The sequence below is a fragment of the Kribbella sp. NPDC058245 genome (assembly GCF_042882005.1).
Lineage (GTDB): Bacteria > Actinomycetota > Actinomycetes > Propionibacteriales > Kribbellaceae > Kribbella.
In genome coordinates, this window is record NZ_JBHVWY010000026.1 from 396 (window position 1) to 55,987 (window position 55,592).

General features: G+C 68.0%; 57 protein-coding genes and 1 tRNA gene (1 of these 58 only partly in view). 31 read left to right on the forward strand and 27 right to left on the reverse strand.

Going from position 1 to position 55,592, the window contains the following annotated elements; all coding sequences use genetic code 11:
* Positions 1-238: 238 nt before the first annotated feature.
* From ACFVWG_RS39375 to ACFVWG_RS39385, 3 genes are all read right to left on the reverse strand, one after another.
* Positions 239-679, reverse strand: a complete 441-nt coding sequence (locus ACFVWG_RS39375) for a hypothetical protein (RefSeq protein WP_391548625.1) — start codon at positions 677-679, stop codon at positions 239-241.
* 138 nt (positions 680-817) lie between these two features.
* Complete coding sequence (gene acs / locus ACFVWG_RS39380) at positions 818-2,752, reverse strand: acetate--CoA ligase (RefSeq protein WP_391548694.1); 1,935 nt, start codon at positions 2,750-2,752, stop codon at positions 818-820.
* A gap of 195 nt (positions 2,753-2,947) precedes the next feature.
* A complete protein-coding gene (locus ACFVWG_RS39385) occupies positions 2,948-3,295 on the reverse strand; it encodes a winged helix-turn-helix transcriptional regulator (protein ID WP_391548626.1) in 348 nt (115 codons plus the stop codon).
* Positions 3,296-3,346: 51 nt separating this feature from the next.
* On the opposite strand from ACFVWG_RS39385, the gene ACFVWG_RS39390 reads away from it, so the two are divergent.
* Both ACFVWG_RS39390 and ACFVWG_RS39395 read left to right on the forward strand, forming a co-directional pair.
* Positions 3,347-3,952 (forward strand): NAD(P)-dependent oxidoreductase, encoded by a 606-nt coding sequence (locus ACFVWG_RS39390; RefSeq protein ID WP_391548627.1) that lies wholly within the window; start codon positions 3,347-3,349, stop codon positions 3,950-3,952.
* Between the two features lie 45 nt (positions 3,953-3,997).
* Positions 3,998-4,660: a sugar isomerase domain-containing protein gene (locus tag ACFVWG_RS39395; protein WP_391548628.1), complete on the forward strand. Its 663-nt coding sequence runs from the start codon at positions 3,998-4,000 to the stop codon at positions 4,658-4,660.
* A 152-nt stretch (positions 4,661-4,812) separates the two neighbouring features.
* Here the strand turns inward: ACFVWG_RS39395 and ACFVWG_RS39400 are convergent, their stop codons facing one another.
* Entirely contained in the window at positions 4,813-5,571 is a 759-nt protein-coding gene (locus ACFVWG_RS39400; protein WP_391548629.1) for a GntR family transcriptional regulator, read from the reverse strand.
* A 188-nt stretch (positions 5,572-5,759) separates the two neighbouring features.
* Here ACFVWG_RS39400 and ACFVWG_RS39405 point away from each other — a divergent pair, with 188 nt between their 5' ends.
* From ACFVWG_RS39405 to ACFVWG_RS39420, 4 genes are all read left to right on the forward strand, one after another.
* Positions 5,760-6,707: a glutathione S-transferase family protein gene (locus ACFVWG_RS39405; protein WP_391548630.1), complete on the forward strand. Its 948-nt coding sequence runs from the start codon at positions 5,760-5,762 to the stop codon at positions 6,705-6,707.
* Positions 6,708-6,779: 72 nt separating this feature from the next.
* Positions 6,780-7,973: a Na+/H+ antiporter NhaA gene (gene nhaA, locus ACFVWG_RS39410; RefSeq protein WP_391548631.1), complete on the forward strand. Its 1,194-nt coding sequence runs from the start codon at positions 6,780-6,782 to the stop codon at positions 7,971-7,973.
* Positions 7,974-8,190: 217 nt separating this feature from the next.
* Positions 8,191-8,583: a phage holin family protein gene (locus ACFVWG_RS39415; protein WP_391548632.1), complete on the forward strand. Its 393-nt coding sequence runs from the start codon at positions 8,191-8,193 to the stop codon at positions 8,581-8,583.
* A 53-nt stretch (positions 8,584-8,636) separates the two neighbouring features.
* The gene (locus ACFVWG_RS39420) at positions 8,637-9,476 is read left to right on the forward strand and encodes an alpha/beta fold hydrolase (RefSeq protein WP_391548633.1); all 840 of its coding nucleotides are present in this window, start codon (positions 8,637-8,639) and stop codon (positions 9,474-9,476) included.
* Here the strand turns inward: ACFVWG_RS39420 and ACFVWG_RS39425 are convergent.
* From ACFVWG_RS39425 to ACFVWG_RS39460, 8 genes are read right to left on the reverse strand one after another with little or no spacing between them, the layout of a single operon-like run.
* A complete protein-coding gene (locus ACFVWG_RS39425; protein ID WP_391548634.1) occupies positions 9,469-10,116 on the reverse strand; it encodes a hypothetical protein in 648 nt (215 codons plus the stop codon). The two genes, ACFVWG_RS39420 and ACFVWG_RS39425, sit on opposite strands and share 8 nt — an antisense overlap.
* Position 10,117: 1 nt before the next feature.
* A complete protein-coding gene (locus ACFVWG_RS39430) occupies positions 10,118-10,609 on the reverse strand; it encodes a SigE family RNA polymerase sigma factor (RefSeq protein ID WP_391548635.1) in 492 nt (163 codons plus the stop codon).
* Positions 10,610-10,659: 50 nt separating this feature from the next.
* Positions 10,660-11,832, reverse strand: a complete 1,173-nt coding sequence (locus tag ACFVWG_RS39435; RefSeq protein WP_391548636.1) for a MarP family serine protease — start codon at positions 11,830-11,832, stop codon at positions 10,660-10,662.
* Complete coding sequence (locus tag ACFVWG_RS39440; RefSeq protein WP_391548637.1) at positions 11,829-12,593, reverse strand: NUDIX hydrolase; 765 nt, start codon at positions 12,591-12,593, stop codon at positions 11,829-11,831. Before ACFVWG_RS39440 ends, ACFVWG_RS39435 begins: the two co-directional genes overlap by 4 nt.
* Positions 12,590-13,156: a redoxin domain-containing protein gene (locus tag ACFVWG_RS39445; protein WP_391548638.1), complete on the reverse strand. Its 567-nt coding sequence runs from the start codon at positions 13,154-13,156 to the stop codon at positions 12,590-12,592. The genes ACFVWG_RS39440 and ACFVWG_RS39445 overlap by 4 nt, the downstream gene beginning before the upstream one ends.
* Complete coding sequence (gene nth, locus ACFVWG_RS39450) at positions 13,153-13,944, reverse strand: endonuclease III (protein ID WP_391548639.1); 792 nt, start codon at positions 13,942-13,944, stop codon at positions 13,153-13,155. The genes ACFVWG_RS39445 and nth overlap by 4 nt, the downstream gene beginning before the upstream one ends.
* Positions 13,945-13,968: 24 nt before the next feature.
* A complete protein-coding gene (locus ACFVWG_RS39455) occupies positions 13,969-15,861 on the reverse strand; it encodes a histidine kinase (RefSeq protein WP_391548640.1) in 1,893 nt (630 codons plus the stop codon).
* Positions 15,858-16,463 carry a DNA-binding response regulator gene (locus ACFVWG_RS39460; RefSeq protein WP_391548641.1) on the reverse strand — a complete coding sequence of 202 codons (606 nt, stop codon included), beginning with the start codon at positions 16,461-16,463 and terminating at the stop codon, positions 15,858-15,860. Before ACFVWG_RS39460 ends, ACFVWG_RS39455 begins: the two co-directional genes overlap by 4 nt.
* A gap of 136 nt (positions 16,464-16,599) precedes the next feature.
* On the opposite strand from ACFVWG_RS39460, the gene ACFVWG_RS39465 reads away from it, so the two are divergent.
* The 4 genes from ACFVWG_RS39465 to ACFVWG_RS39480 all read left to right on the forward strand — a co-directional run bounded on the left by ACFVWG_RS39465 (position 16,600) and on the right by ACFVWG_RS39480 (position 20,553).
* A complete protein-coding gene (locus ACFVWG_RS39465) occupies positions 16,600-17,775 on the forward strand; it encodes an FAD-dependent oxidoreductase (RefSeq protein WP_391548642.1) in 1,176 nt (391 codons plus the stop codon).
* Positions 17,776-17,871: 96 nt separating this feature from the next.
* Positions 17,872-19,272, forward strand: a complete 1,401-nt coding sequence (locus ACFVWG_RS39470; protein ID WP_391548643.1) for an MFS transporter — start codon at positions 17,872-17,874, stop codon at positions 19,270-19,272.
* Positions 19,273-19,287: 15 nt separating this feature from the next.
* A complete protein-coding gene (locus ACFVWG_RS39475) occupies positions 19,288-20,109 on the forward strand; it encodes an NAD(P)H-binding protein (protein WP_391548644.1) in 822 nt (273 codons plus the stop codon).
* A gap of 12 nt (positions 20,110-20,121) precedes the next feature.
* Entirely contained in the window at positions 20,122-20,553 is a 432-nt protein-coding gene (locus tag ACFVWG_RS39480) for a hypothetical protein (RefSeq protein WP_391548645.1), read from the forward strand.
* Positions 20,554-20,566: 13 nt separating this feature from the next.
* On the opposite strand, the gene ACFVWG_RS39485 is transcribed toward ACFVWG_RS39480, so the two are convergent.
* On the reverse strand, positions 20,567-21,082 hold the full coding sequence (locus ACFVWG_RS39485; RefSeq protein ID WP_391548646.1) for a PadR family transcriptional regulator: 516 nt from the start codon (positions 21,080-21,082) through the stop codon (positions 20,567-20,569).
* Between the two features lie 109 nt (positions 21,083-21,191).
* Between ACFVWG_RS39485 and ACFVWG_RS39490 the strand changes: the two genes are divergently transcribed.
* The 3 genes from ACFVWG_RS39490 to ACFVWG_RS39500 all read left to right on the forward strand — a co-directional run bounded on the left by ACFVWG_RS39490 (position 21,192) and on the right by ACFVWG_RS39500 (position 23,960).
* Positions 21,192-21,746, forward strand: a complete 555-nt coding sequence (locus ACFVWG_RS39490; protein WP_391548647.1) for a hypothetical protein — start codon at positions 21,192-21,194, stop codon at positions 21,744-21,746.
* 10 nt (positions 21,747-21,756) lie between these two features.
* Positions 21,757-23,103, forward strand: coding sequence for a carotenoid oxygenase family protein (locus ACFVWG_RS39495; RefSeq protein WP_391548648.1), 1,347 nt, complete (start codon positions 21,757-21,759; stop codon positions 23,101-23,103).
* A gap of 179 nt (positions 23,104-23,282) precedes the next feature.
* Positions 23,283-23,960, forward strand: coding sequence for a Crp/Fnr family transcriptional regulator (locus tag ACFVWG_RS39500; protein ID WP_355466031.1), 678 nt, complete (start codon positions 23,283-23,285; stop codon positions 23,958-23,960).
* Between the two features lie 108 nt (positions 23,961-24,068).
* Here the strand turns inward: ACFVWG_RS39500 and ACFVWG_RS39505 are convergent, their stop codons facing one another.
* The 5 genes from ACFVWG_RS39505 to ACFVWG_RS39525 form a co-directional block, all read right to left on the reverse strand.
* Positions 24,069-25,025, reverse strand: coding sequence for a type IV toxin-antitoxin system AbiEi family antitoxin domain-containing protein (locus ACFVWG_RS39505; RefSeq protein WP_391548649.1), 957 nt, complete (start codon positions 25,023-25,025; stop codon positions 24,069-24,071).
* A gap of 137 nt (positions 25,026-25,162) precedes the next feature.
* Entirely contained in the window at positions 25,163-25,936 is a 774-nt protein-coding gene (locus tag ACFVWG_RS39510; RefSeq protein WP_391548650.1) for an MBL fold metallo-hydrolase, read from the reverse strand.
* Between the two features lie 85 nt (positions 25,937-26,021).
* Positions 26,022-26,852 carry an NUDIX hydrolase gene (locus ACFVWG_RS39515; protein WP_391548651.1) on the reverse strand — a complete coding sequence of 277 codons (831 nt, stop codon included), beginning with the start codon at positions 26,850-26,852 and terminating at the stop codon, positions 26,022-26,024.
* 130 nt (positions 26,853-26,982) lie between these two features.
* A complete protein-coding gene (locus ACFVWG_RS39520; RefSeq protein ID WP_391548652.1) occupies positions 26,983-27,441 on the reverse strand; it encodes a RidA family protein in 459 nt (152 codons plus the stop codon).
* Entirely contained in the window at positions 27,438-27,599 is a 162-nt protein-coding gene (locus ACFVWG_RS39525) for a DUF4177 domain-containing protein (RefSeq protein WP_132413438.1), read from the reverse strand. Before ACFVWG_RS39525 ends, ACFVWG_RS39520 begins: the two co-directional genes overlap by 4 nt.
* A gap of 94 nt (positions 27,600-27,693) precedes the next feature.
* Between ACFVWG_RS39525 and ACFVWG_RS39530 the strand changes: the two genes are divergently transcribed.
* From ACFVWG_RS39530 to ACFVWG_RS39545, 4 genes are all read left to right on the forward strand, one after another.
* Entirely contained in the window at positions 27,694-28,644 is a 951-nt protein-coding gene (locus ACFVWG_RS39530; RefSeq protein WP_391548653.1) for an ArsA-related P-loop ATPase, read from the forward strand.
* The gene (locus ACFVWG_RS39535; RefSeq protein WP_391548654.1) at positions 28,641-29,762 is read left to right on the forward strand and encodes an ArsA family ATPase; all 1,122 of its coding nucleotides are present in this window, start codon (positions 28,641-28,643) and stop codon (positions 29,760-29,762) included. Before ACFVWG_RS39530 ends, ACFVWG_RS39535 begins: the two co-directional genes overlap by 4 nt.
* 112 nt (positions 29,763-29,874) lie before the next feature.
* Positions 29,875-32,226 carry an endopeptidase La gene (gene lon, locus ACFVWG_RS39540; protein ID WP_391548655.1) on the forward strand — a complete coding sequence of 784 codons (2,352 nt, stop codon included), beginning with the start codon at positions 29,875-29,877 and terminating at the stop codon, positions 32,224-32,226.
* A gap of 133 nt (positions 32,227-32,359) precedes the next feature.
* The gene (locus ACFVWG_RS39545) at positions 32,360-34,750 is read left to right on the forward strand and encodes a penicillin-binding protein (RefSeq protein WP_391548656.1); all 2,391 of its coding nucleotides are present in this window, start codon (positions 32,360-32,362) and stop codon (positions 34,748-34,750) included.
* A gap of 45 nt (positions 34,751-34,795) precedes the next feature.
* Here the strand turns inward: ACFVWG_RS39545 and ACFVWG_RS39550 are convergent, their stop codons facing one another.
* Positions 34,796-35,263 (reverse strand): GatB/YqeY domain-containing protein, encoded by a 468-nt coding sequence (locus ACFVWG_RS39550; protein WP_391548657.1) that lies wholly within the window; start codon positions 35,261-35,263, stop codon positions 34,796-34,798.
* 26 nt (positions 35,264-35,289) lie between these two features.
* Here ACFVWG_RS39550 and ACFVWG_RS39555 point away from each other — a divergent pair, with 26 nt between their 5' ends.
* The 11 genes from ACFVWG_RS39555 to ACFVWG_RS39605 all read left to right on the forward strand — a co-directional run bounded on the left by ACFVWG_RS39555 (position 35,290) and on the right by ACFVWG_RS39605 (position 42,706).
* Entirely contained in the window at positions 35,290-36,249 is a 960-nt protein-coding gene (locus ACFVWG_RS39555; RefSeq protein WP_391548658.1) for a metallophosphoesterase, read from the forward strand.
* An 8-nt stretch (positions 36,250-36,257) separates the two neighbouring features.
* A tRNA-Pro gene (locus tag ACFVWG_RS39560) sits at positions 36,258-36,334 on the forward strand.
* A 55-nt stretch (positions 36,335-36,389) separates the two neighbouring features.
* Positions 36,390-36,770: a hypothetical protein gene (locus ACFVWG_RS39565; protein ID WP_391548659.1), complete on the forward strand. Its 381-nt coding sequence runs from the start codon at positions 36,390-36,392 to the stop codon at positions 36,768-36,770.
* Complete coding sequence (locus ACFVWG_RS39570; RefSeq protein WP_391548660.1) at positions 36,767-38,020, forward strand: J domain-containing protein; 1,254 nt, start codon at positions 36,767-36,769, stop codon at positions 38,018-38,020. Before ACFVWG_RS39565 ends, ACFVWG_RS39570 begins: the two co-directional genes overlap by 4 nt.
* Before the next feature lie 94 nt (positions 38,021-38,114).
* Positions 38,115-38,507, forward strand: a complete 393-nt coding sequence (locus ACFVWG_RS39575; protein WP_391548661.1) for a hypothetical protein — start codon at positions 38,115-38,117, stop codon at positions 38,505-38,507.
* Positions 38,500-39,201, forward strand: a complete 702-nt coding sequence (locus ACFVWG_RS39580) for a carbohydrate-binding family 9-like protein (RefSeq protein ID WP_391548662.1) — start codon at positions 38,500-38,502, stop codon at positions 39,199-39,201. The genes ACFVWG_RS39575 and ACFVWG_RS39580 overlap by 8 nt, the downstream gene beginning before the upstream one ends.
* 48 nt (positions 39,202-39,249) lie before the next feature.
* The gene (locus ACFVWG_RS39585; protein WP_391548663.1) at positions 39,250-40,152 is read left to right on the forward strand and encodes a hypothetical protein; all 903 of its coding nucleotides are present in this window, start codon (positions 39,250-39,252) and stop codon (positions 40,150-40,152) included.
* A gap of 10 nt (positions 40,153-40,162) precedes the next feature.
* Positions 40,163-40,927: a CoA transferase subunit A gene (locus ACFVWG_RS39590; protein ID WP_391548664.1), complete on the forward strand. Its 765-nt coding sequence runs from the start codon at positions 40,163-40,165 to the stop codon at positions 40,925-40,927.
* A gap of 1 nt (position 40,928) precedes the next feature.
* Positions 40,929-41,558 carry a CoA transferase subunit B gene (locus tag ACFVWG_RS39595; protein ID WP_391548665.1) on the forward strand — a complete coding sequence of 210 codons (630 nt, stop codon included), beginning with the start codon at positions 40,929-40,931 and terminating at the stop codon, positions 41,556-41,558.
* A gap of 70 nt (positions 41,559-41,628) precedes the next feature.
* Complete coding sequence (locus tag ACFVWG_RS39600) at positions 41,629-41,808, forward strand: hypothetical protein (protein ID WP_391548666.1); 180 nt, start codon at positions 41,629-41,631, stop codon at positions 41,806-41,808.
* Positions 41,809-41,815: 7 nt separating this feature from the next.
* Positions 41,816-42,706 (forward strand): carbohydrate kinase family protein, encoded by an 891-nt coding sequence (locus tag ACFVWG_RS39605; protein ID WP_391548667.1) that lies wholly within the window; start codon positions 41,816-41,818, stop codon positions 42,704-42,706.
* Positions 42,707-42,817: 111 nt separating this feature from the next.
* Here ACFVWG_RS39605 and ACFVWG_RS39610 read toward each other — a convergent pair whose 3' ends face one another.
* A complete protein-coding gene (locus tag ACFVWG_RS39610) occupies positions 42,818-43,501 on the reverse strand; it encodes an NUDIX domain-containing protein (protein ID WP_391548668.1) in 684 nt (227 codons plus the stop codon).
* Positions 43,502-43,582: 81 nt separating this feature from the next.
* Between ACFVWG_RS39610 and ACFVWG_RS39615 the strand changes: the two genes are divergently transcribed.
* The 3 genes from ACFVWG_RS39615 (at position 43,583) to ACFVWG_RS39625 (ending at position 47,538) form a co-directional block, all read left to right on the forward strand.
* The gene (locus ACFVWG_RS39615; RefSeq protein ID WP_391548669.1) at positions 43,583-44,569 is read left to right on the forward strand and encodes an SPFH domain-containing protein; all 987 of its coding nucleotides are present in this window, start codon (positions 43,583-43,585) and stop codon (positions 44,567-44,569) included.
* Between the two features lies 1 nt (position 44,570).
* Positions 44,571-45,431: a hypothetical protein gene (locus ACFVWG_RS39620; protein WP_391548670.1), complete on the forward strand. Its 861-nt coding sequence runs from the start codon at positions 44,571-44,573 to the stop codon at positions 45,429-45,431.
* A 154-nt stretch (positions 45,432-45,585) separates the two neighbouring features.
* Positions 45,586-47,538: a CocE/NonD family hydrolase gene (locus tag ACFVWG_RS39625; protein ID WP_391548671.1), complete on the forward strand. Its 1,953-nt coding sequence runs from the start codon at positions 45,586-45,588 to the stop codon at positions 47,536-47,538.
* 99 nt (positions 47,539-47,637) lie between these two features.
* Here the strand turns inward: ACFVWG_RS39625 and ACFVWG_RS39630 are convergent, their stop codons facing one another.
* The 7 genes in view from ACFVWG_RS39630 to ACFVWG_RS39660 are tightly spaced (at most 25 nt apart) and all read right to left on the reverse strand, a layout consistent with a single transcriptional unit that may run on beyond the window.
* Positions 47,638-48,801 carry a glycosyltransferase gene (locus ACFVWG_RS39630; protein ID WP_391548672.1) on the reverse strand — a complete coding sequence of 388 codons (1,164 nt, stop codon included), beginning with the start codon at positions 48,799-48,801 and terminating at the stop codon, positions 47,638-47,640.
* Complete coding sequence (locus ACFVWG_RS39635) at positions 48,791-50,341, reverse strand: hypothetical protein (protein WP_391548673.1); 1,551 nt, start codon at positions 50,339-50,341, stop codon at positions 48,791-48,793. The genes ACFVWG_RS39630 and ACFVWG_RS39635 overlap by 11 nt, the downstream gene beginning before the upstream one ends.
* Positions 50,338-51,639 carry a nucleotide sugar dehydrogenase gene (locus ACFVWG_RS39640; protein WP_391548674.1) on the reverse strand — a complete coding sequence of 434 codons (1,302 nt, stop codon included), beginning with the start codon at positions 51,637-51,639 and terminating at the stop codon, positions 50,338-50,340. The genes ACFVWG_RS39635 and ACFVWG_RS39640 overlap by 4 nt, the downstream gene beginning before the upstream one ends.
* A 25-nt stretch (positions 51,640-51,664) precedes the next feature.
* On the reverse strand, positions 51,665-52,798 hold the full coding sequence (locus ACFVWG_RS39645; RefSeq protein WP_391548675.1) for an acyltransferase family protein: 1,134 nt from the start codon (positions 52,796-52,798) through the stop codon (positions 51,665-51,667).
* A 9-nt stretch (positions 52,799-52,807) separates the two neighbouring features.
* Complete coding sequence (gene wecB / locus ACFVWG_RS39650; protein WP_391548676.1) at positions 52,808-53,860, reverse strand: non-hydrolyzing UDP-N-acetylglucosamine 2-epimerase; 1,053 nt, start codon at positions 53,858-53,860, stop codon at positions 52,808-52,810.
* A complete protein-coding gene (locus tag ACFVWG_RS39655) occupies positions 53,857-54,852 on the reverse strand; it encodes a Gfo/Idh/MocA family protein (protein ID WP_391548677.1) in 996 nt (331 codons plus the stop codon). Before ACFVWG_RS39655 ends, wecB begins: the two co-directional genes overlap by 4 nt.
* 1 nt (position 54,853) lies before the next feature.
* Positions 54,854-55,592, reverse strand: the 3' portion of a protein-coding gene (locus ACFVWG_RS39660) for a DegT/DnrJ/EryC1/StrS family aminotransferase (RefSeq protein WP_391548695.1). The gene runs 353 nt beyond the window's last position; the window shows 739 of its 1,092 coding nt (coding positions 354-1,092); the start codon falls outside the window, past its right edge; it ends in the stop codon at positions 54,854-54,856.

Below are 55,592 nucleotides of genomic sequence, written 5' to 3' on the forward strand. Positions count from 1 at the left end.
GGAAGCGGTGGGCAGGAAGCGGTGGGCAGGAAGCGGTGGGCAGGAAGCGGTGGGCAGGAAGCGGTGGGCAGGAAGCGGTGGGCAGGAAGCGGTGGGCAGGAAGCGGTGGCGCGACGCGGTGGGCGGGGAAGCGGTGGGCGGGGGAGCGGGTGGGCGGGGAGCGGGACTGACCTGGATCGGCGGGGAGATGGCCCCGGCCCTGATTGCGCTGACGGTACGACGGCCGTCGGGGGTGAGGTCAGAGGTGGGGGGAGTAGGCGAAGAGGCCGGGGTCGGGGGCGGTGATGAGGGCGGTCGACCAGGCGTTGGGGCCGGTTGGCTGGTAGGCGATCCACAGGGAGTTGGTGGCGGGGTAGGTGCCGACCGGGATGGTCTCTGTTTGGGTGGTGCCGTAGGTGACGTGGCTGGTGCTCCGCACGTCGACTCGCGAGGTGACCGTCACGGGGTGGTCGGTCAGGTTGTAGAAGTAGCTGGTCGCATGCCACTCGTAGTACGCGCCGTAGTCGAAGCCCTGTTCGGTCAGGCACACCTTCACGCCGAGCGTGGTTCCGATCTTGAAGTCGTTGCAGAGGGTTCGGTAGGGGTAGGCGGGATCAGCGTGCGCGACCGTTGCCGCCGTCCCCGAGATAAGGGCCGTTAGCAACCAAGGCAGCGCGATCCGGCGCAGCAGTTTTCTCATGGCACCACTGCAACGCTGGGCGTTCCCGCCGACAAGAGTTGTCGCTGGACCGCACCCGATCGCACCGCTATCCCTGCCTGAACAGACGGACCCCGTACGCCGAGTTGCGGCGTACGGGGTCCGGTGTTGGTACTGGACTCAGTCCTCGTCGGATTTGCCGGAGTCGAGGTTGGTTTTGATGAGGTCCATGACGGTGGAGTCGGCGAGGGTGGTGACGTCGCCTACCTCGCGGTTCTCGGCGACATCGCGGAGGAGACGGCGCATGATCTTGCCGGAGCGGGTCTTGGGGAGTTCGGCGACGACCATGATCTGGCGGGGCTTGGCGATCGGGCCGATCTCCTTGGCGACGTGGTTGCGGAGCTCCTGGACCACGTCGGGGCCGCCGTCGCCGGCTTCGGTGCGGAGGATGACGAAGGCGGCGATGGCCTGGCCGGTGGTCGGGTCGGAGGCGCCGACGACGGCGGCTTCGGCGACCTTCGGGTGTGAGACCAGGGCGGACTCGATCTCGGTGGTGGACAGGCGGTGGCCGGACACGTTCATCACGTCGTCGACGCGGCCGAGCAGCCAGATGTCGCCGTCCTCGTCCTTCTTGGCGCCGTCACCGGCGAAGTAGACGCCCGGCCAGCGCGACCAGTACGTGTCCTTGAAGCGCTGGTCGTCGCCCCACAGGGTGCGCAGCATGGCCGGCCACGGCTTGTCGATGATCAGGTAGCCGCCCGAGCCGTTCGGTACCGGCTTGCCGGCATCGTCGACGACGTCCACGCTGACACCGGGGATCGCCTTCATCGCGGCGCCCGGCTTGCCGGCCGTGACGCCGGGGAGCGGGGAGATCATGTGCATCCCGGTCTCGGTCTGCCACCAGGTGTCGACGACCGGCGCGTTGTTACCGCCGATGTTCTCCCGGTACCAGATGTAGGCCTCGGGGTTGATCGGCTCGCCGACCGACCCGATCACGCGCAGGGTGGAGAGGTCGAACTTCTCCGGGATCTCCTTGCCCCACTTCATGAACGTGCGGATCGCGGTCGGAGCGCAGTACAGGATCGAGACCTTGTACTTCTGCACGATCTCCCACCAACGGCCCTGGTGCGGGGTGTCCGGAGTGCCTTCGTACAGGACGGACGTGGTCGCGTTCGCGAGAGCGCCGTACACGATGTAGCTGTGGCCGGTGACCCAGCCGATGTCGGCGGCGGTCCAGTAGACGTCGGTCTCCGGCTTGAGGTCGAAGACGCCCCACTGCGTGTACGACGTACCGACCAGGTAGCCGCCGGTCGTGTGCAGGATGCCCTTCGGCTTGCCGGTGCTGCCGGACGTGTACATCACGTAGAGCGGGTGCTCGGCGTCGAAGGCCTCGGGGGTGTGCTCAGTCGACTGCTTGCCGACGAAGTCCTCCCACCAGAGGTCGCGGCCCTCGACCATGGCGGTCTCCTGGCCGGTCCGCTTCACGACGACCACGTTGCGGACGTCGGGGCAGTCCACCAGCGCCGCGTCGACCGCGGGCTTCAGCGCCGCCGGCGCGCCCCGGCGGTAGCCGCCGTCGGAGGTGATCACGACGCGCGCGTCGCAGTCGATGATCCGGTCCTTCAGCGCCTCGGCCGAGAACCCGCCGAAGATGACCGTGTGCGGGGCGCCGATCCGGGCGCAGGCGAGCATCGCGACCACGGTCTCGGGGATCATCGGCATGTAGATGGCGACGATGTCACCGGCCTGGACGTTCAGCTCGAGCAGCGCGTTGGCGGCCTGGCTGACCTGGTCCTTGAGCTGGGCGTAGGTGATCTCGCGGGTGTCGCCGGGCTCACCCTCGAAGTAGTAGGCGACCTTGTCGCCGAGCCCGTTCTCCACGTGCCGGTCGACGCAGTTGTACGCCGCGTTCAACTTGCCGTCGGCGTACCACTTGGCGAACGGCGGGTTGCTCCAGTCCAGCGTCTCGGTCGGCTCGACGGTCCAGGTGATCCGCTTGGCCTGCTCGGCCCAGAACCCCTCGAAGTCGGCCTCGGCCCGCTCGTACGCGTCCGCCTTCAGGTTCGCGTTCGCCGCCAGCTCGGCCGGCGGCTCGAACCGACGCTCCTCGTGCATCAGGTTCGACAGGGCTTCGGACTGCGATGAATCTTCGTTCGGCACGTCGACGACTCCTCCTCGTAGCTTCGGCGCGTCGCAGCGCCCGCCCCCTTTCTACCAATGCAAACCCGCGCGCGGAACCTTGGTATCGCCCAGCAGTACTCCTCCTGCGCCGAACAGAACGACCAGTACGACGGGTGGTCTGACCGGCCGCTATTTGTCTGGACGGGCGTCCAGGAGCTCGTCCCAGTGGTCGGCGGTCCAGTCGCACAGGATGTAGAGCTGCTTGAGCAGGCCGTGGCCGAGATCGGTGAGCTCGTAGGTGACCCGCCTGTCTTGCGCCGTACGACGGACAAAACCGTCTCGCTCGAGTGCGCGGAGGGACTGGGTGAGCACCTTCGGGGTGACGCGAGCCAGCGGAACGCGGAGTTCGGAGAAGCGGCGAGGGCCGTCCTCCAGGCAGCGGATTACCAGGGCTGCCCACTTGTCCGGGCCGATCCGGAACGGGAGCAGCGTCGACGGGCAGATCTCCTCGAACATGTCCGCGCGCAGTGCCTCCATGCCATTCAGGGTATCCAGCTGGTAACCAGGGTCCTGGCTACTTTCGGCGGCATGAGCAGAATCATGGTGATCGGCGCCCGCGGGCGCGCAGGAAAAGCAGCGGTCTCCGAGGCGGTGGCACGCGGTCACGAGGTGACTGCGGTCGCGCGTTCCGGAGGCGATGGGCTGGTCGACGGCGACGTGACGGATGCGCGGCGGATTGCCGAACTGGCGGCCGGGCACGACGCGGTGATCGCGAGCGTCTACGACAGCGGCCCTTCGTTCTTCAGTGACGCGAGTGAGGCGTTGGTCGACGGGTTGACCAAGGCAGGGGTCGAGCGGCTGGTGTGGGTCGGGCTGGCATCGATCCTGCCGACCGCGGACGGTCCTCTCCTGATGGACACCGCCGGCTACCCGAGCGAGTACCGGTCGTTTTATCTGATGCACCAGGCAGCGCTGAACACCCTGCAGGCCTCAGCGCTCGACTGGGTTTCCGTCGCGCCCGCCGGCGACTTCAACCACGCTGCGCCGGCCCGAGTGGGCAGCTATCGGGTCGCTCCGGCTGATGCGAGCGAGCTGATCTCGTACGCCGATCTCGCGATCGCGCTCGTGGACGAGGTAGACCGCCCGCGGCACCACCGCTCGGCGTACGGGGTAGTTGCGGGGCAAGTGGTCTAGTTCGGATGCTCGCCGACACCCCGGATCGGCGGTAAGTTCGCGCGCATGACCGGGGCATCGGAGTACCTGCGAGAGGCGTTGGCGATCGCACACCGCGCGGCGGAGACCCAGCTCGGCGCGATCGAGGTCGCCGCCTCGCTGGTGGTCGACGCGCTCAGTGATGGTCACCGGTTCTGGGTCTTCGGGACAGGGCACAGCCACCTGATCGCGGAGGAGCTGTACGGGCGGGCCGGCGGACTGGCCGACGTACGGGCGGTTCTCGAACCGGGGCTGATGCTGCACGAGGGGCTGACGAAGAGTTCGCTGCTCGAACGGCTGCCCGGGCTGGCCGACGTACTGCTGGAGATCAACGACATCGCGGCGGGCGACGTCGTACTGATCGCCTCCAACTCCGGACGAAACGCCGTACCGGTCGAGTTCGCCCTGGGCGTGCGAGCCCGCGGCGCGCACGTCATCGCCCTCACCTCGCTGGCTCACAGCACAGCCGTCACCTCCCGAGCCCCCGGCGGCCAACGCCTCTTCGAGACCGCCGACGTGGTGATCGACAACTGCGGCATCCCCGGCGACGCCCTGATCGCCGTCGACACCACCCCCGAGCGAACCGGCGCCACCTCCACCCTGGTCGGCGCCCTCCTCGTCCAAGCCCTGACAGTAGAAATCGTCAGCCGCCTGGAAAAGCCCACCATCCTCCGCAGCCTGAACGCCTAACCTTTCCCGCGCTGCGTACCCCGCCCCACCGCGACCGGCATTTCGCTGGCTAGGCACTCAAATTGGGGGTTGTACACCCTTAACCACGGTGCTGAACCCCCAAGCGCGGTGGCTAGCCAGCCAAATCGGGGGTGGGCGGGGGAACGCGGGGGCTAGGTGGCTCGGTAGGCGACTGTTATGTCGTAGCGGTCGGAGCGGTAGGTGCTGCGGCCGAATTCGATGACTTCGCCGGAGGCGGTGCGGGGGGCTGAGGTGATGATGAGGCAGGGGGTGGTTGGGGGGATCTCCAGCAGCTCTGCGTCGTCGCCTTCGGGTGGGGCGGCGACGATGGAGGCGGAGACCATGCCCAGGGCTACGCCCCAGCGTTCGGCGAGGACGCCGTACAGGGAGTTTTCGGCGAGGTCTACCTCGTCCAGGCCGGGGTAGCGGCGCAGCGAGAGGGCTGTGCGCTCGATGGCCATGGGTTCGCCGTCGGCGGTGCGGAGGCGGACCAGGTGCAGGACGGGAGTGCCGATGGGCTCTTCGAGCTCGCGGGCCAGTACGTCGTCGGCTGCGCCGACCCGGTGCTCGAGGACGCGGGCTCCGGGGGTGATGCCGCGGTTGACCATGTCCTGGCTGAAGGAGGAGGCCAGCATGCGCGAGGGGCGGGGTTCGGCGACGAAGGTGCCGCCGCCGGGGCGACGGGCGGCCAGGCCTTCGGCGACCACGCGGTCGACCTCTTGGCGGACCGTCATCCGGGCCACGCCGAAGCGCTCGGCGAGGACGCGCTCCGAGGGGAGCACGGTACCGACGGCCAGCGAACGGGTGAGGTTCTCCAGGATCTCGCGAATCTGGTCACCCTTGGGCCGGTCGGGCCGCAGCTCCGTGGGGAGATCGGCGAGGTCGCCGGGGTTGTTCCGTGGGCGGGCCATGAGCTCAGTATCCCTGGGAATGTGGCCGGCAAACCAGTTGCCGGGGGCGCTGACCGCGAACGTCGTACCGAACGAACGGGTGCTTGCGGACAACCGCGACGGCGTTGACGCGGTGGACCATGACAGCCCGACTGTAACCGCTGCCACCGACTCACGGCCAGTGACGAGTCAGGGGTAGTTTTAACGTTATGCGTCGCGCACAGTTCGTGAACGAAAGTGGATCGAACGGCGAGTGGAAGCGGCAGGGGAACCGGTTCACCGACCGGATCAGCCGCGCTTCGGACTCGTCCCCAGGTGAGGGGCCGGACAGCGAGGGCCGCTGGCCGGTCGAGGCCGGGCGGTACCGGCTGGTCGTCAGCCTCGCCTGCCCGTGGGCTCATCGGTCGGTGATCGTCCGGCGATTGCTCGGGCTCGAGGATGCGATCGGCCTGGCCGTGGTCGACCCGGTCCGGGACGAGAAGGGCTGGCGGTTCACCCTCGACCCTGAAGACCGGGACCCGGTGCTCGGCATCCAGTACCTGTCCGAGGCCTACCTGCGCACCGACCCGTCGTACGACGGCCGCGTCACGGTGCCCGCGATCGTCGACACCCTGACCGGTCTGGTCGTCACCAACGACTACCCGCAGATCACGCTGGACCTGTCGACCGAGTGGACGGATCACCACAAACCCGACGCACCGCAACTGATCCCCGAAGATCGCGCCGAGATGGATCAGCTGATCGAGGAGATCTACCGCGACGTGAACAACGGCGTCTACCGCTGCGGGTTCGCGACCGGGCAGGAGGCCTACGAGGCGGCGTACGACGCTTTGTTCGCCCGGCTCGACGTGCTCGAGGACAGACTGCAGGGCCGTGACTACCTGCTCGGCGACACGCTCAGCGAGGCCGACGTGCGGTTGTTCACCACGCTCGTGCGCTTCGATGCGGTGTATCACGGCCACTTCAAGTGCAACCGCAACAAGCTGACCGAGTCCCCCAATCTCTGGGCCTACGCCCGTCGGCTCTACCAGCAGCCGGGCTTCGGCGAGACGGTCGACTTCGACCAGATCAAGCGGCACTACTACGTGACCCACAACACCATCAACCCGACCGGAATCGTGCCGAAGGGCCCGGAGGCGAGCGTCTGGACTCGGTAGACTGACTACTGGGTGTGCCGGGAAGTCTGGTCGGCGATGAGTCGACCGACCCCAAATGCCGAAGGGCCCCTCATGAGCACCCGACGCGTCTTTCCCAACCTGCTCGACCGCGAGCGGACGTTCATCGCGGACACACTGCGGGCCGAGACGACCGGCGGCTTGCTGCTGCTCGGTGCCGCGATCGTCGCACTGATCTGGGCGAACTCGCCTTGGCAGGACGCGTACGACCACTTACGGGAGTTCCAGCTCGGCCCGCTGACCGTCGAGTCCTGGGCGTCGGACGGCGCGTTGACGTTGTTCTTCTACCTGGCCGGGGTCGAGCTGAAGCGTGAGCTCGTGGTCGGGTCGTTGTCCAAGCTCAGCGAGGCCGTCGTACCGGTGGTCGCGGCGATCTCCGGAATGGTGCTTCCGGCAATCATCTATGTGGTCGTGAACCTCGCGGCGAAGGACGGCAAGCCGGGCGGCTGGGCGGTGCCGACGGCAACGGATATCGCGTTCGCACTGGCGGTGCTCGCGATCGTCGGCTCGTCGCTGCCGAACGCCCTGCGCGCCTTCCTGCTCACCCTCGCGGTCGTCGACGACTTCGGCGCGATCCTGGTGATCGCGGTGTTCTTCTCGCACGGTTTCCACCTGATCCCGCTGCTGCTCTCGATCGCGCTGATCGCGGTCTGGTTCGTTGCCCAGCGCTACCGAATCCGTACGCCGTTCCTGTACGTGCCGGTCGCGATCGGGGCCTGGTGGTTCATGCACGAGTCCGGGATTCACGCGACGATCGCCGGGGTCGCGCTCGGCCTGGTCACCCGCGTGGTGGCGGACAAGGGCGAGGAGCACGCACCGGCCGAGCGGATCGAGCACCGGCTTCGGCCGTGGTCTGCGGGAGTCGCCGTACCGTTGTTCGCGTTGTTCGCGGCCGGGGTGACCTTGGGCGGCGGCGTCATCGGGCACTTGGTGACCGATCCGGTCGCGATCGGGATCGCCGCCGGGCTGCTCGTCGGCAAGGCGATCGGGGTATTCGGCGGGTCCTGGTTGACCGCGCGGTTCACCCGGGCCGAGCTCAACTCCGACCTGGAGTGGCGCGACGTCGGCGCCGTGTCCGTGCTGGCCGGGATCGGGTTCACGGTGTCGCTGCTGATCGCGCAACTCGCCTTCGCCGGTGACATCGCCCAGGTCGAGCGCGCGAAGGCCGCCGTACTGATCTCATCCGTGCTGGCCGCGATCTTCGCCTCGGTTCTGTTGTTCCGCCGCAATCGTGTGTATGCCGACTAGTGCTCCACGTCGGATGTTGTTCGAGTGATTGCGGTGTTCAGGTGCGTGCATCGGTGTGCCGGAGGGGCGGCCTCGATGCTTTTCCATCGTGGCTGTTCCTCCGGTGCGGCGAGGTGCGTGCCTGGGCGCCGGAAGCGCCGAAGAACTTCCGGCGCGGAGCACTTCGTTACGCGGGGGTACCGGTAGTGTCGGGGCACGGACGCACGGAAGGAGCACCATGAGCGGGGACGAGCCCACGGTCGGCCAACTGGTGGCCAAGGCGAGCAAGGACCTGTCCGACCTGGTCCGCAGCGAGGTCGAGCTGGCCAAGACCGAGCTCAAGAAGACCGCTGTCTCGGCCGGGACCGGTGTCGGGATGTTCGGCGCCGCGGGCTTCCTGGGGTTGCTCGCGATCATCCTGCTGTCCATCGCGCTGGGCTACGCCTTCGTGGCGATCGGCCTGCACCCGGCGCTGGCGTTCGTCGCCGCCGCGGTGGTCTACCTGCTGATCGCGGCCGTGCTGGTGCTGCTCGGCAAGCGGGCGCTCGGCAAGGCGAAGGGCCCGGAGCGGGCGATCGAGACCTCCAAGGAGTCGGTCGAGGTCCTCAAGGCGATCGGCAAGGGCGACTGAGCCCGGCGGGTGTCGTCGACCTCCTGGTCGACGGGCCCTGGTCGCACTCGCTGGTGGCGGCCAACGGGGCACGGTTCCACGTCGCCGAGTGCGGAGCGGCCGATGATCCACTCGTCCTGTTCCTGCACGGGTTCCCAGAGTTCTGGTGGGCCTGGCGCCATCAACTGCCGGCCGTCGCGGCCGCTGGGTATCGCGCGGTCGCGATGGACCTTCGCGGGTACGGCGCCAGCGACAAGACTCCTCGTGGTTACGACCCCTATACCGCGGCCGCCGATGTCTCGGGTGTGATCCGCTCGCTCGGCGCAACCGACGCCGTCATCGTCGGACACGGCTGGGGCGGTTTCATCGGCTGGTCGGCCGCCGTACTGGCTCCACGTCAGGTTCGCGCACTGGCGGCCGTGTCGGCCCCACATCCGTTGCTGCTGGCCCGTTCTGGGCAGACGAAGGCATTAGCCCGTACGGCGTGGTTCCAGCTCCCCGTGCTGCCCGAACGACGGTTGCTCGCGCATGACGGCGTACACATTGAGCAGTTGCTGCGCGACTGGTCAGCCCCGGGCGGATCGTTCCCTGACGCCGAGGCGTCGCGGCGGTATCGGGCTGCGTTGCAGGTGTGGCCGGCTCCGCATTGTGCGCTCGAATACCACCGCTGGTTTGCCCGATCACGGTTGCGACCGGACGGTCGGAAGTACTCCGCGCTGATGCGTACGCCAGTCGCCGTACCGGTGCTGCAGATCAACGGCGCTCAGGACCCGGCCGTCTCCCCCACCGCAACGACACCGCCCGAGTTGGTCACAGCGTCGCTGCGGCACGAGGTGATCACCCCTGCGGGCCATTTCCCCCACGAGGAGACGCCGGAGCTGTTCAACGCCCAGCTTCTCGATTGGCTCAGCTGACGACGAGCCTCTCGTAGGTGGTGACCTTCCAGCGGGTGCCGTCGTACACGCTGTGGAGGAGCTCAACCTCCACCACTCGAGACGCGCCCGAGTGGGTGATCGGATGGATCACGATCTGCGCGCTGCTGGAGTCGAAGGATCCGGAGAGGTTCTGCAGACCGTCTTTCCACGTCACCGGGGCAACGTCCTGCAGCGATCGCGTGATCGCCTCCTGCTCGGCCGGCCCCAACTGTGGAATGTGTCCCGGCGTCGGCGCAGGTGGCCGCTTCTTGCCTATCGGGATAGGCACCCCAGTGGAGACCGTCGCACCCCAGGACTTGTGGATTTCCAGCATCTTCCAGCCACCGGCCGGGGCGTGGTCCTGGGCGATCGCCCGGATCGCCTTGGACCAGGCGGCCGCATCCGAGGAGATCGGGAGCCCAGCGGACGCGGTGGGGGTCTGCTCGACAGGAGCGACCGATTCGGTGCCGTGGACGGTGTAGAGCGTGCCGCCAAGCACAGCCAGTACGGCGGCCGCCGCGACCAGGACCGGGATGAGCGGCCGGCGCTTAGTTGCCTTGGGCAAGAGAACGTCGGCCTCGTGGTCGGCGAAGGTTTCACGGAGGAGGTCGCCTAGTTGGTCGTCGGTGAGCTTGGGCATGTCAGTCCTCCTCGGTGGACAGGTGATCGCGCAGGTTGGCGAGCGCTCGGGCAACGTTCGAGCGAACCGTGCCGACGGCGATCCCGAGGATCTCGGCGATCTCGGCGTCGGACAGATCCTCGTAGTACCGGAGCACCAGTACGGCGCGTTGCTGGCGCGGCAGCGTGGTCAGCAACTGCCAGGTGGCGTCCTTCAACGCCTGGCGTGAGCCGATGTCCTCGTCGGACGGTCGTTCGATCGGTTCGGCGAGCGGCAGCTCACGGTTCTTGAGGATCCGCCGCCAGCTGAGGAACTCGTTGACCACCATCGTGCGCAGATAGGCCTCGGGAAACTCCAGACCGCTGATCCGGTCCCACCGGCGATGGGCGCGGGCGAGAACGGTCTGCACCAGGTCTTCCGCGCTGTGCAGGTTGCCGGTCAGCATCAGCCCGAGCCGAACCAGCCGAGGCTGCGTCGCGCGCACCACCTCGTCGTACTGCACTGATCCGTCCATGGTTGCCGTCACACCCCCTGAACGCGGCGACCCGGCGGATCTGCTGCGTTCTACGTGCAGGTTTTTGTGGAGACCTCTTGAGTTGCCGTCGCGCCGTCGCGCGCGTCGTCGGAGACCTGCTCGGCGGTCAGCACGTAGCCGGTGCGGTTGTCCTCGACCGAGGCCGCGAACACCACGCCGTACACGGTGCCCTTGGCCGACAGCAGCGGGCCGCCGGAGTTGCCGGGGCGGACCGAGGCCCAGATCGAGAATGCCTGCCGGGTGACCGTGCGGTCGCCGTAGATGTCCGGGCCGCGCAGTCGCTCCTCGGAGCGGATCCGGGCCGGCTCGGAGTCGAAGGGACCGTTCTCCGGATACCCCAGTACGACGGCCGGGTCGTCGGCCTTGGCGGCGAAGTCGAACTGCAGTGGCTTGATGTCGAGCTTCGGCACGTACAGCACGGCGATGTCGACCTCGGGATCGAACAGGACGACGTTCGCCTCGTAGGACTTGCCGTTCACCTCGACCTGCGGGGAGCCGACTCCGGCGACGACGTGCGCGTTGGTCATCACGCGTTGGGGTGCGTAGACGAAGCCGCTGCCCTCCAGACCGCGGGAGCAGTTGGCCACGCCGGTGACCTTGGCGATTCGGGTGTAGGCCTGCCGAACCAACGGCTGCCGGGCGATCGCGCTGTCCGGCGGCTGCGTGTCGCGGATCCGCTCGGGTACGAACGGGTCGAGGAACCGCGGGAACAGGTCGGTGTTCACCACGTCGTTGAAGGCCTGCAGTGCGTTGTCAGCGCCGCTGGGCAGCACCTGGTCGACCTTGGCGAGCACGGCCGAACCACGGACCGCCGAGGTGACGCTGGGGATCCGGGCACCGCTCACCGCGACACCGAGGACCCAGGAGACGATCAGCACCGAAGCAGCAGCCAGTACGGCGCCGCCGAGCGCGTCGACCGCCTTGACCGGGCTCCACGAGATCTTGTTGCGCAGCCTGGACCCGACCACGGCACCGACCGTGCGGCCGATCGAGGCCAGGATCACCACCAGGACCAGGGCCGCGAACGACACCGAGACGCTCGGCGAGAAGTTGTCGAGCACCCGCGGTACGCCCCAGACGCCGATGGCCGCGCCACCGAGCAGCCCGAGCGTTGCGCACGCACCCAGTACGAAGCCTTCGATGTACCCCGAGATCGCCACCAGCACGGTGACGACCACCAGCGCCCAGTCGAGGTTGCTCACTCCACATCCTCCGGATCGTTCCCGCCAAGGTCGTGTTCGATGGCGGTCATCCGCCGGACGTCCGCCGACCGGCTGCCCTCACTCCGCCAGGCCGCTTCCACCAGTCGGTCGGGTAAAGGTACGACGTTCGAGGGGTCCCAGTCGCGCGCCCAGCCGCCGAGCAGCAGCAATTTGTCGAGCAACCCTGCGGTGAAACCCCAGACGAACAGGTCACCGACCAGGAAGGCCGGGCCGGTGAACCCGGAAGGGTGCCGGCAGCTGACCCGGTTGGCCGGGTCGGCGAGCACCGATACGGGGACAGTGTGCACCGAGGCCACCTCGGCCGGATCGACCACGGCCACCGGCGACGGCGTCCGCCACCAGGCCAGCACCGGCGACACGCCGAAGTTGCTGACGGGCACCCAAAGCGCCGGCCAGACCGCGAACGGTACGACGCCGGCCGGCTCGAGGCCGGTCTCCTCCAGCGCCTCCCGGAGCGCCGTCTCGACCACGTTGTCGTCCTCGGGATCGACACCGCCGCCGGGGAACGCGATCTGGCCGGCGTGTTTGCGCAGCGTCCAGGATCGCTCGGTGAGCAGCACCTCGGGGCCGTCGTTGCCTTCGGCAAGCAGGATCAGTACGGCGGAGTTCCGCACCGACGGGTCGTCGGGCGGCAGGAACCTGGACAGCACGTTCGGGTCGACGTCCGCGGAGGCCTTGGCCAACGGGTGCAGCCAGTCCGGGATCTCCACGTTGTTCATTGGCAGGGCCTCGAACGTCACAGTGAAACTCCCAGTTTGTCCTTCACCAGCTGGTCGAGCTGCGCCTGCGACGTGAAGGCACCTTTGTGCACAGTGAATTTACCGTCCTTGTCGACGAACACCGTCACCGGTGGGCCGACGATCCCGAACGTCTTGCGCAGGTGTTTCTCGGAGTCGACCAGATGCGGATAGTCCAGCTCGTGGTCGACCGCGAACTTCACCGCCAGCTCCGCGCGTGGGTCGTCGTAGTCGATCCCGAGAATCTGCAGCTTGCCGGCCGCCTTCTTCTGCAAGGCAGCCAGGTACGGCGCCTCATCCCGGCAGGGCGGGCACCACTGCGCCCACACGTTGATCACCAGCGGCCCCCGCAGATCGGCCAGCCGGATGTCCGGGCCGCCGCCGAGACACGGCAACGTGATGTCGGGCAGCCCGTTGCTCACCGGCGGCCGGGACTGGGTCGGCGGGCACGCGACCAGCTTGTCGGCCCCCGGGACCGCGGTCGGCCCGGCTTCCGGCGTACTGGGTGTTGGTCCACAGCCCGCCAGAACCGTCAGGAGGACGGCGGCCGCCAGTGCACGCCTCACGCGGCCGGGACCTTCACCAGCTTCGCGGCGGACTCGTAGTCGGTCGGACCGGCGCCGTACGAAGGACACCACTGGGCGATCGGGCAGGCGCCGCAGGCGGGCTTCTTGGCGTGACAGCGGCGGCGGCCGTGGAAGATCAGCCGGTGCGACAGCATCGTCCAGTCCTTCTTCGGGAAGAGGGCGCCGATGATGTGCTCGACCTTGACCGGGTCCTCCTCCTCGGTCCAGCCGAACCGGCGGACCAGGCGGCCGAAGTGCGTGTCGACGGTGATCCCGGGGACGCCGAAGGCGTTGCCGAGGACCACGTTCGCCGTCTTGCGGCCGGTGCCGGGGAGCTTCACCAGCTCCTCGAGCTTGCCCGGCACAACTCCGTCGTACTCATCGACGAGAACCTGGCCGAGCTTCATCACGCTGTTGGTCTTGGCGCGGAAGAAGCCGGTCGGCTTGAGGATCGTCTCCATCTCCTCGCGGTCGGCCTCGGCCATCGCCTGGGCCGTCGGGTACTTCGCGAAGAGCGTCGGCGTCACCTTGTTGACCATCACGTCGGTGGTCTGGGCCGACAGGATGGTGGCCACGAGCAACTCGAGCGGATTCGTGAAATCGAGCTCACAGTGAGCGTCCGGATAGGTATCGGTGAGCACTTTGTGCATCTTCCGGGCCCTGCGGACGAGCTGGCTGGACGTCTCTCCGGCGAACACCGGAGCCTTGCGGGGGAGCTTCAGCGTCACCGTCTCCAAGGCCCCGGGAACGGGCAGTACGGCGGTGTCCGCGACACGCTGGGATGGCATGCGGACCAGCCTACGTGCGCCCGCCTACAGAATTCCGCCGGCCGAGCCCGCCGGCTCCGGTACCGACGGCACGACGGCCGTGAGCCGGAACACTTCGGCCGACCGCTCGGTGGTCAGGCTTCCGCCCACGGCCTCCACCCTCGATCTGAGGTTCGCGACTCCGGTCCCGGCACCGGGCACTCCGGTCAGCCCGTCGTTCGTCACGGTGAGCTGCAGGAGCTCGTGACAGCGCTCGAACCTGACCGAGCAGTGCCGTGCGTCGCTGTGCCGCAACACATTGGCGATCGCCTCCCGTACGACGACGGCCAGCACGTGATCGAGTCCAGTGGGAAGCCGGTCGGGAACCGTGTCGACGGTGCCGCTCATCCCGGCCGACCTGAGGATCGACCGAGCCGACGCGACCTCCTCCGCGAGAGTCAGCCCGGAGCCCGGGAGATGGAACTCGTCGATCAGCCGGGCCGACCGCCGGGCCAGCGCCGCGATCTCGTCGAGCTCGCCGACGACGCCGGGATCGGCCGTGGCGAGCTGGGTCCGGGCGAGTTCGGCCTTCAGCAGGAGGGCAGCCAGGCCGGAACTGACCAGGTCGTGCACATCCTTGGCCAACCGCACGCGCTCCTGCGTCCGGGCCATCCAGGCCAGCTCGGCGTGAGCCGCACGGAGCCGCCGGGCCACGCGCGCGAACTCGGCCAGGCAATAGCCGGTCAGTGCGAAGCCGATCGTCGCCACGAAGTAGTAGCTGACCAGCGCCAAAGAATCGCCGAGGCTGAAAACGAAGGCACAGTCCGCGACCGCGATCAGCAGCATGGCGGGGAGGGCGATCCGGACCGGGAGCAGCACAAGCATGGTCGCGGCCAGCATCATCGGCATCCCGATCCAGGCGATGCCTGTGAGCGGTAGCGGCGCGAAGGCGAGGACGGCCTGAAGCGCCAGGGTCGCTCCCCAGCCCCGGGGGCGGACTCCGTTCGCCGGCGGGAGCAGGTGCCGGATCATCAGGGCCAGGCTCACCGCGCCCGCGCCGATCGCGACCACCAGCACGAGCGGTCCGGGTCGATGCACGATCGCGTAGACCACGTCGTACCCGGTCACCAAGGACGAGTGGATGATCACGAGCAGGTTCGCTGTTCTCGGCCGCGTGCGATCTTCCGGCTCGGGCGCGGGTGGACGGCGATAGTCGCCCGCGATATCGCGGGCGTCCGAGAGCGCCGTCCGCGCGCTCAGGATGATCTGCGACAGCTGTTCACGAGCCGCCGCGGGCGACGCGGCCAGGACGCGTCGAGCCTCGTCGGCCAGGTCTGACAGGGCGACCAGCCGGGCCTTGAGCTCGTGCCGGAGATCGTCGCGAAGCTGCTGCGCCTCAGCGGCGACGGCCAGCCGTACCAGCTCCGTCCGGGTGCGGTGCAGGCCGGCGATCGACTCGACGAGCATCGAGATGCCGACCAGCCCGGTACTGGTGATGAGCAGGTTGTTGATCCACCAGAACGTGTCCAGTGCCGACTGGTCGTAGTACCGGCAGAGGGCCGGGATACTCGCGGTCGCCAGTGCGTAAACCAGCCAGGACCACGGTCGTCGCAGGATCAGCACGGCCGACGCCGCGCCGTACCCGATCAGGCCGGCCGCGAAGAACTGCGCCGAGCTCAGCAGGAGCGCCGCCGCCAGGGCGATCGCGAGCTGAGCAGCCAGACTCCACGGTCCGTAGCTGCGGCGGAACTCCCGGAATCGAGGATGGGAGTGCACCAGCTGCAGGACGAACACGGTCGGGACGGCAGCCGCGAGATTGAGGACGAAGTTGCGGTCGAGCGGCCCGTCGATCGTGCCCGGCAGCTCCAGAATCCGGCGGTAGAAAGAGGAGACCAGGAGGCCCACGAGGATCCAGGAGGCTTGGCGTTCCGCCCGCAGACCCTCGAAGTCCTCGGTCAAATCCAGCCCGCGTCGGTGGCGATCCGGACCGCGTCCAGCTGGGTGCGTGCGTTGAGCTTGGCAGTGATCGAACTCAGGTAGTTGCGGACTGTGGCGGTCGAGAGGAACAGGTCGATCGCGATCTGCTTCGCCTCCGCGCCGCCGGCTGCCAGCCGGAGGACCTCGGCCTCGCGGGGAGTCAGCGGGTTCGGGGGGAGCGTGAGTGCCGCGGCGGCAACCTTTGGATCCACTACCCGGATGCCGGCCGCGACCTGCCGGATCGCCTCCGCGAGCGCCTCGGGTGAGACGTCCTTGCTGAGGAAACCACCGGCCTGGGAACTCAGTGCCCGGCGCAGGTTCGCGGGGCTGCCGAACGCGGTCAGGATCAGCGTCCGGCAACTGGGCAGCTGCTCCCGGAGCGCGGCGGCAGCGGCCAGTCCGTCCTGGCCTGGCATCTCGATATCGATCACGGCGACGTCCGGCCGCAACTCGAGCGCCATGGGCACGATCTGGTCGCCGCAGTAGACCTCGGCGACGACTTCGAAGTCGTCGTGCTTCTCGAGCAGGTTCTTGAGGGCGGCCCGGAAGAGCTTCATGTCGTCGGCCAGCAGAACGCGGATCACGAGGCCCCCTTCATGCCGTCCGTCACCCAACGGCTGCATGAGATCTTCACAGGGCAGAAGGTGATCACGTATCTGTTCCCAAGTCCACTCGGACCGCAGACTTTCGGCAGGGATCGTCGAGAGCGGAGACTGCCGAGTGCGCGTACTGATCATGGGTGCCGGGGTGGCCGGCACAGTCGTCGCGCTGGCGGCTCAGAAGGCCGGTCTCGAACCAGTCGTCTACGAGGCTTACCAGGAGAGCGCCGGCCTCGAGCACGGCATCTACCTCGGCGTCGCCGTCAACGGGCTGCACGCACTCCGGGTGGTCGACGCGCACCAGGTGGTCCTGGACGCGGGTTTCCCGTCCGGCCGGATGAGCTTCTTCAGCGGTACCGGCAAGAAGCTCGGCGCGATGGCGATGGGCCCGGTCCTCGACGACGGAACGGTGACCCACACCATCCGGCGCTCCGACCTGTATCGAGGGTTGGCCGCGGAGACCGTACGGCGCGGTATCCGGATCGAGCACGGTAAGCGCCTGACAAGTGCCCGGCCGGTGGTGGGCGGTGGGGTGATCGTCGAGTTCGCCGACGGGACGACCGCCGAAGGCGACGTACTGGTCGGAGCAGACGGCGTTCATTCCGCGACCCGGAAGGTGATCGATCCGGCCAACCCGGGTCCGCGCTACACCGGACTCGGGAACACCGGCGGGTTCAGCCGGGGCGTCGACCTCGACGCCGAGCCCGGTTCGTACGTGATGGTCTGGGGCAAGCGCTGCTTCTTCGGCTACACGGTCAGCCCGGACGGCGAGATCTGGTGGTTCGCCAATCCGCCGAGCAAGGCCGAGCTGGCACCCGGGGAACTGCGGGCGCCTGGGCTTCGTGAGCGGCTGGTTGCCCTGCTGGCGGTCGATCGCACGCCCGGCGCTGCCATCGTCGAAGCGAGTGCCGAGTTCAAGCTGAGCAACCAGTACGACCTGCCTGCTGTCCCGACCTGGAGCCGAGGACCGATGGTGATCGTGGGCGACGCGGCCCACGCGGTCTCACCCGCCTCGGGGCAGGGAGTCTCCTTGGCCTGCGAGGACGCGGTCACGCTCGCCCGGTGCCTGCGAGATGCGGCCGACGTGCCGGCTGCGCTGGCGGCGTACGAACTGGAACGCAGGGAACGGGTTGAGCGGGTCGTCAAGTGGGGCGCTGGCATGAACAACACCAAGAAGCAGGGACCGATGGGACGGATGGTCCGGGACCTGGTTCTCCCGCTGATCCTCAAGAAGGGCGGGAGTCCCGCGGAGCTGGCGAGGATGAACTGGCTGTTCGCCCATCAGTCGGTCTGGTGAGCCGGGTGCGCAGGCTCTGAAGCCGTTCCTGCCAACGGGCGTCCGCAGTCATGACGGCCGTCCCTTCGTGATGCCTTGTTCGGAAGAGGTTCCGCCATGACCACACTCGATGCTCCGACCGCTGTCCGCCGCAGGTGGGCGATCCTCGCCGTGATCCTCGCGGCCGAGATTCTCGACCTGCTCGACTCGACCATCACCAACATCGCCGCACCGACCATCACCCGGGACCTGCGCGGTGGCGACTCGCTGATCCAATGGCTCGGCACGAGCTATGCCCTCGCCCTCGGCGTGCTGCTGGTCGTCGGCGGCCGGCTCGGCGACCGGTTCGGCCGCCGCCGGTTGTTCCTGATCGGCATCACCGGCTTCACGCTGGCCTCGGTCGCCTGCGGGCTCGCCTTCGACCCCACCTCGATCATCGTCGCCCGGCTGATCCAGGGCGCCTTCGGAGCGGTGCTGATCCCCCAGGGCTTCGGCATCCTCGGCGCGGTCTTCCCGCGCGAGGAGATCGGCAAGGCGTTCAGCGCCTTCGGTCCCACGCTCGGATTGTCCGCGGTCGGCGGCCCGATCCTCGCCGGGTTCCTGATCGACGCCGACCTGTTCGGCCTCGGCTGGCGCGCGATGTTCCTGATCAACATCGTGCTCGGCGGCGCCGCCACCGTCGCGGCTGTCCGGCTGCTGCCCCGCGACGACGGCGACCGGGGAGTCTCCGTCGACGGGCTCGGCTCCGGCCTGCTCGGGGTAGCGATGTTCGGTCTGCTGTACGGCCTGATCCAAGGTTCCGGCACCGGCTGGACGGCCGGACCCATCGTCTTCCTGGCCATCGGGGCGATCTTCGCCGGGCTGTTCGCACGGCGCCAGACCACGGCCGCCAATCCGCTCATCAAGCCGTCCCTGCTGAAGAACCGGGGATTCACCTCCGGCCTGCTGCTCGGCGTCGTCTTCTTCGCAGCTGTCGCCGGACTGCTGTACGTCATCTCTCTCTTCCTGCAGAACGGACTCGGCTACTCCCCGCTCCGGACCGCCGCCGTCGGCATGGCCCCGATCGCCGCGGGCATCGTGATCGCCTCGATCTCCTGCTATCAACTGATCGCGAAGCTCGGCCGCAATCTCGTCTTCATCGGCCTGCTGATCACGCTGATCGGCACCGGCGGCCTGTACGCCGCGGTGCACGTCCAGGGTCCTCCCGTCGGAGCCCTTGTCCCGGCGGTCCTCGTGATCGGCCTCGGCATGGGCACCTGCTTCGGGACGATCTACGACGTCACCATGGGCGACACCGACCCGGACGAGGCCGGCAGCGGCAGCGGCTCACTCGCCGCCGTCCAGCAACTCGCCAACGCGATCGGCGCGGCGGCCGTCACCACCGTCTACTTCAAGACCCTCGGCCCGGGCCAGGCCCATGCCGTCAGCACCAGCCTGCTCGTCGTCGCAGGAGTCACCCTCCTGAGTTGCTGCGCGGTCTGGCTGCTCCCCCGAAAAGCCCCTGCCCAGAACCACTGATCCTCAAGGAGCTCGATGATTCTCATCACCGGCGGCCGCGGCGCGGTCGCCAGCCACCTGACCACCTTGCTGACCGCACAGAATCACGCCGTACGGCTGGCGTCATCGGACCCCGGCAAGCTCGACGGCGTCCCGGCCATCAAGCTGGACCTGACCGACCCGACCACCTTCAAGGCCGCTCTGTCCGGCGTCGACTCGGTCTTCCTGTACGCCGAATCCGCGCACATCACCGAGTTCGTCGCCGAGGCCGAAGCCGCCGGCGTACAGCAGGTCGTCATTCTGTCGACTGCGGCGGTCCTCGGCCCGGATGCCGCCAACGACCACCTCGCGAAGTCACACCTGGCGGTCGAGAAGGCGGTCGACGATTCCACTCTCGGTACGACGATCCTGCGGCCCGGTGCCTTCGCGGGCAACGCGAGCGCCTGGGCGTGGCCGATCAAGACCGGCCGGCCGGTGAGCCTGCCGTTCCCCAACGCCCACAGCGATCCCATCCACGAGTACGACGTCGCCGAAGCCGCCTTCACGCTGCTGACCGAGCCACGGTTCCAGCAGCGCGAGTACGTGCTGAGCGGACCTGAGTCGTTGACGTTCGCCGATCAGATCGACCAGCTCTCCGCGGTCATCGGCCGACCCATCGCCATCAACCAGGTGACTCCGGATGAATGGAAGCAGGAGATGGCCGACTACGTCCCCGGGCCGTACGCCGACGCCCTCCTGAACTGGTGGAGGTCCAACGACGGCAAGCCTGTCCGACTGACCGGAACCGTCGACCACCTCACTGGCCACCCCGCTCGCTCCTTCGCCACCTGGGCGCAGGACCACGTCAACGACTTCTGAGACAGGACTCGCATGCGCATTCCTCGCAAGGCTCTGGCCACCATCGCTCTGATCGCGACCGCGGTACCTGCCGCGCCGGCGTTCGCCTACTATCCACCGGCCTACAACGAGAAAAGTCAGTACCTGGCCTGGGACGCACCGGTGGGCTCTCCGCAGGCCTGCGTCCAGCGCACGCTTCGTCTCGCCGCCGGCGACTACGTGTGGTCGGAGTTCGTCAACCACACGTCCGAATGGAAGTCCCGCACCATCTATCTCCGGGACGACACCTACGTCTGGACGACCTGTATCCAGGCCATCGGGAAGTACAACGGCGGCGTCGCGAAGTACGAAGAACTGACCTGGCTCCGGGGCTCGTCGCACAACGAGGCCTCCATCGTCGCCGACGACTATGTGACCGCTTCCGGCTACTACACGGTGGGATCGGAGCTTCTGCCGCTCTTCTGACCCGGCGGGGCCCTCAGCCGGGCTTGACCTGGGTGCGGGCCCACTCGGCCCATTCCTGCTGCATCGCGGCGAGACGCTGACCGTACTCCAGCGCGATCCGGCCGTAGACGGAGAGGCTCGCGTCGTCCCAGTCGATCGCGTCGTCGAGCTTCTTCAACTCGGCGCGCAGCCCGGCCGCCTGCGCGGCCTGCCCGTCGAGGTAGTCGCGCGCTTGCTCGGGAGTGAGGACACCGAGGAAGAAGACCCTGAGCAGGACATCGCTCCGGGTGCGCTGGGGCTCGGTCTCGGTCAGCCACCGGCGGAGCTCCGCCAGGCCGGGTTCGGTCAGCGTGTACTCCTTGCGGCCGCGTGGACCTTGCTCGGACACCACGATCAGGCCGCTGTCCGCGAGTTTGGACAGTTCGCCGTACAGCTGACTCTGGGTGGCCGGCCAGACGTTGGCCAGCGAGGTCTCGAAGGTCTTCAGCAGGTCGTAGCCACTGGCGGGGTGTTCGACCAGCAACCCGAGCAGGGCGTGTCGCAGGCTCATGCAGCACATCCTACTTTCCACTCTTGACATGTCTAGATCGGAGGTTCTATTTTTGACATGTCGAAATTGGAACCTCCGATCCGACCGTCAGTTAGGGAGCACCAGCCTCATGTCGTACTTGCGGACCTTCGCCCCGTGGATCGTCTACGCGATCATCCCGTCCGCCCACTGGAACTGGGCCGCACTGATCGCCCTGGTCCTCTCGATCGGACTGATCGCCCAGCAGACCCGGTCCGGCCGCACGCTCGACGCCCAGATCATCGAGCTCGGCTCAGCCGTCTTCTTCGCCGCCATCACGGTCATCGCGTTCATCACGCCGGACAGCGGGCTGCACCCCTACACGCCGGCGCTGTCGTCGGCCGCGCTCGCCCTGATCGCCGGTGCCTCGCTCGCCGTGCGGAGGCCGTTCACGCTGGGGATCGCCAAGCAGACCACGCCCCGCGAGGTCTGGGGGCAGCCGCTGTTCGTCCGCACCAACGTCATCATCACCACCGTCTGGACCGCGAGCTTCGCCGTCGCCGCGATCGTTCTCGCCACCCTCGCGCACTCCGGCTCGACCACGCGGACCATCGTCCAGATCGCGGCGTTCGTCGTACCGATGATCTTCACCGTGCGCTACGTCGCTCATGTCCAGGCCAAGGCCGCCCAGCTCCGGACCCACTGAAGGAGATCTCGTGCAGACCGCACCCGCACCGCACCTGGCCGGCAACTACGCTCCGGTCGACCAGGAACTCACCGCCTACGACCTGCCGGTGACTGGTCAGATCCCACCCGAGCTGACCGGCTGGTACCTGCGCAACGGCCCCAATCCGCACGACGCGGCCTCCGGCCACTGGTTCTTCGGCGACGGCATGATCCACGGCGTCCGGATCGAGGCCGGGCGAGCGGTGTCCTACCGCAACCGCTGGGTCCGGACATCGACCTTCACCGACGGCGCGAAGGTCAACGACGCCGAAGGAAACCTGGATCTGACGGCAGGCGTCGCGAACACCCACGTCGTCCGGCACGCCGGTCGCACCCTGGCGCTGGTCGAGTCCTCCTACCCCTACGAGCTCACCCGCGAGCTGGACACAGTGGGTGCGTACGACTTCGGCGGCAAGCTGCGGACGGCAATGACCGCCCACCCGAAGACCTGCCCGACGACCGGCGAGCTGCACTTCTTCGGCTACAGCCTGCGGGCACCGTACCTGACCTATCACCGCGCGGATGCGACCGGGGAGCTGGTGATCAGCCGACCGATCGACGTACCGGCCGCCACGATGAACCACGACTTCAACCTCTCCGCCGGCCACGTCGTCTTCATGGACCTGCCGGTGGTCTTCGACCTGGCGGTGGCCAGGTCCGGTGGCGGGATGCCCTTCAGCTGGAACGAGGGGTACGGCGCCAGGCTCGGCGTACTGCGCCGTGACGACCCGTACGGCGAAGTGCGGTGGTTCGCGATCGATCCCTGCTACGTCTTCCACACGCTGAACGCCCATGACCAGATCGGACCGGACGGCCACGAACAGATCGTCCTGCACGTCATGCGATACCCGGAGCTGTTCCGTCAGGACAGCACGATCCCCCAGCAAGCGACGCTGTGGCGCTGGACCATCGACCTGACGACTGGCACCGTGCGCGAGGAGCAATGTCACGATCGCGCCGCCGAGTTCCCCCGCATCGACGACCGGCTGGCCGGGCTGGACACCCGCCACGGCCACGCGACTGTCTCCCGGACGCCTACTGGTGGCGCAGCTTCTGGTGCGCTGCTCCGCTACGACCTGCGCGATGGTGGGGTCACGACGCACGAGTTCGGTCCGGGCCGGACCCCGGGCGAGGCCGCCTTCGTCCCGGCCGACAGCCGTCCTGGCGGTGACGGCTGGCTGATGACCTATGTGTACGACGCCGCCTCCGGCACCAGCGATCTGGTGATTCTCGACGCCACCGACCTGACCGCGCCACCGGTGGCGGCCATCCACCTGCCGGTCCGGGTCCCGTACGGGTTCCACGGCAACTGGCTCGCGGACCGGCTCCAGGCCTGACTTCAGGTGGTCCCGGAGACGCGTTCCCGGGCCGCCGAGACGCGCCGGAGGCGGCCTACGTGGCGTCGCCGACACCGGAGGGGCTACGGTTTTGGGGCGAGCGGGTGGATACGCTCATCTCGCCGGGTGGGGTGATCCCTCCTCCGTAGTCGTGGTCGAAGGTCCTAGGAGGCCCCAAAGTGGATGCCACAGTGATCAAGCAGGCGCCGCTGTTCAGTCAACTCGACGACGAGGCAGCCGACGCGCTGGCCGCGTCGATGACCGAAAGCCGGCTGCGCCGCGGCCAGGTGCTGTTCCACGAGGGCGACTCCGGGGACCGGCTGTTCATCGTCGTCGAGGGCAAGGTCAAGCTCGGCCGCACCTCGGCCGACGGCCGGGAGAACCTGCTGGCGGTGCTCGGCCCGGGCCAGATGTTCGGCGAACTGTCGCTGTTCGACCCCGGACCGCGCTCCTCCACGGTCACCGCCGTCACCGACGCGTCGATGATGTCGCTCACCCACGACGAGCTCCTGCGCTGGCTGGCCGGCCGCCCCGAGGTTGCCCGCGGCCTCCTCCTGCAGCTCGCCTCCCGCCTCCGCAAGGTCTCCGACGTAGTCGCCGACCTCGTGTTCTCCGACGTCCCCGGCCGCGTCGCCAAGGCCCTCCTGGACCTGGCCAGCCGCTTCGGCCGCACCGCCGACGACGGCGTCCACGTCCACCACGACCTCACCCAGGAAGAGCTGGCCCAACTGGTCGGCGCCTCCCGCGAAACGGTCAACAAGGCCCTGGCCGACTTCGCCTCCCGAGGCTGGGTCCGCCTAGAACCCCGCTCCGTAGTCCTCCTGGACGTAGACCGCCTCCAACGCCGAGCCCGCTAACCCCCGCCCGCCCACACCCCGCCGTACCGGCTCCAATTTGGCTGGCTAGGCACCGAAATCAGGGGTTCTGCACTCATAACCACGGTGCAGAACCCCTGATTTGCGTGCTCAGCCAGCCAAATCTGTACGGCGGGAACGGTCCAAGGCCGCGCGGAGAGTTCGGCCGGTGCGGGCCGGTTGATCGAGGTCTGCCCAGGTGGTCCGGACGACGTGCAGGCCGAGGGCCCGGAGCCGGTCCTCGCGGGTCTTCTCCTGGATCAGGACCTCGCGCGAACCGTCGGCGTACTTCATCAGGCCGTCGAACTCGACGACGAGGTTGTAGTCGGGGAAGTAGAAGTCGACCCGTCCGATGAACCCGTCGGCATCCGAGAAGACCACCTGCAGGACGGGAGTCGGCAGGCCCAGTTGATGCATGAGCACCCTGAACCGCGACTCGCCGACCGACTCCGCCAGTGGGTTCGCGAAGGCGAGCGCTGCCCGGATCGTCGGGCTCCCCGGCCAGAATTCGGCCGCCTCGAGCACGCGCAGGAGTTCAGCCTGCGGTACCCGGCCAGTCCGCAGTACGGCGTCCGCGCTCACGACCGCCGCCTCGAACGAACCCGCGGCTGCGGTCTCGACCAGCGCGCGGGCAAGGACCGTGACGGGCAATCCGCCCACCTCGGCGAGGTCCGCCGTACTGAGGAGTGCTCGATGATGTCTGACACCGGCGGCGTGGCCGTTGCGCCAACCGCTCGTCCTCGTCAGCTGGACCTCGGACAGATTCGCTCCCCACACCGGGATGCCATGCATGACCAGAGCGGAGTGATGGCTCACCACGAACGTCCCAGGACGCATCGAGTTCGCCGCGGCGCGGACCGATCGTCGATGGAGCACGAGCTCGCGTTCCCACGGCATCAACTGGCTGAGGTCGGCGCGTTCGGCGTACTGACCATGGCGCACGCGCTGCCACCGACCGTCGCGCAGCCGTTCCTGGACCTGCTCAGGCGTATACCCCGCATCGAGGGCCTGGCGACGGCTGAAGACACCACCTTGCAGGCCGGCAACGGCCGCGAGTACCGGGTTCATCACCCTAGAATCGCCCACCCGCCCCCGCCATGGGGCCCCTCACCGAAACCTGTGGATAACCCCCATTTGGCTGGCTAGGCACTCAAATTGGGGGTTCTCCACCGTGGATATGAGTGCCTAACCCCCGATTTGGCTGGCTAGCCAGCCAAATAGTCGAGTTGGGCGCGGACTGAGCGTTCGGCGGCGGGCCAGAGGGTGGGGTCTACGTCGGCGTAGACGTGGGCCACTACTGCCTCTGGGGTGGTGTGGCCGGCGGCTACGGCTTCGCGGACTTGGGCCAGGCGTTCTTGGCGGTGGTTGAGGTAGTGGGTGAGGACTTTGCCGGGGTCGGTGATGACGGGGCCGTGGCCGGGGAGGAGACGTTCCAGGCCGGCGGCTGAGTTGGCGAAGGCGAGGAGTTTCTCGAGGGAGTCGAGGTAGGGGGCTAGGGCGCCGTCGGGGTGGGCTACGACGGAGGTGCCGCGGCCGAGGACGGTGTCGCCGGTGAGGAGCGAGCCGTCCTGCGGGAGCCAGAAGCAGACTGAGTCGAGGGTGTGGCCGGGGGTGGGGACCACCTCGACGCGGAGGTCGCCGGCGGTGATGACGTCGCCTTCGGCGAGGCCGTGGGCGTGGTCGGTGGGGATGCGGAAGGCGGGGTCGACGGCGCGGACGCCGCAGCCGGCCTGGTTGGCGAACCAGGCGGCGCCTTCGGTGTGGTCGGGGTGTTTGTGCGTGAGCAGTACGACGGCGACGTCACCGGCTGCATCCAGTACGGCGCGGAGGTGGTCCTCCAACTGGGGTCCCGGGTCGACCACGATCGACTGGGTGGCGTCCGGGGCCCGGAGGATCCAGGTGTTGGTGCCCTCGAGCGTCATCGGGCCGGGGTTCGCGGCCAGTACCCGGGTCGCGTAGTCGGTGACACGCTCGATCATGGGGCCTCCTGGACTGGAATGACGAGGGAAGGACTGGAGTCAAAGCCCCATGACCCGCCGCGCGGAGCGTGGCGATGTGCACAGCTCATGAGTTCTCCAGGTAGGCGAGGTCGTCTTCGATGCGCAGGGTCGGCATGATGATCGGGATCTCCCGGTTCCCCGCGGCGGCCAGCGCAGCCGCGACATCGCCGTACGGCGTGAGGTCGGCGCAGCTCAGGTAGGTCGGGGGCAGCATCAGGACCGAGCCGGCGTCGGCGGCCGCGACCGCGTCGGCGGGGCGCATCCAGGCGACCTGGTCGGACTCGCTGGTCACGTCGCGGGTGATCTGGCCGGCGGGGAGGGCTGCGACGAAGAAGGCGGTGTCGTAGCGCTTCGGCTCGAATTCGGGGGTGATCCAGTGCGCCCACGCGCCTAGCAGGTCGGCGCGCAGGACCAGGCCGCGGCCGTGCAGGAAGTCGGCGAAGCCGAGCTCGCGGGATTCGAGGGCGACCCGGTCGGCCTCCCAGTCGTCGCCGCTCGTGTCCGCGACCACGGATGAGGCGGAGGGGCCGGCGAGCAGGACACCGGACTCCTCAAACGTCTCTCGTACGGCGGCAGCGACGTACGCGGAAGCCGTTTCCTCCGAACAGCCCAGCCGGGCGGCGAACCACGAGGGCGGCGGACCGGACCACGAGTCGGCGACGGTTGCGTCGGTCGGGTCGACACGGCCGCCCGGGAAGACCGTCATACCGGCGGCGAAAGCCATCGACTGCTGCCGGCGGAGCAGATAGACCTCAGGCCCGGCGGCGGTGTCGCGGAGCAGGATCACGGTCGACGCAGGGCGGGGCTCGGCGGGCGTCGGGGAGTCGCGGACGTGTGCGAACGCCGCCTCGGCCATCCGGCCGGTCAGCGGTTCCGACCTCAGATCGCGGACCATGTGCGCAGCCTCCAGGTGCTCAGCCCCATTTCACTGGCTAGGCACCGAAATTGGGGGTTCTACACCGTTAACCAGGGTGGAGAACCCCCAAACTCCCTGCCTAGCCAGCCAAATCGCGGTGGGGGCGGGGTCAGACCTCGACGATGAGTTCTACCTCGACGGGGGCGTCGAGGGGGAGGACCGGTACGCCGACCGCGGAGCGGGCGTGCTGGCCGATCTCACCGAAGACCTGGCCGAACAGCTCCGAGGCGCCGTTCGCGACCTGGGGCTGACCGGTGAACTCCGGGGTGGACGCGATGAACGCGACGGCCTTGACGATCCGCTTGATGTTCGCCAGGTCGCCGATCTCGGCCTTGACCGCGGCCAGGGCGTTCAGCGCGCACTGCTGCGCGCACTCGGCCGCGACCTCGGGGGTGACCGCGTCGCCGACCTTGCCGGTGGCGATCAGGGTGCCCTCGCGCAGCGGCAGCTGCCCCGACGTGTAGACGAGGTTGCCGGTCCGGACGGCCGGGACATAGGCGGCGACCGGCTTGGCCACCTCCGGCAGCTTCAGGCCGAGCTCGGCCAGCTTCTCCTCGGGGTGGCTCACTTGGACTCGATCTCCCGTTTGAAGTAGGCGACCAGGTTCTCCGGGTTCATCCCCGGGACGACCTGGACCAGCTCCCAGCCGTCCTGGCCGAAGTTGTCCAGGATCTCCTTGGTCGAGTGGACCAGCAGCGGTGCGGTGAAGTACTCGAACTTCTTCATGAGGGCGACTCTAACGGGAGCGAGCTGTGCATCTACCTTCCCCGCCCCACCGCCCCGGTCGGTGTGCCGTGGGCCACGTCCTACTCTGGACCTTATGGCGCGACTCCACGTGGTGACCGGCAAGGGAGGCACCGGGAAGACGACTGTTGCCGCTGCCATGGCGCTCGCGCTGGCGGGGCAGGGTCAGCGGGTGCTGCTGGTCGAGGTCGAGGGGCGGCAGGGCATCGCCCAGATCTTCGACGTACCACCGCTCCCGTACGTCGAACGCAAGATCGCGACCGGGGTCGGGGGCGGCGAGGTGTTCGCGCTGGCTGTGGACGCCGAGGCCGCGCTGCTGGAGTACCTCGACATGTACTACCACCTCGGTCGTGCCGGGAAGGCGCTCGACAAGGTGGGGGCGATCGACTTCGTCACCACGATCGCACCGGGACTGCGCGACGTCCTGCTGACCGGCAAGGTCTACGAAGCGACGCGCCGCAAGGCACACGGCAAACTCGCGTACGACGCGGTCGTGGTGGACGCACCACCGACCGGCCGGATCGGGTCGTTCCTGAACGTGAACCACGAGGTCGCGAACCTGGCCAAGGTCGGGCCGATCCGGAACCAGGCGGACGCGATCATGGGGATGCTGCGGTCCGATGTGACCCGGATCCATCTGGTCACGCTGCTGGAGGAGATGCCGGTCCAGGAGACGCTGGATGCGGTCGAGCAGCTGGAGGCCCTGGATCTGCGGATCGGGTCGATCGTGGTGAACATGATGCGGCACAGTCCGCTCGATGATGACGCGCTCGCCCTTGCGGTGAAGGAGAAGATCCCCGCGACCGAGTTGACCAAGGGGTTGCGGGCAGCCGGTGTTGCCGTGAGCAAGGAGTTGGTGGCGACGCTGGCCGCCGAGGCCCGGGACCACGCGGTGCGGATCGGGCTGGAGCGCGAGAACCGCGACCGGATAGATGCCCTAGGCAAGCAGGTGACCGAGTTGGCGTTGCAGCCCGAGGGAATCGACCACGGGACGTTGATCGACCTGGCCGAGGAGTTCCGCGGATGACCGCCCTGGATCTGGATGCACTGATCGACGACCCCACGACTCGGATTGTCGTCACCTGTGGGTCGGGTGGAGTAGGGAAGACGACTACGGCGGCGGCGTTGGGGTTGCGGGCTGCTGAGCGGGGGCGGAAGGTCGTCGTACTGACTATTGATCCGGCTCGGCGGTTGGCGCAATCGTTGGGGCTGACCGAGTTGGACAACACCCCGCGGGCGGTGGTCGGGGTGGATGAGGACAACGGCGGCCGGCTGGACGCGATGATGCTGGACATGAAGCGGACCTTCGACGAGGTCGTGCTCGCGCATGCGACGCCGGAGAAGGCCGAGCAGATTCTGGCGAACCCCTTCTATCTGGCGTTGTCGTCGTCGTTCGCGGGGACGCAGGAGTACATGGCGATGGAGAAGCTCGGCCAGCTGCACAAGCAGGCTGAGGCGTCCGGTGATTGGGACCTGATCATCGTGGACACGCCGCCGTCGCGGTCGGCGTTGGACTTCCTGGATGCGCCCGAGCGACTCGCTTCACTCCTCGAGGGGCGTTTCCTGCGGCTGCTGCTGGCGCCGGCGAAGGGACCGTTCCGGTTGATGTCGACGGCCGTGAACATGGCGATGTCGGTGATGAACAAGGTCCTCGGCGCGCAGGTGCTGACCGACGTACAGACATTTGTCGCCGCGTTCGACACGTTGTTCGGTGGGTTCCGGAAGCGCGCGGACAAGACCGTTGCATTGCTGCGTGAACCGCAGACCGCGTTCCTTGTGGTGGCGGCTCCGCAGAACGACGCGCTGCGGGAGGCGTCGTACTTCACGGAGCGGTTGCGCGCGGAGAACATGCCGCTGGCCGGCGTCGTACTGAATCGGGTGACGAACTCGGACGCTACGGATCTGTCGGCCGAGCGGTCGATGGCAGCGGCGGAGAAGCTGGAGGAGGCGGACAAGTCGCCACTGACGGCCGCGCTGCTCCGGCTGCACGCGGACAAGATGCAGCAGGTGGTCGCCGACCACAAGCGCGCCGACCGGTTCAAGCGCGGACACCGCTCGATCCCGACCGTCGAGGTACCGGCCCTCGCCGATGACGTCCACGACCTCTCCGGTCTCCGCCAGATCGGTCAACTCCTCACCGGCTAGGCGGAGCCGCCCTCCATTTCACCCTCAGCGAACGCCGGGGACCCGGGGAATGACCTGGTGGGGGCATTGGTTGAGCCTGTCAGACTCAATCTTTGGATAAGGGTGTGACAGCGTGACCGATACGTTGAATCTTCCGGTTCTGCCGCTGGACGACGTCGTCGTCCTGCCGGGAATGGTCGTGCCGGTCCGCCTCGCCGACAGCGAGGCGCGAGCGGCCATCGATGCCGCACAGGCCTCGGGTGCCGACCAGGTGCTGCTGGTACCGCGGCTGGACGGGAAATATGCGAAGGCCGGAGTACTCGGCGAGATCGAGCAGATCGGCCGGCTGCCGGGCGGAGCCCAGGCAGCAGTGATCCGCGGTACTGCGCGGGTCCTGATCGGCGCCGGGACCACTGGTCCGGGTGCTGCCCTCTGGGTCGGAGCGACCCAGCTACACGAGATCACTGACGCGCGGTCGGCTGAGCTGGCCCGCGATTACAAGTCCCTCACCACGTCCGTGCTGGAGCGCCGTGGCGCCTGGCAGGTCATCGACTCCGTGAAGCAGGTGAACGACCCGGCGGAGCTGTCCGACCTGGCCGGTTACGCGTCATACCTGAGCAACGAGCAGAAATCCGAGCTGCTGGAGAACGCCAACGTCTCCGAGCGGCTGGAGAAGCTGATCGGTTGGGTGAAGGACCACCTGGCCGAGCTCGAGGTCTCCGAGACGATCCAGAAGGACGTCCAGGAGGGTATGGAGAAGCAGCAGCGGGAGTTCCTGCTGCGCCAGCAGATGGCCGCGATCCGCAAGGAGCTGGCCGAGCTGGACGGCAAGGCCGAGTCCGAGGAAGAGGACTACCGCGCTCGCGTCGAGGCTGCTGACCTGCCGGAGCACGTGGCGAAGGCCGCGCTGGCCGAGGTCGACAAGCTCGAGCGGACGTCAGAGCAGTCTCCCGAGGTCGGCTGGATCCGTACCTGGCTGGACACCGTCCTCGAGGTGCCGTGGAACGAGCGCAGCGAGGACAGCTACGACCTGCGCGAGGCACGCGCCGTACTGGATGCGGACCACGCCGGTCTGGATGACGTCAAGGAACGCATCACCGAGTACCTGGCTGTACGGCGTCGCCGTGCGGACCGTGGACTGGGTGTCGTCGGCGGTCGCCGGAGTGGCGCCGTACTGGCTCTGGTCGGGCCTCCTGGCGTGGGTAAGACCTCGCTGGGTGAGTCCGTGGCGCGAGCCATGGGGCGCAAGTTCGTCCGGGTCGCACTGGGTGGCGTCCGGGACGAGGCCGAGATCCGCGGGCACCGGCGTACCTACGTCGGCGCACTGCCGGGCCGGATCGTCCGGGCCATCACCGAGGCGGGTTCGATGAACCCCGTCGTACTGCTGGACGAGATCGACAAGGTGGGTGCGGACTACCGGGGAGACCCGACGGCCGCGCTGCTGGAGGTCCTCGACCCGGCGCAGAACCACACCTTCCGGGACCACTACCTGGAGGTCGAGCTGGACCTGTCCGACGTGGTGTTCCTGGCCACGGCGAACGTGCTGGACTCGATCCCCGGTCCGCTGCTGGACCGGATGGAGCTGGTGCAGCTGGACGGGTACACCGAGGAGGAGAAGGTCACGATCGCCCGTGACCACCTGCTTCCGCGACAGCTGGAGCGGGCGGGCCTGACGGCGGACGAGGTGACGGTCGACGAATCGGCGCTGCGGTTGCTGGCCGGCGAGTACACGCGTGAGGCCGGCGTACGGCAGCTCGAGCGGTCCATCGCCCGGGTGCTGCGGAAGGTGACGTCCAAGATCGCCCTGGGCGAATCGGAGGGCGCGCTGACCATCGGCGACGGTGATCTGAAGGGGTACCTGGGGTCCCCGCGGTTCACACCGGAGTCTGCGGAGCGTACGGCGCTCCCGGGCGTCGCGACTGGACTAGCGGTGACCGGTGCGGGTGGTGACGTGCTCTTCATCGAGGCGTCGCTGGCCGACAAGGAGACCGGTCCGACCGGAGTCACGTTGACCGGGCAGTTGGGTGACGTGATGAAGGAGTCGGCGCAGATCGCCCTGTCGTACCTGCGCTCACACGGTGCGGAGCTGGGGCTCCCGGTCAGCGATCTGGCCGAACGGAACACCCACATCCACGTACCGGCCGGTGCTGTCCCGAAGGATGGACCTTCGGCCGGTGTGACGATGACAACGGCCCTCGCGTCGCTGCTGTCCGGACGGCCGGTCCGTTCGGAGGTCGCGATGACCGGTGAGGTGTCGCTGACCGGGCGGGTCCTCCCGATCGGTGGGGTGAAGCAGAAGCTGCTCGCCGCCCACCGGGCCGGGCTGACCACGATCCTGATCCCGAAGCGCAACGAGCCCGACCTGGACGACGTACCGGAGTCGGTGCTGGCGGAGCTGACCGTTCACCCGGTGAGCGACGTACGGGAAGTGCTGGAGCTGGCGCTGGAACCGGCGCAGGTCGAGGCACGCCAGTACGCCGCCTGAGACCGTCGTACTGATGAGGGCCCGAGCACCTGCTCGGGCCCTCGTTCTTTAGGATGAACTTTGTCCAGAGACAGTGACGCAACTCACATCGCGAGCGGTAACCCAAAATGCCGGTCCCGTAGTCTCTATAACCATGCGCGTCAGGGAGAAGGGCGACCGCGGAGTCGTCCAGTCGGTGGTTCTGTTCCTCGGAGTGAGTGTGCTGTCGGGCGCGCTGGCAGCAGGTCTGGCAATGCCGTTGGCGGGGTTGGCCGGGTTCACGACGGAGAAGACGTCGGAGACCCTGGAAGACCTCCCCCAGCAGTTCGACGAGGTGCCGCTCAAGCAGAAGAGCACCATCCGGGCTGCCGACGGATCCGTGATCGCGACCCTGGCGGACAAGAACCGGGTCCCGGTCAAGCTCAGCCAGATCGCGCCGATCATGCAGAAGGCGATCGTCGCGATCGAGGACGACCGCTTCTACGAGCACGGCGCGCTCGACCTCAAGGGCACGCTGCGTGCGCTCGCGGTGAACCAGACCGAGGGCGCGGTCCAGCAGGGTGGTTCGAGCATCACCCAGCAGTTCATCAAGATGAGCCTGATCGAGAAGGCGAACACCCCGGCCGAGGTCGAGGCCGCGACCGCCGCGACGACCCAGCGCAAGGTCGCCGAGCTGCGGTACGCGATCGCCGCCGAGAAGGAATACTCGAAGAACGAGATCCTCGAGAAGTACCTGAACCTGGCGAACTTCGGCGACGGCGCCTGGGGCATCCAGTCCGCCGCGCAGCACTACTTCCGCGTCGACGCCAAGGACCTCACCCTCGCCCAGTCCGCGATGCTGGCCGGCATGGTGAAGAGCCCGACGGCCTACGACCCGACGAACAACATGAAGCGCTCCAAGGACCGCCGTGACGTGGTCATCCGCCGGATGCTCGAGCTCAAGGTGATCTCGGTCAACCAGGCCAACCTGGCGCTCAAGACCCCGGTCATCGACCCGACGAAGGTCCGCAAGAACCAGATCGGCTGCGCCAACTCGCCGTACCCGTTCTACTGCGAGTACGTCGTCGCGCAACTCAAGGAGAATCCGGCCTTCGGCAAGACTCCGAAAGACCGCGCCAACTATTTGAAGACCGCCGGTCTGACGATCCGCACCTCGCTCGACCCGAAGATCCAGGCGGCCGCCCAGAAGTCGATCGACGAGCACAGCAAGCCCGACGACCAGGCCGTCGCGGCGATCACCGTCGTGCAGCCTGGCACCGGCCTGGTCAAGGCCATGGTGCAGAGCAAGCCCTACGGCGCGAAGAAGAACCAGACTGCGTACAACTACAACGTCGAGAAGTCCTACGCCGGTGGCTTCGGCGGCTTCCAGATCGGTTCGACGATGAAGGCCTTCACGATCGCGGCCGCGATTCAGAAGGGCTTCCCGATCACCCACACGATCCCTTCGCCGAACACGATCGATCTGAGCGGCAAGAAGTTCAGCACCTGCGACGGGACGACCTCGGCGCCCGACTACACGCCGAGCAACTCGACCAAGAACGTTCCGGTGCCGACCATGATCCAGGCGGCGCAGAAGTCCACCAACACCTACTTCCTGCTGCTCTCGCAGCAGACCGGGCTCTGCCCCATCGCGAAGATCGGCGCGAGCCTCGGTCTGAACAACGCCCAGACCGGTGAGCCGCTGGAGCAGGTTCCCTCGATGACCTTGGGCATCGACTACGTGACCCCGCTTCAACTGACCTCGGCGTACGCCGCCTTCGCCGCGCGCGGGAAGTTCTGCACCCCCTGGGTTGTCACCTCCGTTCGAGACGCCGCCGGCAAGCCGGTGAAGGTCCCTGGCGCGAGCTGCAAGCAGGCTCTGGCTCCCGAGGTCGCCGACGGCGTCAACGAGGTCCTGCACCAAGTCATGGAGCCGGGCGGCACCGGTAGCAAGCTGAAATTCGGCAACAGCGACCTGGCCGGTAAGACCGGAACGATCCAGCACGCCAAGGCTGTCTGGTACGCCGGATATTCCAGCACCATGGCCGCTGCCGCAGTCGTCGCCGACGCGTCACCGCCGTACGACGGCCTGATCGGTCAGACCCTGGACGGCCGCGAGATGGGCGACGCCTCAGGCTCCGGTACGGCCGGTCCCCTGTGGGAAACCGCCATGCGCGGAGCCCTCCAAGGCGTTCCGACCTCGCACTTCACCGCACCCGACGACAAGACCCGCAACGGCGACATCAAGGACCTTCCGTACGTCAACGGCATGAACCCCGACGACGCTGCCAACAAGATCCGCCAGGCCGGCTTCGAGGCCCAGATCAGCCCGGACCAGGTCAACTCCGAGGAGTCCGCCGGCACCGTCGCCTACACCGACCCCCGCCGCCGCGACGGCGCCCCGGCCGGTTCCACGGTGACCATCTACGTCTCCAACGGCAACCGGAGCGGCAACAACCAGGGCGACCCCAACGGCGACGGCAACCAAGGCCAGCCCGGTGGCCAGCCCAACGGCGGCGGCACCCCAGGCTGCCAACCCTGGGAACGCAACTACCCCAACTGCTGACAACGCGAAGGGCCTCGTCCGCCACGGACGAGGCCCTTCGTCATCTCAGGCGCCTAGTTGGCGTTTTACTTCGGCGGAGACGGCGCCGCCGTCGGCTTTGCCTTTGACCTTGGGCTGGAGGGCGCCCATGACCTTGCCGATGCCGCGGGGGCCCAGGTCGGCGGCGCCGGTGGCGGCGATGGTTTCGGTGACCAGGGCGGCGATCTCTTCGGCCGTCAGCTGCTCGGGGAGATACTCGGCCAGGATGTCGGCCTCGGCCTGCTCCTTCTCGGCCAGTTCCTCCCGGCCGGCGTCGCGGTAGGCGATGACGGACTCGCGGCGCTTCTTGGCCTCGGACCCGAGGACGTCGAGGATCTCGGCGTCGGAGAGCTCGCGGGCCTCCTTACCGGCGACCTCGGCCTTGGTGACCGCGGTGAGCGCCATCCGCAGGGTGGACTTGCGGATCTCGTCGCGCGCCTTCAGGGCGGCGGTCATGTCGTCGTGGAGGCGCTGTTTCATTCCGGAGTTGGACATAGGAGAGATTGTGGCAGGCTAGAAGAATGGGTTTGCGCAGGATTGCCGGGAACACTCTCAAGGCCACAGCCGCTGTCGGGGCTGTGGGGGCCGCCTGCGTGGCGTATGCGGCGGTGGTCGAGGTGCGGTGGTTCACGCTGCGCAAGGTGACCGTGCCGGTGCTCGCCGAGGGGGCCGCGCCGATCAAGGTGCTGCATCTGTCCGATCTGCACCTGATGCCGACCCAGGAGAAGAAGATCGGCTGGGTCAACGACCTGGCGGCGCTCGAGCCCGACCTGATCGTCAACACCGGCGACAACCTGTCGCACGAGGATTCGGTGCCGCCGTTGCTGCGCGCGCTCGGTGATCTGCTCGATCTGCCCGGGGTGTTCGTGTTCGGCTCCAACGACTACTGGAAGCCGCACTTCAAGAACCCGGGCAAGTACCTGCTGCCCGCCAACAAGCAGCGCCACAAGCCGCACGGCCCGGACCTCCCGTTCGAGGAGATGCGCCGCGCCTTCACCGACGCCGGCTGGGCCGACCTCAACAACGCCAAGACCAGCCTGAAGATCAACGGCCTGCGCCTCGACTTCGCCGGCACCGACGACCCGCACATCAAGCGCGACCGGTACGGCGTGATCGCGGGCGAGGTGGACTCGTCGGCCGATCTCTCGATCGGGGTGACCCACGCGCCGTACCAGCGGGTCCTGAACGCTTTCGTCGACGACGGCTATCCGCTGGTGCTCGCCGGTCACACCCACGGCGGCCAGCTCGCGGTGCCCTTCTACGGCGCTCTGGTGACCAACTGCGACCTCGACGCGTCCCGCGTCAAAGGCCTCTCCACCTGGGGCAGCAACGGCCGTCAGGCAGCTCTCCACGTCTCCGCCGGACTCGGCACCTCGCCGTACGCGCCCGTCCGTTTCGCCTGCCGTCCGGAAGCGACATTGCTCACGTTGGTGCCCCGGGTAAACCCGATTTCGTCCAGCAGCCCGGCGCATGTAAGCTAACGGCGATTCGGGCTGTGGCGCAGCTTGGTAGCGCGCTTCGTTCGGGACGAAGAGGTCGCAGGTTCAAATCCTGTCAGCCCGACCACGAGATGCAGGGTCAGTCACTCCGGTGACTGACCCTCCTTCTTTTTGGGGGACACATGAAGTGGCGGATCGCCGGGCCGATCGTGCTCGGCCTGTGGGTGGCGTGGATCGTCGTACCCATCCTGCTCAGCTTCCTCGACGACTGGAGTGGCTTCCGGATCGTGATGGTGCTGTTCGCGCCGTGGGCCGCAGTGCCGACGCATTGGCGCAAGCGGGTGCCGCTCGGTCGGGTGCTGCAGGGGTTCGGCATCGCGCTGCTGCTCCTGCTCCCCATCGGCGGGATCGCGGGCCACGTCCCCACGTTGGAGTACTTCAAGCTCATCGCGCCCCTCCTCGCCCTGCCACTGGTTTGGCTCTCGAACCGGCAGTGGGTCAAGGCCTTACCCGGTGTGGTCGATACGCTCCCGCCCATGAGCGAGGAGCGCGGGCGAGGTTGAGCGAGCCTGATCACTACGAGGTGCTGAACGTCGAGCGCACGGCCACCGCGGCTGAGATCAAGACCGCGTACCGGAAGCTCGTCCGCCAGGTGCATCCGGACCAGGGTGGCAACGCGGCGCTGTTCCGCGTCGTCCAGGAAGCCTGGAACACGCTCTCGGACCCGGAGCAGCGAGCCGCCTACGATCGCAAACTGGCCGGCGGCCGACCGACAGACGCACCGAAACCGCCACGCCCGGACCCCGAACACTCCAGCCCACCGCCGCCCCAAGGCCCACCAACCGGTACGCCGGACGCGGAGCGCGGGCAGGTCTGGGCAGTCCCCCGGATCGGGCGGTTCACGGTCATCGCGCCGGTGGCGTTGGCCGCCTGGCTGATGGTGGCCGTGGCACCGTTCGTGTACTCGACCTTCTCGGACGGGTTCGACGTCGCGAACACAATCTTTGTAGTGGCATTCGTCGTGGTGGCGTTGCCGCCGCACTGGCAGCGGCGGTTGCCGTTCCGTCGGTGGGTGAGTGGGTGCGGGGCGTTGCTGGCGATCACGCTTCTGGTGATGACCCTGCCGTTCGCCAAGGTGCAGCTCGGCACGATGTCCCGGGCCTGGATCTACGTGCTCGTGGCTGGTCTGCTGGTCGTCCGGATCCTCGGCAGCCGCTGGTCCAAAGCCCGCGAACTCGACCGCGCCCTCGGCCCGGACGCGACGTACGACTCCAACGTGTGGGGCCGCCCGGGCGAGCCGCTGGTGGACGACGGCTACACCGCGCCACTCGCGAGTCCCGACGTACTGCGGCATCGTCAGGCCGCCCAGCTCCTCGAGGCCGTGGTGCTGCAACTCCCGGCGGCCAAGCTGATCCACGGCGCGCGGGTCGACGGCGTACCGGTTGATCACCTGCTGCTCGCGGGCCACCGGCTGGCTGTGATCTCGTCGGTGACCTGGCCGCCCGGCAACTACAGCTTCGACGTCTATGGCTCGGTCCTGCGCAACGGGCAGCCTTTCGCAGGCCACGACACCGCGCTGGCCGGGGTGGTCGAGGCCTGGCGCGCCCGTTCGGCCCGAGGCGTCGAGGTCCGGGGCTACGTCGTCGTCCTCGGCAATGGCCCCATCACCGTCACCGCCGGCCAGGACATCACGTACCTGACCGCGAGCTCGGCCGCGAGCGAGCTGATCACCTGGCTGCAGCCGGACGGCAACCTCATCGACCGGCGGGTGCTGAACGACATCTTGTACCGGGCGCCGCTCGACCTAGGCTGACAAGGTGCCGGACGGCCGGTTCCGGACGACGCCGCCGTACGGGATGCGATCGCAGTCTCCCTCGGGGCGGCCTGATCCGGATACTGTGCGGGCTATGGACGACAAGCCGCCGCTCCCGCCGTTGTTGATCCTGGCGCTGGTCGGGCTGCTTTGCGGCTTCGCCACCATCGGACTGGTGTGGGGCAGCGAGCAGGGGTGTGAGCGGTTCCGCGACACCACGAACTGCGGGGCGCTCGGTCTTCCGCTGCTGGTAGTCATCGTGGTGGTCACGATGGTGCTCGGCGGGATCGCGCTCAACCGGCTCGCGATGCCGCATCCGCGGCTCGTCGCGTTCCTCGGGGTCGCGTTCATGCTGGCCGTCGTCCTCGCCTTCCTGACCGGCAATCTCTCGTCGCCGTGGACCCTTGCTGTGATCCCGGTACTGACCGCGATCACCTTTCTGCTCGCCGACCTCGTCGCCCGACTCCTGGAGCGCGCTGATGCCTGATCTGCCCGTCTACGACTGCCCTCGTACGACGTCCGCCCCGAACCTCGACGGCACCCTGACCGACCCCGCGTGGGAGGTCGCGCCGTGGACGACCGACTTCGTCCAGATCCTCGGCGCGGGCCCGGGACCGCGGTTCCGCACCCAGGCCAAGCTCATGTACGACGACCAGTACCTGTACGTCGGCGGCAAGCTCGAGGAGCCGCACGTCTGGACGACGATGACCGAGCACAACAGCCGGCTCTACTTCGAGAACAACTTCGAGGTGTTCCTCGACCCGGACGGCGACGGCGCGAACTACTACGAGTTCGAGATCAACCCGCTCGGCACGATCTGGGAGCTCACCCTCACCAAGCCGTACGACGAGGGGGGCGAGGCGATCGACCCGACGAACCTGCCCGGGCTGCGGACCGCGATCCACGTCGACGGAACCGTCAACGACCCGTCCGACACCGACACCGGATGGACGGTGGAGCTCGCCATCCCGTGGGCGGACCTCGCCGTACCGACCAAGGGTCAGCCGACCGTGCCCGCAAAGGGTGACGAGTGGCGGATGAACCTGATGCGCTGCCAGTGGCCGCACGACGTGGTGGACGGTGAGTACGTGAAGGGGGCCGAGAGCGAGTTCTGGGTCTGGTCACCGCAGTACGTCGCCAACATGCACTACCCGCCGCAGTGGGGCGTCCTGCGTTTCTGACGCCACCCGCCTGCGCGCGACTTGGGTCCAGCGGTAACAATGAGCTACGTGGAGTTCGGGGGCGGAGTCGTCAGCGCGGTCGAACGCGCCTGCGAGACCGATCTGAGAACCGCACTCCGTTTGGTTGCCCGCTACTCGGCGTACTGGTGGTCCCGCGGCCTCGAGGACGAGGCGGCCGCAGCGGCCGAGCGAGTGCTCAGCATGCTGGGCCGCTCGGTCCCGGTCGGACTGGACGAGGAGTACCTGCTCGCCGTGCTGCACGGCGCCTCCTCGGCGGAGCAGGAGCAGATCGAGCTGGCCCAGCAGATCGTCGACGCCACGGACGGACCGTTCCGGTACTCCGCGACGGTGCTGCTGTGGTGTCTGGTCTTCGGACCGTTCGAGCCGGTGGACGTGGTTGAGGACGTGCTGAAGCGCAACGAGCACGGCGACGCCTGGACGCGCGCAGCGGTCGAGCTGTGCCGCGGATACCCCGGACTGACCCGAGCGACCGAGGAGGAGGCCGCACAAGCCCTCCGTACGGCGCTGGGCCGGTTCCGGATGCTGGAGGACGCCTGGGGCACGTTCCTGGCGCTCAGTGCGCTCCAGCAGTCTGTGGGCGCGCCACTGGAGCTGACCACGGAGGCGCTCGGGCTGGCGGAACAACTCGGGCTGGACGAGCAGGTCGGCCTACTGCTGTGCCGACGCGGAGACCTGTACCGAGTCCAGGACAAGCTGGACGCGGCCCGCCACGACTACAGCATGGCGCTGGTGCTCGGTGAGCGGGCTGAGCTGCCAGAGACGGTCGCAGCGGCCCACATCGGGCTCGCCCGGGCCGCCCGGTGCTGTGGGCACGTTCAAACGGCCCACGCCCACCTGGCCGCCGTACTGGAGCTGACCGACCTCGAGGACGCCCACTATGAGGCGCGTCACGAGTTGGAGGCACTGCAGCAGGTGTCGGCGACGGCTTAGAGTCGTCGCCATGGACAAGACCTACGAGTCGCCGCAGGCCGCGGTCGCCGACATCGAGGACGGCGCGAGCCTCGCGGTCGGCGGTTTCGGGCTGTGTGGCAATCCCATGCACCTGATCAGCGCCCTGCACGAGAAGGGGGTGAGCGGGCTCAGCGTGGTGTCGAACAACTGCGGCGTCGACGACTGGGGCCTGGGCATCCTGCTCGCGGACAAGCGGATCGCGAAGATGACCTCGTCGTACGTCGGCGAGAACAAGGAGTTCGCGCGGCAGTTCCTGTCCGGTGAGCTGGAGGTCGAGCTGACCCCGCAGGGCACGCTGGCCGAGAAGCTGCGCGCCGGCGGCTGCGGGATCGCGGCCTTCTTCACGCTGGCCGGCGTCGGGACGCAGGTCGCGGAGGGTGGGCTGCCGCAGAAGTACAACACCGACGGCTCGGTCGCGAAGGCCTCGGAGCCGAAGGAGACCCGCGAGATCAACGGTACGACGTACGTCCTCGAGGACTCGATCACGACCGACTTCGGGCTGGTGCACGCGCTGCGTGGTGACACCCACGGGAACCTGGTGTTCGACCGGAGTGCCCGGAACTTCAACCCGCTGGCCGCGATGGCCGGCCGGGTCACGATCGCGACGGTCGAGGAACTGGTCCAGCCTGGTGAACTGGATCCGGACTCGATCCACCTGCCGGGCGTCTACGTCCAGCGAGTGGTTGCCGTCGGCAAGGACATTGAGAAGCGCATCGAGAAGCGCACTGTGCAACCTGCTCTGAAGGAGGCCTGAGATGCCGTTGACGCGTGAGCAGATGGCGGCACGGGCCGCGAGCGAGCTCGAGGACGGCTCGTACGTGAACCTCGGGATCGGGCTGCCGACGCTGGTCCCCAACTACATCCCGGACGGCGTCACCGTCGTACTGCAGTCGGAGAACGGCATCCTCGGTGTCGGGCCCTACCCGCTCGACGGCGACGAGGACCCGGACCTGATCAACGCCGGCAAGGAGACCGTGACGACCCTGCCGGGGGCGAGCTTCTTCGACTCGTCGCTGTCGTTCGGGATGATCCGCGGCGGCGCGATCGACGCCGCGATCCTCGGGGCGATGCAGGTGTCGGCGACCGGTGACCTGTCGAACTGGATGATCCCCGGCAAGATGGTCAAGGGCATGGGCGGGGCGATGGATCTCGTGCACGGCGCCAAGAAGGTGATCGTGCTGATGGAGCACGTCGCCAAGGACGGTTCGCACAAGATCCTCACCGAGTGCGACCTGCCGTACACCGGGCGCGGAGTGGTCGACCGCATCATCACCGACCTCGCCGTACTGGACATCACCGATGACGGGCTGAAGCTGGTCGAGCTGGCCGATGGGGTGACCTTCGAGGAGCTGCAGGAGAAGACCGGGGCTCCGATAAGTCATTAGATCTGGGGACGCGACGGAGTAGTCGACACGGCGAGCCTTGGACTCACAACGAGTTCGAGGAGGCCGGACCATGAAGTACCTGGATCGAGCACTGTGCAGCATGCGGCACCTGGACGTGCAGTGTTCCGTGCTGCCGACCGACGGACCGTACGCCGAGGCGAAGGAGTACTGCCTCAGCGTCCGGCCCGAGGTCGACCGCGACGCCGAGTGGCGGAACGCACCTGTCGGGACGGACGAAAGTCGGGTATGACGGGTGGGTGGAGCTGGATGTGTTGGTGGTGGGCGGAGCTGGGGTCGACACGATCGTGCGGGTGCCGGGGCTGGAACTGGGCGCTCGGGAGACGGTGTGGGTCGAGCCCATCGAGACGTACGTCGGGCATACCGGGCATGGGGTTGCGTTGGGGTGTCACCTGCTCGGGATGCAGGCTGGGCTGGCGGATGTGATCGGGGAGGACGACGAGGGGTTCCGGATCCGGCAGTTGTACTGGGATCTGCAGATGCCGTTGCACTTCGTGGAGCATCCGAACGGGACGCGGCGGTCGGTCAATCTGGTGACGCCGGACGGGGAGCGGCTCGCGTTCTACGACGGGCGGCATCCGGCCGGGATGCGCGTCGACCCGGAGCTGTGGCGACCGGCGATCGCCGACGCCCGGCACGTGCATGTCTCGATCATGGATTTCGCTCGGGATGCCCTGCCCGATGCGTTGGCCGCGGGCCGCACGATCTCCACCGACCTGCACGACTGGGACGGGAAGGACGACTACCACCGGGATTTCGCCACCTCGGCGGACATCGTGTTCGTCTCGGCCAGTTCGCTGCCGGATGACGCTGTGAGTTGGATCTTTGAGCACGGGCGCGCGCAGGCGGTCGTCGTACTGGCTGGTGCCAGTGGGAGTTATCTGCATCTCCCGGGGAAGCCGCCGCGGCACATCCCGGCGCTGAAACTCGCCGACCGGCCAGTCGTCGACACGAACGGCGCCGGCGACGCCTACGTCGCAGCGTTCCTGGCGCGCTGGCTCGACGGAGTCGGCTGGTACGACGCCGCGCAGGCCGGGACCATCGCCGGCGCCTGGGCCTGCGGCTCGGCGGGCACCCACACCGACCTGATCACCGCCGAAGAACTCGCCGCCCGCAGCGCGAGCAAATAGATCTGCGGACCGCCCCCCACTCACTAAGTACCTCGGACGGCGGTTTCCGAGCGACGGCTGAGCGTGGCGGGGCGGGCGCCACGGAGGTTGGTGAGTGTTGGCGGTCCGGGTTCAGCCTCGGGTCATGGGTGGGTGGAGGGTCGAGGCGTCGCCGCGGTGGAAGAGTTGGGCGGGGCGGCCGCCGTCGCGGGTGGTCGTGGCGCCGGCGGGTTCCACGAAGCCGGGGGTTTTGGTGACCTTGCGGTGGAAGTTGCGGGGGTCGAGCGGGGTGCCCCAGACCGCCTCGTAGATGGCCCGGAGCTCGGAGATGGTGAATTCCGGCGGACAGAAGACCGCGGCGAGTGGGGAGTACTCGAGTTTGGCGCGGGCGCGTTCGACGGCGTCGCTCAGGATCTGGTGGTGGTCGAAGGCCAGGCGGGCGGGGTCGGCCAGCAAGGCATCGGCGGGGACCCAGCGCGCGGACTCGGCGTCGGTGCCTGCAACCGGGGCGGGCAGGTCGGGGACCAGAGCCAGGTAAGCAACGCTGACGACGCGACCGCGGGGATCGCGGGTGGGAGCGCCGTACGTGGCGACCTGCTCGAGGTGAATGCGGTCGGTGGCCAGGCCGGTCTCTTCGGTCAGCTCGCGGCGCGCGGTGGTCTCCAGGTCCTCGTCCTCGCGGACGAAACCGCCGGGAAGGGCCCAGCGACCCCGGTACGGCGCGATGCCGCGGCGGATGAGCAGCACCTGGAGGGCATTCTCGCGGACGGTCAGGATGACCAGGTCAGTCGCCAGGCCCAGCGGCACGAAGTCCATACCGACCACTCTAATCGTCACCTTGACGAGAAGTCACTCCCTCCCTTATCGTCAAAGTGACGACAAGGGAGAACGAACGACATGGCAGACATCACGAGGTTCCGCTTCATCAGCCACCTGCGGGCCAACCCGACCACCCACGTGCGGCATCTGCGCAACGGGAAGCTCGCGCACGACGGCGCCGGGCAGGCGTTCTGGTTCCGGGCCCTGAACTCCTCGCTGAGCGAGATCCCGATCGACGACCGTGAGCAGCCGCTGCTGTTCCACGGGCGGACGCAGGACTTCCAGGACGTGGCGGTGCAGGCGACCGTCACCTACCGGGTGGTCGATCCGGGGCTGGCCGCGACCCGGCTGGACTTCGGGATCGACCCCGACACGGGGATGTGGCGAGCCACACCGCTTGAGCAGTTGGGCGGGTTGCTGACCGAGCTGGCACAGCAGACCGCGCTCGACCTGCTCGCCCGGATGACCCTGACCGAGGCACTGTCCGAGGGCATGACCGAGCTGCGCCGGGCCTGCGGGACCGGGCTGCGGGAGGACCAGCGGCTGACCGGGCTCGGGATCGGCGTCGAGGATGTCCGCGTGGTCGCCGTACGGGCCGAGCGTGATGTGGAGAAGGCGCTGCAGACACCCACCCGCGAGATGGTTCAGCAGGCGGCGGACAAGGCGACGTACGAACGGCGTGCGATGGCAGTTGAGCGCGAGCGTTCGATCGCGGAGAACGAGCTGCAGAACCAGATCGAGCTCGCCCGTCGCGAGGAGCAGTTGGTCAACCAGCGCGGGCAGAACGAGCGCATGCGCGCGACCGAGGCCGCGGCCGCCGGTCAGATCGAGACGCAGGCGGCCGCGAGCCGGCAGCGCGCGATGGCAGAGGCCGAGGCGGATGCGAAGCGAGTCATCGGCGCAGCCGAGGCAGCGGCGGAGCAGGCGATGCTGGAGGCGTACGCCGAGCTCGACCAAGGCACGATTCTCGCGCTGGCGATCAAGCAGGGTGCACTGCCGGAGATCGGCACGCTCAACCTCACCCCCGACCTCATCACTCCGCTCCTGTCGAAGCTGACGGCCTGACATGCCACTTCCACCGAGGGCGGTGATCGTGCATCGGGCGACCGAGCTCACCGAGCTGGTCGCCCACCACGGCACTCGCCAGCAGGCGGGGTTCTTCCTGGCGGGCCGCGGGCGGGATCTGGCAGAGCTCGATGAGCGGCATCGGGCTCAGCAGGAGGCGTTGGCAACCGTGTCTGCGGCCGTCCCGCTGGACTGGCGGCGAGCTGTTGCCGAGCGCAACGATCTGGACCGGTTCGTGTTCGGACCCGAGGACGTGGTGATCGCGGTCGGGCAGGACGGGCTGGTGGCGAACGCCGCCAAGTACCTGGACGGCCAACCCGTGATCGGGATCAATCCGGAGCCGGCGCGCAATCCCGGCGTACTGGTTCCGCACGAACCAGCGGCGATCACCGAACTGCTCGCCGTACCGAACGTCGCTGCGCGGACCATGGTCGCGGCGTCGACCGACGACGGTCAGCAGCTGATCGCGCTCAACGAGGTGTACGTCGGCCACCGGACCCACCAGTCCGCGCGGTACTGGCTGGGGTCCGAACGGCAGTCATCGTCAGGCATCCTCGTCGGCACCGGCACCGGCTCGACCGGGTGGTGCCGCTCAGCCTGGCAAGAACGCCACAGCCCGCTCACCCTCCCAACACCCATCGACCCAGCCCTGTGCTGGTTCGTCCGCGAAGCCTGGCCCTCACCAGCAACCGGAACCACCAACACCGAGGGCCTCCTCAAGGCACCCGACGCGTTGACGATCACGGCCGAGTCCGACCTGGTCGTCTTCGGCGACGGCATGGAATCCGACACCCTCACCCTCACCTGGGGCCAACGCCTCGAGATCACCGTCGCCCCCGTCAAACTCCACCTGGTGGTGTGAAGTATTACCCGTGCGTGTGCGTCCGGTGACCAGTTGAGACGAGATGTGTGCTGACAACGATGGTCATCCGTGCTTAAGGTGCAGACCAATACCACGGCCCTATTCGAGGGAGGGCCGTCGTGCCTTGCCCACCGCCCATAGGGGAGAGACACGCATGCGCAGAACTCCGTTCCGTACCGGAACGATCCTGCTTGCTGCGGCCGCGTTGATTCCGGCCGCGAGTCTGACCGCGGCCGCCCGGCCTTCCGCGGACGCCGCCAAACCACCGACCAGGCCGTTCGTCCAGGGGACGCAGACGGTCGCGGCGTACGACTACGACAACGCGATCCACGAGCGGATCGCGGTCGACGTCCCGCACACGGACAACGACGAGGACGGCAAGACCGACCAGATCACCGTCGACATCATCCGCCCGGGTGAGGCCGCGCAGGCCGGGATCGACGTACCGGTCATCATCCAGGCCTCGCCGTACTACGCCGGCGACCCGGCGAACTACTTCGACTCCAACGGCATCCGGCAGGTCTACGGCAGCTGGCTGGACAACTACTTCGTGCCGCGCGGGTACGCCGTCGCGTTCGTCGACATGCCGGGGACGAACCGTTCCACCGGCTGTACCGACGTCGGCGGCGACTTCGAGGTGCAGGGCACCAAGGCGGTCATCGACTGGCTGAACAACCGGGTGCCGGGCTACAACCCGGACGGCAGCAAGGCGAAGGCCGACTGGTCCACCGGCAAGGCCGGCATGATCGGTACGTCGTGGAACGGGACGATCGCGAATTCCGTGGCCAGCACCGGTGTCCGTGGCCTGGAGACGATCGTTCCGATCGCGGCGATCTCCAGCTGGTACGACTACACCCGCAGCTTCGGGGTGCCGTTCTACGACGCGTACATGGAGTTCCTGTACGACTACGTCAGCAACGACAAGACCCCGCGCTGTGTCGCACTGACCGACGAGGTCGAGCAGGACTCCGACACCCGGACCGGTAGCTACAGCAAGTTCTGGGACCCGCGGAACTACCGGCTGGACGCGAGCAAGGTGCACGCCTCCGTGTTCGCGATCCACGGTCTGGACGACGAGAACGTGAAGACCCGGCAGTTCGGCGAGTGGTGGGACGAGATCGCCAAGCGCAACGTGCCGCGGAAGATCTTCCTGCACCAGGGCGTGCACCTGGACGGGTTCAGCTTCCGGGACGCGTACGTCGACCAACTGCACCCGTGGTTCGACTACTGGCTGCAGGGCCTGAAGAACGACGTGATGAAGCAGCCGCAGGCGACCATCATGCGTGAGGACGGCAGCTACACGACCGAGGCCAAGTGGCCGGCGGCCGGGGCCAAGCAGACCAAGCTCAACCTCGGAAAGGCCGACGGTGCAAAGGCCGGCGGCCTGTCGATCGCGGCCGCCACGGGTGACCCGGTCAGCTTCACGGGTACGGACAAGGAGTCCACGGACACCGTCGTACTGGATCCGACCACGCCGAAGCCCGACCGTGCAGTGTTCCTCAGCGACACGCTCGACAAGGCGGTCCGGATCAGCGGCACCGGCAAGGTGACCGTCCGGGTGAAGTCGAACCGCGCCGCGGCCGGTATCAAGGCTCGCGTCGTCGACTACGGTACGGCGACCCGCTACACCAACGTGACGAGCGTTCCGAACACCCCGGTCTGCTGGGGTGACGGCAACGCGCTCGACACCGGTTGCTACAACAAGACCCAGATCAATACGGCGGTCTCGGACGCGGCCGTCGTCATCCGCACGCTCGCGGACGTCGGGCACTACAAGTCGCTGAACCGCAAGGAGTCGCTGCAGTCGGGCAAGTGGTACGACCTGACGTTCGAGCTGAACGCCGACGACATCGTCTTCGCCGCCGGTCACCGGCTCGGCCTCGTCCTGACGGTCGAACCCGACAACCCGTCGATCCCGTTCACGGGTGCCACCCTCACCCTGGACCCGACCCGCTCGTCCCTGACCCTCCCGCTCACCGGCTACACCCAGTCGCTGGCGACCGCAGGAGCCCCGCAGGCACGCGTCATCGCGAGCGACCTCGCCCAGCCGGAACCCGAGAAGGACCCGGTCAAGCTCATGCAGCAGATGGTCGAAGCCTCCCGCTGATCCCCCATTTGGCTGGCTAGGCACTGATATTGGGGGTTCTGCACCGTTAACCACGGTGTAGAACCCCCGATTTGGCTGCCTAGCCAGGGAAATCGGGGACTACAGCTCGGAGTAGGCCTTGACGAGGGTTTGGGAGTCGTGTTCCCAGTTGAGCTCGTCGGCGGCTTCGCGGACGCCGGCGGTGTAGACCGGGTAGCTCTCGATCAGAGCCCGTACGGCGGCCGTCAGCGAAGCGGGATCACCAGGCGTGTAGAGCGTTCCGAGTTGATGCGACGACACGACCGACCGCAGCTCGGGCAGGTCGGCCGCAACCACCGGTACGCCGGCTCTGACCGCGTGGAAGAGTTTGTTCGGCAACGCCAGCCGGTGGTTCTCGCAGGTGTTGGTCAGCGTGACCAGCGAGATGCCGTACGAGCGCAGGGTCTCGTCGACCTCGTCGATCGAGCGCTCGGCCACGACCTCGACCGGCCCCAGATCCAAGCGATAGTTGGGATCCACCGAGCCCATCAGCACGGTGCGAAACGGCTCCAGCTGACGCGCGGCCCCGACCACGGTGGGCAGGTCACGACCCGCGCCCACGCGACCGGCGTACAGGAGTCCCTCGGGTCGCTCCAGCGGCGGCGGGACGAAGTTGGCCTTCGGGAACGTGTTCCGGATGACGCGGACATCGGTGAGGCCGCGGTCGCGCAGCCGAACGGCAATGCCGTCGGAGACGGTGAAAACGACCCGTGCCTTCGCAGCCAGCTCAGCCTCGAACCTCCGGCCCTTTGCGCGCCAGAACGGCGTCGGCCGGCCCGGCAGCGCACGGTCGAACCACAGCTCATGGCTGTCGTAGACCAGGATCGCCTGCCACTTCTCGGCGTACTCCGCGGCCAGCTCGAGCGTGTTGAAGTCATGAGCGTGTACGACGTCGAACGGGCCGGCCGCAGCCACCTTCGGCGACGCAGCGAGCCGCCACTGCTTCTCGGTCCGCAGCCGGTGCTCCGGCAGCAGCAGCCAGCGCCCGAAGCGCTTGGCCAGCACCTTCGGCCCACGCCGCCCGTGCCCGACCGCCAGTCCGCCGCCACCGGCGCGCAGCCCGGAGGAGCGCGACACCGACTCGACCGTGATCTTCGGGCCGATCTCGAAGCCCTCGGGCACGTCCCGCCCGATGATGTGAATCGTGTGCCCAGCATCCGCCAGCGCGGTTGCCTCGCGAAGGATTCGCGAGTCCCCGGCGATCGGAGACTGCGCAATCATCAATACCCGCATGTCACCTGCCACCGAGGAAAGGTAGCAGCGCTTCGACTGCTCTGCGTCCATCGTGCAGTTCCCGAACGTAAGCAGCCCCGCCGTCGGCCAGCTTCCGCGACGTCTCCCGATCGCTCACCAGGCGCTCGATCACCGCACCAAGGTCACTCGGAGTGGCCTCCGCGATCGGCAGCTCAGCGGGCAGCAGCGCGCGCACGCGGTCCGCCACGTGACCCACAGTGACCCGCCCGGCCGCCATCGCCTCACACGCCAGTACGCCGTACGAGCCGAGCATCAGCTGGTCGACCACCAGATCGGCGTCCTTCACCAGCGCAGCCAGCTCGGAGTGCCGCACCCCCTCGACGCGCTGGTACTTGATCACCCCACGCGCGTCCAGGTCGGTCAGCACCGGGTCGACGTACGCCGAGCCCTTTAGAGCGCTACTGGACGGCGCATGCAGCACGACTGGCACCGCCCGCTCCAGCACCGGCCGGTCCGACGCCAGAGCGTTCACATCGACGGTCAGCGGCAGCCACGTCCCGTTGTCGACGAACTCCAGCAGGTCCGGGGTGGTCACGAACACAGGGCCGTCGTACGACGACAGATGCCGCCGCAGTACGTCGTTCGCAGCCTGCAGCCGGCGAGTGAAGTCGTCATCCGGGTCCTGGAACGGCGAGTGCTCGAACAGCTGTCGATGCCTGGCCGGATCGCGGATTTCCGAGCCATGGAAGACCAAACCGTGCCGGATGCCTGCCCTGTCCAGCATCGGTACGTCGCTCGTCCACATCTGCCCGGGGAGCTGGCCGAACATCGGCCGGCCCGCTTCGAACAGCACATGGGTGACTTCGGCCAATGCCCAAGCTGTGAGGTCGAGCTGCCAACGCAGATCGCCCTTGTATTGCTCAGCTGTGGCAGTGCGATGAGCAGGGAACTCGAACTTCGCACCGGTGGTGTTGAGCGTCTCAACAGCCAGCCCGGGCACCGCCTGCTCCAGAGCCTGAGCCCACAACCAGGCCTGCCCAGCACTGTTCACCGGTCCGATCAGCAGGCGCCGCGCATGCGCCCGACTGCGCGCCGGAGCGGCCTCCCCATGGTCTGCACCGGCGTCTTGGGAGGCGACCTTCAGCACTCGCTTCTGCAGCTTCGCTCGGGCGGCAGCACGGTTGGCGACGCCAAGCATCGCAGCATCCTGTGCGTACACGACATCCGGCTGGAGGCGGTCGATCAGCCCACCGAAGGTGAGCTCCAGCATCTGTGCCTTCGAAGCACTCGCCCTTGGATCGATCTTCAGCACTTTCAACCAGGCGCGTCGGAGCAACTGCTCGACTCTGCCAACCCGGCCGTGGGCCAGGTCGGTCTTGAGGTCGGCCAACGCGACCTTGTGCCTGTCACCGACCTGCGGTTCCCGGAGCGGGACGCGAAAAACCAGAGCGCCGTCGACAAGTTCCTTCGACGACTCCCTGGTAGCCGAGGGCCCGAGCACAGTCACCTGTGCCCGGGCTCCGGCGAGTCTTGCTGCCCCCTCGTGAGTGGTGCTGCTGAGCAGCACCACCCGCAGGTCGGGCTGGGTCACTGCCGGACGGACCTTCCGATCACGATGCGACGGACACCGGCCCACTTGGCGGCGTCGGTCTTGTCGCGGCCGTCCACGAGCACCGTGACGCCCGGGAGGTCGGCCGGCGACAGCTCGGCGTACTCGGCGTGGTCGGCCTGCAGCACCGCCGCGTCCACCGGCGTGCCCAGCGTGTACGGCGTGAAGCCGAGCCCGGTGAGCTCCTCGTCGGTGTACATCGGGTCGTGCACGAAGACCTCGGCGCCGCGGCCCTTCAGCGCGTCGACGGCCGGGAAGACGCCGGAGAACGCGGTCTCCTTGACGCCACCGCGGTACGACGCACCGAGGACGACGACCTTGGCACCCTTGAGGTCGCCGAAGGCACCCTCGAGCAGGCCGATGGTGTAGTCCGGCATGCCGGCGTTCGCCTCGCGGGCGGCGCGGACGACGGTCGCGTCCGGGTCGGTGTACAGGTAGAGCCGCGGGTAGACCGGGATGCAGTGACCGCCGACGGCGATGCCGGGACGGTGGATGTGGCTGTAGGGCTGCGAGTTCGACGCGTCGATCACCTGGGTGACGTCGATGCCGTTCTGGCCGGCGAACCGGGCGAACTGGTTCGCCAGGCCGATGTTGACGTCGCGGTAGGTGGTCTCGGCCAGCTTCGCCAGCTCGGCGGCCTCGGCGGAACCGAGGTCCCAGACGCCGTTGCCACGCTCGAGATCCGGGCGCTCGTCGAAGTCGAGGACGGCCTCGTAGAACTCGGTGGCGCGCTTGGCGCCCTCGTCGGACAGACCGCCGATGAGCTTCGGGTACTTGCGCAGGTCCGCGAAGACGCGGCCGGTGAGCACGCGCTCCGGGGAGAACACCAGGTGGAAGTCGGTGCCCTCGGTCAGGCCGGAGATCTCCTCCAGCATCGGCTTCCACCGGTTCCGGGTGGTGCCGACCGGCAGCGTGGTCTCGTAGGAGACCAGGGTGCCCGGGGTGAGGTGCTCGGCCAGCGAACGAGTCGCGTTCTCCATCCAGCCGAACTCCGGCTCGCCGGTCTTCTCGTCGACGAACAACGGCACCACGATCACGACGGCGTCGCTGTTCGGGATGGCGTCGGCGTAGTCGGTGGTCGCCCGCAGGCGGCCGTCGGCCACGGTCTCGGCGAGCAGCTCCTGCAGGTGGTCCTCACCCGGGAACGGCTCCTGGCCGGCGTTCACCAGCTCGACGAACTTCTCGTTGATGTCGACACCGACGACCTGGTGCCCCTTCGAGGCGAACTGGACCGCCAACGGCAGACCGATCTTGCCCAAGGCAATTACACTGACGCGCACTCTGACTCCACTAGATAGTGATTCTTCAACGGGAGCCTCGTAGCTTGAGTTCCAGCGGGTGCTCGACGAACTTGTAGAGCAGCCACGAGGCGAGGATCGAGACGGCGCCGACACCGGCGTACCAGGTCAGGTTGAGCCAGGAGACAGCTTCGCTGTGTCCGTGCAGTTCCCTGATCGCGTACAGCACGGTGGCATGCACCAGATAGAAGGAGTACGACCACTGGCCGAGTGCGACCAGCGGCTTGCTCCGGAGAAGGGACCGGCCACCGCGCAGGTCCCGGGCAGCGACGACCAGGATCAGAAAGCCGTAGAGGAGGGTGAGAATCTCCTTCTGCAGCAGGCTGATCTCGGTTCCGAACGGCACCTTGCCCGGGTGCCGGAACGTATAGGTGAGAACGATCAGCCCGACGCCGATCGCGAGATAGCCGAGCCAGGCCGGCAGCCGGGTGGTCCAGCCCGATCGCAACGCGATGGCGATCGCGATCCCGACCACGAACGCGGTCGCGTGCAGCAACGGTGGCGGCAGCGTCGGCAGGTCGGCCCAGTGGTACTGCGTCAACCGGTACCCGCCCGAGATGACGATCGCGGCTGCGGCGACGATCAACGCACCGGCCAGCTTCAGCCGGGCCGTGATGCGCTGCAGGAACGGGAAGAACGCGTAGAAGAACATCTCGATCGACAACGTCCAGGACGCCGGATTCCCGCCGTACAGGATGTCGGGGTTGTTCGACCAGCCGTTCAGCAGGAACAGCGACAGCACGATCGCGGTGATCGAGACCGGCTTGATCCAGAACATGTTCTCCGGCGGGTCGAACCGGTAGAACACGACGATCGCCGGGATCAGCGCGACCACGTGGGCCGGGACGATCCGGGCGAACCGGCGGCGGTAGAACGTGCCGGCCACCGTCCCGGGCCGGGTCGACCAGGTGAGTACGAAACCCGAGAGCACGAAGAAGAACGTCACCCCGGAGGTGCCGAGCTTCAGGAACTCGCGGATCGGCAGCGGGGCCAGATTCCCCATGTGGTGGGTGAAGACGAAGAACGCCGCCCACCACCGCAGACCGGTCAGGGACTCAATACGGGTAGCTGCCGAGGGCGAGGCCGCCGCCGGCCCAGAAACCTCCTGGGCGGGCGACTGCACCACGTCCTCGGCAGCCATCGACATGTTCTACTCGGCGAGCGTTGCGACCACGCGACCGGCCGCGTGACCGTCGCCGTACGGCATCGGGCGCTCGCCCGTCGGGGCCGTCCGAGCAGCCAGCTCGGGCAGCTTGCTCACGTCGGAGGTCAGCACGTTCCAGCCGGACTCGACGGTCTCGACCCACTCGGTCTCGGGCCGCAGCGTGGTGCAGACGCGGCCGAGCAGGAAGGCCTCCTTCTGCAGACCACCGGAGTCGGTGACGACACCGGCCGAACCGATGACGGCCTGAACCATCTCCGGGTAGGCCAGCGGCTCGCGGACGTGCAGCGAACCGTCCGGACGCTCCAGCTTGATGCCGTGCTCCGCACACTTGGCGACCAGGCGCGGGTGCGCCAGCAGGACCACCGGGCGCCCGACGTTGGCCAGGCCCTCGATGATGCCGGCCAGGTGCTCCGGGTCATCGGTGTTGTCCGGCCGGTGGATCGTCGCGACCAGGTACTCGCCCTGCTTGAACGGCAGGTCGAGCGGCTGGTCCTTGACGGCGTCCCGGACCCGGAAGCAGACGTCGGTCATGACGTCGCCGACCAGCCGGGACTTGTCCTTCAGGCCCTCGTTGGCCAGGTGATCCATCGCCACCTGGGTCGGGGCGAGCAGGATGTCCGACGCGTGGTCGGTCAGCACCCGGTTGTGCTCCTCCGGCATCCGCCGGTTGAACGACCGCAGACCGGCCTCCAGGTGCGCGACCGGGAGGTGCATCTTCACTGCCGACAGCGCGCCGGCCAGTGTCGAGTTGGTGTCGCCGTAAACGAGCACCCAGTCCGGCCGGTGCTCATCCAGTACGGCGTCCATCGCGGACAGCATCGCGCCGGTCTGCACACCGTGGCTACCGGAGCCGATGCCCAGGTGGACATCCGGCGCCGGGATCTTCAGGTCGGCGAAGAACACGTCGGACATGTTCTTGTCGTAGTGCTGACCGGTGTGCACGATCACGTGCTCGTGGTCGGTCGCCGCGAACGCCTCGGCGATCGGGGCGAGCTTCACGAACTGGGGACGCGCCCCGACAACACTCAGGACCTTCACGACGCGGCGACCTTGATGGTGCGATCCTCGGCGGCCGACTGGATGACGGCCTCGGCGACGGCAACGGTGGTCAGACCCTGCTGCAGCGTGACGATGTCGGCGTCCTTGCCCAGGACGGCGTCCCGGAAGGCCTCGTGCTCGGTGCGCAGCGGCTCGGGCTTGCTGATCGCGTAGCGGATCATGTCGCCCTCGCTGACACCACGGAAGTGCGCGACGTCGTCCCACGCGGTGGCGACCGTGCCGTTGGCGTGGAAGGTCAGGTCGGCGGTCAGGGTGTCGGCGATGAAGGCGCCCTTCTCACCGGTGACGACGGTGAGCCGCTCCTTCATCGGGGACAGCCAGTTGACCAGGTGGCTGGTGACGGTGCCGTCGGCCAGCTTGCCGGTGACAGCGATCAGGTCCTCGTACTCGCGGCCGGACTTGTGCGCGCTCTGCGCGGACACGGTCACGAACGGGGACTGGGTCACCCAGGCGGTCAGGTCGATGTCGTGCGTCGCCAGGTCCAGCACGACGCCGACGTCGGCGATGCGGGCCGGGAACGGGCCCTGCCGGCGCGTGGTGATCTGGTAGATGTCGCCCAGCTCGCCGGCCTCGAGGCGGACCCGCAGCGCCTGCAGCGCCGGGTTGTACCGCTCGATGTGACCGACCGCGCCGACCAGGCCGGCCGCCTCGAACGCCTTGGCGATCTCGGTCGCCTCGGCCGAGGAACCGGCCAGCGGCTTCTCGATCATCGCGTGCACGCCGGCCTCGGCCAGCGCCTTGGCGATCTCCGCGTGGTACTGGGTCGGCACCGCGACCATGCAGTAGTCGATGCCTTCGGCAATCAACTGCTCGATGGTGGAGTGCACCGGACGACCGCCGGCGACACCGAACTTGTCACCGCCCGGGTCCGCGACGGCGACCAGGTCGACGCCGTCCAGGGAAGCCAGCACGCGGCCGTGGTGACGCCCCATCATGCCGAGGCCGATCAGGCCTGCCCTCAGGTTCGCCATCTCACGCACCAGCCTTCGCCACGGTGTTCACCGCGGCCACGATCCGGTTCAGGTCGTCCTCGGACAAGGACGGGTGGACCGGCAGCGAGAGCACCTCGGCCGCGGCCTTCTCGGTCTCCGGCAGGTCCAGCTCGCGCTTGAACGAGGGAAGCCGGTGGTTCGGGATCGGGTAGTAGACGCCGCAGCCGACGCCGTACTCGGTGCGCAGCGCGTTCGCGAAACCGTCCCGGTCCTCGGTGACGCGGATCGTGTACTGGTGGTAGACGTGGCTGGCCTCGTCGGCCACCGCGGGGACGCCGACACCGGCGAGGTTCGCGTCCAGGAAGGCCGCGTTCTCCTGCCGCTGCTTGGTCCAGCCGCCGACCTTGGTCAGCTGCACGCGACCGATCGCGGCGTGCAGGTCGGTCATCCGGTTGTTCAGGCCGACGACCTCGTTCTCGTACTGCTTGAGCATGCCCTGGTTGCGGTAGAGCCGCATCTGGCGCTCGAGGTGCTCGTTCGCGACCGAGTTCATGCCGCCCTCACCGGACGTCATGTTCTTGGTCGGGTAGAGGCTGAACATGGCGAAGTCGCCGAAGGTGCCGACCGGAGCGCCGTTCCAGGTCGCGCCGTGCGCCTGCGCGGCGTCCTCGTAGATCGCGATGCCGTGCTTGTCCGCGATCGCCTGCAGCGCGGTCATGTTGGCCGGGTGGCCGAACAGGTGCACCGGCATGACGGCCTTGGTCTTCTCGGTGATCGCG

Bases quoted from the DNA above. Each gene is read 5' to 3' on its own strand.
- ACFVWG_RS39480 (WP_391548645.1), top strand. From the start codon at position 20,122: ATGCGCATTCCTCGCAAGGCTCTGGCCACCATCGCTCTGATCGCGACC.
- ACFVWG_RS39390 (WP_391548627.1), top strand. From the start codon at position 3,347: ATGAGCAGAATCATGGTGATCGGCGCCCGCGGGCGCGCAGGAAAAGCA.
- ACFVWG_RS39620 (WP_391548670.1), top strand. From the start codon at position 44,571: ATGCCACTTCCACCGAGGGCGGTGATCGTGCATCGGGCGACCGAGCTC.
- ACFVWG_RS39575 (WP_391548661.1), top strand. From the start codon at position 38,115: ATGGACGACAAGCCGCCGCTCCCGCCGTTGTTGATCCTGGCGCTGGTC.
- ACFVWG_RS39505 (WP_391548649.1), bottom strand. From the start codon at position 25,025: ATGAACCCGGTACTCGCGGCCGTTGCCGGCCTGCAAGGTGGTGTCTTC.
- nhaA (WP_391548631.1), top strand. From the start codon at position 6,780: ATGAGCACCCGACGCGTCTTTCCCAACCTGCTCGACCGCGAGCGGACG.
- ACFVWG_RS39625 (WP_391548671.1), top strand. From the start codon at position 45,586: ATGCGCAGAACTCCGTTCCGTACCGGAACGATCCTGCTTGCTGCGGCC.
- ACFVWG_RS39510 (WP_391548650.1), bottom strand. From the start codon at position 25,936: ATGATCGAGCGTGTCACCGACTACGCGACCCGGGTACTGGCCGCGAAC.
- ACFVWG_RS39545 (WP_391548656.1), top strand. From the start codon at position 32,360: ATGCGCGTCAGGGAGAAGGGCGACCGCGGAGTCGTCCAGTCGGTGGTT.
- ACFVWG_RS39490 (WP_391548647.1), top strand. From the start codon at position 21,192: ATGTCGTACTTGCGGACCTTCGCCCCGTGGATCGTCTACGCGATCATC.
- ACFVWG_RS39610 (WP_391548668.1), bottom strand. From the start codon at position 43,501: ATGGACTTCGTGCCGCTGGGCCTGGCGACTGACCTGGTCATCCTGACC.
- ACFVWG_RS39515 (WP_391548651.1), bottom strand. From the start codon at position 26,852: ATGGTCCGCGATCTGAGGTCGGAACCGCTGACCGGCCGGATGGCCGAG.
- ACFVWG_RS39430 (WP_391548635.1), bottom strand. From the start codon at position 10,609: ATGGACGGATCAGTGCAGTACGACGAGGTGGTGCGCGCGACGCAGCCT.
- ACFVWG_RS39395 (WP_391548628.1), top strand. From the start codon at position 3,998: ATGACCGGGGCATCGGAGTACCTGCGAGAGGCGTTGGCGATCGCACAC.
- ACFVWG_RS39655 (WP_391548677.1), bottom strand. From the start codon at position 54,852: ATGGCGAACCTGAGGGCAGGCCTGATCGGCCTCGGCATGATGGGGCGT.
- ACFVWG_RS39375 (WP_391548625.1), bottom strand. From the start codon at position 679: ATGAGAAAACTGCTGCGCCGGATCGCGCTGCCTTGGTTGCTAACGGCC.
- ACFVWG_RS39550 (WP_391548657.1), bottom strand. From the start codon at position 35,263: ATGTCCAACTCCGGAATGAAACAGCGCCTCCACGACGACATGACCGCC.
- ACFVWG_RS39470 (WP_391548643.1), top strand. From the start codon at position 17,872: ATGACCACACTCGATGCTCCGACCGCTGTCCGCCGCAGGTGGGCGATC.
- ACFVWG_RS39485 (WP_391548646.1), bottom strand. From the start codon at position 21,082: ATGAGCCTGCGACACGCCCTGCTCGGGTTGCTGGTCGAACACCCCGCC.
- nth (WP_391548639.1), bottom strand. From the start codon at position 13,944: ATGCCATCCCAGCGTGTCGCGGACACCGCCGTACTGCCCGTTCCCGGG.
- ACFVWG_RS39590 (WP_391548664.1), top strand. From the start codon at position 40,163: ATGGACAAGACCTACGAGTCGCCGCAGGCCGCGGTCGCCGACATCGAG.
- ACFVWG_RS39580 (WP_391548662.1), top strand. From the start codon at position 38,500: ATGCCTGATCTGCCCGTCTACGACTGCCCTCGTACGACGTCCGCCCCG.
- ACFVWG_RS39555 (WP_391548658.1), top strand. From the start codon at position 35,290: ATGGGTTTGCGCAGGATTGCCGGGAACACTCTCAAGGCCACAGCCGCT.
- ACFVWG_RS39405 (WP_391548630.1), top strand. From the start codon at position 5,760: ATGCGTCGCGCACAGTTCGTGAACGAAAGTGGATCGAACGGCGAGTGG.
- acs (WP_391548694.1), bottom strand. From the start codon at position 2,752: ATGCACGAGGAGCGTCGGTTCGAGCCGCCGGCCGAGCTGGCGGCGAAC.
- ACFVWG_RS39615 (WP_391548669.1), top strand. From the start codon at position 43,583: ATGGCAGACATCACGAGGTTCCGCTTCATCAGCCACCTGCGGGCCAAC.
- ACFVWG_RS39400 (WP_391548629.1), bottom strand. From the start codon at position 5,571: ATGGCCCGCCCACGGAACAACCCCGGCGACCTCGCCGATCTCCCCACG.
- ACFVWG_RS39645 (WP_391548675.1), bottom strand. From the start codon at position 52,798: ATGGCTGCCGAGGACGTGGTGCAGTCGCCCGCCCAGGAGGTTTCTGGG.
- ACFVWG_RS39530 (WP_391548653.1), top strand. From the start codon at position 27,694: ATGGCGCGACTCCACGTGGTGACCGGCAAGGGAGGCACCGGGAAGACG.
- ACFVWG_RS39600 (WP_391548666.1), top strand. From the start codon at position 41,629: ATGAAGTACCTGGATCGAGCACTGTGCAGCATGCGGCACCTGGACGTG.
- ACFVWG_RS39415 (WP_391548632.1), top strand. From the start codon at position 8,191: ATGAGCGGGGACGAGCCCACGGTCGGCCAACTGGTGGCCAAGGCGAGC.
- ACFVWG_RS39565 (WP_391548659.1), top strand. From the start codon at position 36,390: ATGAAGTGGCGGATCGCCGGGCCGATCGTGCTCGGCCTGTGGGTGGCG.
- ACFVWG_RS39475 (WP_391548644.1), top strand. From the start codon at position 19,288: ATGATTCTCATCACCGGCGGCCGCGGCGCGGTCGCCAGCCACCTGACC.
- ACFVWG_RS39535 (WP_391548654.1), top strand. From the start codon at position 28,641: ATGACCGCCCTGGATCTGGATGCACTGATCGACGACCCCACGACTCGG.
- ACFVWG_RS39595 (WP_391548665.1), top strand. From the start codon at position 40,929: ATGCCGTTGACGCGTGAGCAGATGGCGGCACGGGCCGCGAGCGAGCTC.
- ACFVWG_RS39425 (WP_391548634.1), bottom strand. From the start codon at position 10,116: ATGCCCAAGCTCACCGACGACCAACTAGGCGACCTCCTCCGTGAAACC.
- ACFVWG_RS39525 (WP_132413438.1), bottom strand. From the start codon at position 27,599: ATGAAGAAGTTCGAGTACTTCACCGCACCGCTGCTGGTCCACTCGACC.
- ACFVWG_RS39385 (WP_391548626.1), bottom strand. From the start codon at position 3,295: ATGGAGGCACTGCGCGCGGACATGTTCGAGGAGATCTGCCCGTCGACG.